A 56,293-nucleotide genomic window follows, 5' to 3' on the forward strand; every position below is an offset into this window, starting at 1 on the left:
ATTAAATAGTTGGTGCTAATGGCGGTGAGGATCCACCTGTTCCCATTCCGAACACAGAAGTTAAGCTCACCAGTGTCGAAAATACTTGGCGGGTGACTGCCTGGGAAAATAGAGCGGTGCCAACACAAAAGAAAAATCACTCAAAAGAGTGGTTTTTCTTCATATAGTCAGTGCTAATGGCGATGAGGATCCACCTGTTCCCATTCCGAACACAGAAGTTAAGCTCATCAGTGTCGAAAATACTTGGCGGGTGACTGCCCGGGAAAATAGAGCGGTGCTGACATTCCTCCTTAGCTCAGTCGGTAGAGCATGCGGCTGTTAACCGCAGGGTCGTCTGTTCGAGCCAGACAGGGGGAGCCAAAGACATCCATACGATTGTGTGGATGTCTTTTTTGTTGATAAAAAGTTAAAAGCAGGAAGCCTTCCTTTTTTTAGGAATAGCCTTCCTGCTTTTTCTTTATTCAAATTCGTAATAGTCTTTTTTATCAAATAAGTGGAAGGAAATTTGTATCAAAGAAAAACCTTCTTTTAAGAAGAGCTCGGAAAGTTCTTTAGCAACCCGATCCTGAACAGCTTGCGGACGTTCATACCACCAAATTTGGATGATAGGATATGGTTCAGTTAAGCCCTCTTTGGTAAAGAATTTGGATTCGCAAAGTTCTACAGTAACCCAATCTTCTGGACATTCCACCAAACAGGAAACGGTTTCAATCATCGGGGAAGCGAGTTTTTCCATGCGGGAGGCAGAAACACCTTTTACAATAATCTGTGGCATAATCAGATTCCTTTCTGTTTTATATTAGATAGCATAAATTGGACAGGTGTGTGTGGTGCAAAATGTAATGTCAGGAAAAATTCCTGCAAGCTTTTCTTTCAGCGTTTCGATCACAATGTCTTCCGTGTCAAAATGTCCTGCATCAAAGATGCTGATACCGGCAGCGGCAGCATTTAAATATTCGTGTTGTTTTACTTCCGAGGTGAGCAACGCATCTGCGCCGACAGCAAGGGCACTTTCCAGACAATCTGCGCCGGAACCAGAGCAAAGAGCAACTTTTTGAATTTTGTTACCTGCATCAGCAAATTTTACGCTGCGGGCATGGAGCGACTCTTTGACCAGAGCAGCGAATTCAGATGCTGAGATAGAATTTGAAAGAGTTCCGATACGGCCCAGATAACTTTGTGCAGCAGGGTCCAGTAATTCTAGTCCGGAAATATTTTGCAGTCCAACTGCCTGTGCTAGAACATCGTTGACTCCGCCCTCTGCAATATCCAAGTTGGTGTGTGCACTGATGACAGCGATTTGGCTGCGAATCAGATGATAAACAACGCTGTCCTCATTGACACGTTTGATTGGATGAAAAATAACCGGATGATGGGTGATAATCAGTTGAGCACCGATTTCTTTTGCGTAATTCACTACATCCATGGTGCAGTCAAGGGCAAGCAGTACTTTGGATACCGGTTGGTGGCGATCACCGACCAGAATGCCAGTATTATCAAAGTCCATGCTGAGGGAAAACGGGGCAAACTGATCAATGGCAGAATAAAGATCAAAAACGGTAGACATAATATTCCTCCATTCAAAAGGTAAAATCGAGTTAGTTGTTGAGTAAATTGTCGGTGATAGTTAAAATTTGTTGATAGACGGTCAAAAGTTTTGCAGCTTCTTCAGCATTTCCGCGATGAGAGAGACCTTCTGCAATGTCCTTTATAAATCCGGCGGTACGCAGCAATTTTTCTTTTGATTCAGCGGTGCGTTGTTCCGGCAGCATGCCGCAATAGCTTTCCAGCAAGGAGAGCTTTCGGCATTCTCCAGTATATTCTGCAGCAAAAACAACATAGGTGTATCGTCCAGAACGAAGAGCCTGTTCATGAAAGATAGGAAAGCCATTTTCGAATAAAAAAGAGCGGAGAATATGTTCCCGTGACTGCGGCTGAAGGATTAAACGAATACCAGGTTTCTTTAAAAAAGCAGCCTGTTTCAGAATGTCGGTGATTACCTCGCCGCCAATGCCAGCAATGGTAACATCAGTGATGGGGTATTGTTCCAGTCCCTGCAGGCCATCGGTTAAAACAGTTTGAATCTGAGCGGAAAATCCTGCCTGCTCGATGTTTTTTTGGGCAGAAGCCAGAGGACCGGGGTTGATATCGCAGGCATATCCGCGAACTGCACCACGCCGCATGAGTTCAATGGCAAGGTAACCATGATCACAGCCAATATCGGCAAAAATAGCGTCAGGACGTACCAGAGCGGCTGTGGCAGCTAATCGTGGGTCCAGTTTGGCAGACCGTTTTTGTGCCAAATTGATGCCCTCCTTTTACACAGAATGGTTTTATAAATTTAAGTATATCACAGGATAAAAAACGCAGCAAGAAAAAAGGGATACAGGATGCATTTGCATCCTGTATCCCTTTTTAATATTACAGATCAATGGTAAGTCCTACCGGGCAATGGTCGCTTCCCATAATGTCAGTATAGATTCTGGTATCACTTACTTTGTCCATCAGACGGTTGGATACTAGGAAATAATCAATGCGCCACCCTGCGTTCTTCTCACGGGCTTTAAAGCGATAGCTCCACCACGAATAGATACCGGTTGCATCCGGATTTTTTGCGCGGAAGGTATCGGTGAAGCCACTTGCAAGCAGCTCGGTCATCTTCTGACGTTCTTCATCGGTAAACCCTGCATTTTTGCGGTTGGTTTTTGGGTTTTTCAGGTCAATTTCCTGATGAGCGACGTTCATGTCTCCACAGATGATGACCGGTTTCTTTTTGTCCAGATTGCAGACGTATGCTCGGAAGTCGTCTTCCCACTGCATACGGTAATCAAGGCGTACCAATTCATTCTGAGAATTTGGAGTATAAACGGTAACCAGATAGAAGTTCTCATATTCCAGTGTGATTACACGGCCTTCATGGTCGTGCTCATCGATGCCAAGACCATAGGATACCGACAAAGGTTCCCGTTTTGCAAAGATGGCAACGCCGGAATATCCTTTTTTCTCGGCACTGTTCCAGTACTGAAGATAGCCCGGTGTTTCAAAGGATGCCTGATCCGGTTGCATTTTGGTTTCTCCAAGGCAGAAAAAATCGGCATTTTCGGATGCAAAGAAGTCAAAAAATCCTTTTCCAGCACAGGCACGCAGACCGTTGACATTCCAGGAAATCAGTTTCATAAAAGTCCTCCTTAAAATGAAATGGGATATTGAGGGATAAGAGAAGAAAATATCGTTTTATCAGAGAATCAATCATTGTCAGAAAGCCGTGAGGCAAACAGACGTTTCAGAAGCAGTGCACTGAGCAGTAAGGTCAAAAATTCTGAAACCGGAACGGTTGCCCAGATACCGCCTACACCAAAGAGGAAGCTGAGCAGGAACAAAACCGGAACCAGGAAAAACAATCCTCTGCCAAGGGAAATGAGTGTTGCTTCGCGGGAAGCCTCCAATGATTGATGGAAGGTTGCACTGATGATATTGAGCCCCATCGGCAGGTAAGCGATAAAGTAGATTCGGATTGCATAAACGGCAACCTCAACCAGATCGGGTGTTGGTTCGGTAAAGATGCTGACTACGGCAATCGGGAAAAATTCCCCGATTAACACAAAGCACAGCGAAGCGCACAGCACAGTAATGACTCCTAGACGGAAAAACTGTTTGACACGATGAATATTTCCAGCACCGGCATTGATGCTGCACAGTGGCTGTAAGGTGGAGCTGGTGCCAGTATAAACGGCCAGGAACAGGTAAGCAACGTTGGAAATAATGCTGTAACAGGTGACGGCAGCAACACCGCCCTTGCTCATCAATTGGATGTTAAACAAAAGGATGATGAGTCCCGAAGAACATTCCGCAATCAAGCTTGGAAGACCATTCTGCCAAATTCGCTTGAGACGGGAGAAGAGCTGCAGATCGGAAAAACGGAATTTCAGACTGCAATCTGGTTTTAAAAAATGGGTGAGCATAATCAGAATGCTGATAAATCCAGAAAAAGCGGTTGCTCCGGCTGCTCCGGCCATTCCCCAGTCAAACAGGAAGATGCAGACATAGTCCAGCACGATGTTGAGAAGACAGCTCACAATACCCGCTGCCATAACCCGCTGTGGGTCGTGGTCGTTGCGGATAAATACACCCAGAAAATTGTTGACCACAAACAGAATAGCTCCGCCGTTTAAGATGCGCAGATATTGGCCGACCAGCTCGATGATGGAATCATCTGCTCCGCCAAGATAGGCGATAGGACGCCAGAAAACAGCGCCCAAAATACCGATAATCAGAGAAAAGATACAGGTAAACAGCACAGCTGCCGTAAAATAGCTGTTTGCTTCCTCTTCCTTTCCCTGTCCGCGGCAGATAGAAAGGGCGGTTGCTCCGCCCATGCCCATCATCTGGGCAAATCCGATCTCTAAGGAGTAACAGGGGAGGGTGATATTGAGCGCAGCAAGTCCTTGGCTGCCGACACCCCAACCGATAAAGATCGTATCAAACAAGACATACACTGCCAGCATCAGCGAGGAAACCAGATTGCTTCGAAAATATTGAAAAAATAATCTGGAGACCGGCTGTGTCAGCAGTGTTTCGGAAGAAGGTTGATTGGTTTCACTCATGATTTTGGCTCCTGATACAGAATTTTTGGATGCTGGTAACACAAAGAGACAGCATCCAGACGCTGGAAAATTCGCTGGCGGAAAGATTCATCCCAGCTTTTGTCATCTTTGTGCTCATCCATCACAAAATCCAGATGATTTTTCATGTGTTCCTTTGCGTCAAATCCAATGGGAGCAAAGGTCAATCTTGGATTATTTTCCATCTTGCTGGGGTGGTATCCCTGAATTTTGTCGCACTGAAGGTAGAACAGATCCTTCGCATAATAGATGTTCAGCCATTCTGGGTCAACTTTATCTCCGTTATAGTTATAATTTTTGCTGTAACATAACGTCTGACGGTTACTGAGGCATTCGCGCATTTCCATCAGGTTTAAGATGTTTCCCTGTTCATCGGTGATATATCCGCCATAGGTTGGGTCAACCATAATCCATTTACCAAGATCCCGAGCGTATGCTTCACAGACAACGTGGTTGTCCCGATCATAAGGGGACATCGGCATGATGGACATGGCTCTTGCGCAGATTCCCAGTCCCAGGAAGCATTCTGTCAGGGCAATGGACAAAGACAGGCAGTTGATGCCGTTTTCTTTTCCCTGGTCAAAGGAAAATTCGAGCAGCTTTTCTGCACAGGGTTCGATGTGATTGTCAAACTCCCCGTTGTGGAAGCAGTGCTGTGTCATCCACTCTACCATGCGGATAATTTTTTGCGAGTCGGGACCCTGGCCAGCAACATCTGTTAAATGATATTTCGAAACCACCTTCTCAAGCTGTGGATCAAAATGATATTGTATTGTTTCGTCCTGATTTCCAGTTTGAAATTCAGACGCTGATTTTAACATACCGGCATAAACACGATCAAAAATACTGCAATCCATGATGAAATCTCCTTTCTTATTTGGTAATATCATAACACTTATTATTCTTTATTACAACATATATTGCATACAAATATATGTGCGCTTTCTGTGCATGATATAAAAATTATACTACAAAGGGATAACTTTGAAAAGGAAAATCCTGCATCACGCAAAAGAATGATTGACTTTCTGATAGGATCGGGTATGATAAATTTGTGGAGATCCAAAAGGATACGGGAGGAAAACAACGTGAAAGAAAAATTGCCGACCAAGACGTCGGAAAAAATCAGATTTATACTGTCTGTTCTGGTCTTTCTGGCATTTGTACCGCTGACCATCTGGGGAATTCCAAAGGTAATGGCGCTCCGTGATCCGGTTGCCAGAGAAAATCTTCAGCAGTATTTTGCATCTAAAGGAATCGGCGGATGGCTTATTTTTCTGGTAGTTCAGATTTTGCAGGTCGTAGTTGCCATGATACCGGGAGAGCCCATCGAAATCTGTGCAGGGTTATTGTATGGGCCGGTATGGGGAACGCTCAGCTGTATGCTGGGTATTTTGATCGGTTCGCTGATCGTTTATGCTCTGGTAAAAAAACTGGGTATGCCGATTGTATCTATTTTTATTGATCCGGATAGGCTGCAAAACTTGTGGTTTGTGCGGGATGAAAGCCGTTTTGAAAAAATTGCTTTTTTGCTCTTTTTTATTCCCGGAACCCCAAAAGATCTTTTGACCTGGGCAGCAGGTTTGCTTAAAATTAATCCGTTGCGATTCTTTCTCTTTTCCACCATCGCCCGACTGCCATCCATTTTGACATCTACCCTTGCAGGGGCTTCCCTGATTACCGGAGATTTTGTTACTATGGTGCTGATTTTTGGGATAACCGGCTGTATCAGTATCATTGGAATTTATCTGCACAAAAAAATCAGTCAGAAAAAATAAAGAAGAAATAGAAAAAAGCCTGTTTTTTTAAAAACAGGCTTTTTTCTAAAGTTAAGGTTTGTATGAGAGTTTGAAGATGGCTTTTCTTAATCATCGCACGTTGTCCGGACGCCGATGAAAAATGCTTTTGGTTGTAGAAAAAAGGAGGTTTTTCTGACGACCATAAGTCACAAGTTATCTTGATTCTGATTATAGTATAAGAATGCAAAAAAGTCCAATTGTACTTTTGTATCATTTTCCAAAAAAGTATTGATTTTTCCTATTCATCGATTTTGAGGGAATCCAGATAAGAGCCAATGGCATCACCGGCAAGCTGTGCGGTATATAAAACTTCTTCCAGAGTATTTCCATGGGAACCAAGCTCCAGCAGCAGTGAACCGGTAGTGAGATCCTGATTATATTTTCGGTAACAGAAAAAGACAGGTCGGGTCAGCGTTGGGTAACGGCTTTCAATGGCGTCCTGCATCCCGGCAGCAAATCGGAAGTTTTTGCTCCAGTTTGGCATATCCATTGTGCCGTCATCACATCCGGCGATAATCATCATCTGTGCAGCCTTTTTACCGTTGATTTCGGTGATGGGTTTTACCAGTGTGGTGTCCCGCTGAACGGCGTCACGGTGAACATCCAGCACCACCTTGATGCTGGGATATTTATCCAGATAATCTTGTACGGTGACAGCACTGCGCTCGTAGGAACCGTTATAGGAAGGATAGTCGTGTTGTGTTTCGTCATGCAGCACTTCAATTCCGTGGGATCGAATCGCCTGAGCCATCACCTCTCCGGCAGCGACAATATTTTGTGTGTTGTCGGTGGTTCGCCAGGTGTGTCGGGTATCGTATGTATCAGTATCATACGGTTCAAAGCTTTCGGTTGCATGGGTGTGCATAATGAGCACCTGGGGGCCTTCAGAGTCGATTTGGACCGGATTTTCCTGCTGTAGATAGGTTTGCGCTTCTTCATCAGAAACGGAGGTTGTATTTTTAATAACGCCGGCACCAAAGGTAAGCTGACCGGTTTTGTCCTGTATGGAGAAGTCCTCCTCCACAATCTCCCCCTGATACTCTTCGGGGATAGAATAATCCTCAGGCATCTCCTGTGAGGAAGAAAGTTCAGGAAGATCGGAAGCTGAATTGTCCTGTGTATCTTGAGATTTTAAAGAATCGGAATCTGTTTTGGAATCAGAGGAAGGTTTAGGAGGATTTTCGGAAGAGTTTTGAGAAGAAAAAGGCAGCTCCTCCTGATTTGGGTCGCTGATATCACCGGCAAAACGCTGTTCCAGATGATCGATAGCGCGGTCGGGAACGGTGGAGAGCGCAGAAAAAACCGCAGCATCTTCCCGAAGATTTTGTATTTGCGGCTTAATCTGTTCCACCAAAACAGCAGTGGAAAGAATCCCGGGGACTGTCGCCACAGCGACCAGTCCCCAGAGCATTCCTTTTTTCAGAATCTGTTTTTTTCGTTTTCGTCCCATTCTTTTAACCTCCAAAACGAAACCCGTTTATTTTCCTGTTTTGATAGATATGCAGAAAGGACGATAAATAGAAGAGAAAAATTTTATGCGCATAGGAAGGAAATTTCCTCCAGACTCAGCTCAGGATAGAGAGCTTTGTTGATGGCAAGGGAGATAAATTTTGCCGAGTGGCCGATCATCCGGTCAACCTCCCTTGGGGTGACCATCGCACAGCGGGCGGAAGGGTCAATTTCTTCTTTAGGTTTCTGGGAGAATTCAGCGGTCAAAGTAGCCCCGTCAATGACAGTGGGGACTCCGATAGAGATGACAGGAATTCCCATCGTTTTTTCGCTGATTTCCTTCCGGCTGTTCTGGACGCCTGAGCCGGGAGAGATACCGCTGTCTGAAATCTGGATGGTTTTTCCAAGGTGGGAATAATCCTGTGCAGCCAGAGCATCCACTGCAATGACAGCGTCGGGACGGATAAAATTGACCAGAGCGGACAGAATTTCCCCGGTTTCAATTCCGGTTTGTCCCATAACTCCCGGCGCAATAGCGGAAGTTTTTCGAAGAGTATCAAGACCAGTCTGCTTTGCAAGTTCTCCTTTAAGATGGCGGGTAGCGAGAATCCGGTTTATGACCGCAGGTCCCAGCGCATCTGGAGTGATTTGATTGTTGCCAAGTCCGGCGACCAGTACACTTCCATGGGAGGGCAGCAGCTCCCGAATACAGTCGGCTGCCGCGTTAATTTCGTCCTGGGGGTCCAAGAGACTGTTCCAGAGCGGAGGAGTCTGGATGGTGATATATCTGCCGCGCGGTTTTTGCAGCTTTTGTGCAACTGCAGGGGTGGTGATTCTAACACAGGTAATCTCAACTGAGCCGTGTTTTTTGGTGTGTACTGAGAGACCTTCCGGTAGAGATTTTGAAGATTTTTCACAAGTGTTTTCCTGCTTGAGAAGACTTTGAGCAAGCTCGATTGCAAGATCAGAGCGGGGAACAGAGAGAGGTTTTATGTTCATAACAAGCTCCTTTCGGGGAAGAATTTTACAATCAGAGCTTTGGTTTGATACGCAAAAGTATTCAAAACAGGTGAGAAAATGAAAAAAATGCTGGGAGAGTGACCGAATAAAGCTGTTTAAAAGGATGGTAAATTGGAACAGTATACAAATAATTAAGAAAAGAGTTGATTTTTAGGTAAAAGGATGGTAAAATTGAGTGTACTGTCAAGATGGAATAGGAGGTGTTTAGAATGGCAAACATCAAATCTGCTAAGAAGAGAATCCTGGTTCAGGCAAAACGTGAAGCTCGCAACAAAGCATACAGAACCAACCTCAAAACTGTTCTGAAAAAAGCTAATGCAGCTATCGCAGAAAACGCAGAGAACAAAGATGCTTTGGTTAAAGCAGCTGTTAAAACAATTGACCAGGCTTGTGCAAAAGGTATCATCCACAAGAACTGCGCTGCTAGAAAGAAATCCACTCTCGCTGCTCTGGCAAAATAGTTTTTGCACCGGGCTGTAAAGCAGGATTCAATTTGAAGCAAAAATAAAATTATCCGGATAATTTTATTGGAAGATCCACAGGCCGTCAGGTCTGTGGATTTTGTTTTTATACAAGGAGTGAGCTTGCAAATGGCACATAGCGAGAAAATGACTCAGACCCAATCTCTTTTTAAAGGAAGAATCATTGAGGTGAAAAAGGACAAGGTCCTTTTGGAAAACGGGAAAGAAACCACCAGAGAAGTGGTCGTACATCATGGTGGTGTTTGTATTGCGGCAATTGATGAACAGGACAATATCCTTCTGGTCAAACAGTTCCGCTATCCTTATGGGCAGGAACTGATCGAGTTGCCAGCAGGCAAGATCGAGCTGGGAGAAGACCCTAAAACCTGTGGCATCCGTGAACTGGAAGAAGAATGCGGCTGCACAGCAGATCACTTTGAAAAGCTGACCGAACTGTATCCAACCCCTGCTTACTGCACCGAAATTATCCATATCTATTACGCACAGGGCTTGCATGAAACCAAGCAGCATCTGGATGAAGGGGAATTTTTGACTGTAATGCGCGTGCCGTTTTCTCAGGCGGTGCAGATGGTGCTTTCCGGTGAGATCAAAGACGCCAAAACACAGATTGGAATTCTCAATCTTCTGGCAAGAAGAAACCAGAAGACAACAACCATGTAAATAAAGTATGAACTTTCGCACAAGTAGGAAAGTTTGTGCTATAATAAAAAACACAGACTGCCTTTCGTTATCGAAAGGCAGTTTTTTATGGATGAGAATTTGAAAAAAGGAAGGGATCAAGCCATGGAAGAACAGGAAAATAAGCTGGGGACAGCACCGATTGGAAAGTTGTTGGTGCAGATGTCGCTGCCGGCAATCACTGCACAGGTTATTAATGCGTTGTATAACATTGTAGACCGAATTTATATCGGTCATCTCCCAGAAGTGGGTTCACTTGCGCTGGCATCACTGGGTGTAGCGTTTCCACTGATTATGATTATCTCTGCATTTGCAGCACTGATTGGTATGGGCGGCGCACCAAGAGCCGCAATCGCAATGGGTGCTGGAAAAAAGGATGAGGCAGAGAAAATTTTGGGAAATTCTTTTTCTGCACTCTTTTTGATGTCAATTGTGCTGACCGTTTTGTTCTTGCTGACCAGCGATACATTGCTTACCTGGTTTGGTGCAACCGAAAAATCCCTGCCGATGGCAAAATCTTATTTTACCATCTATGTTTTAGGAACGATTTCGGTGCAGATGGCGCTGGGACTTAATTCCTTTATCAGTGCACAGGGTTTTTCCACCATGAGCATGATGACGGTACTGATCGGTGCAATCAGCAACATCATTCTCGACCCGATTTTAATTTATGGGTTTGATATGGGGGTAAGGGGAGCTGCGATTGCGACTGTTTTTTCCCAGACCATTTCGGCAGTTTGGGTCATTTTGTTCCTTACCGGCAAGAAAACCATCCTGAAAATCAAGATGGCAAACTTGAAGATCCAGAAGGAAATTCTGCTTCCAGCAATTGCGCTGGGTGTTTCCCCATTTATCATGCAGTCGACCGAAAGCTTAGTACAGCTGACCTTCAACGCGCAGATCAAACACTATGGTGGAGATCAGGTCGATATTCTGATCAGCGCTATGAGCATTCTGCTTTCCTGTATGCAGTTTTTCGTACTGCCAGTAACAGGACTGACTCAGGGTGCACAGCCGATTGTCAGCTATAATTACGGTGCGAAGAAGATTGACCGAGTTAAAAAGACTTTCGGACTGCTGGTAAAATCGGCTTTGATCTATACCACAACTGTTTGGGCGCTGGTTCTTCTGTTCCCAACTGTGTTTATCCGCCTGTTTTCCTCCGATCCGCAGCTGCTCGCGATTGCTCCAGGATATTTGAGAGTATTTATGTCCGGTATGCTGTTGCTGGGTGCACAGTTTAGCTGTCAGCAGACCTTTGTTGCGCTGGGCCAGGCAAAGGTATCCATGTTCCTGGCACTGCTCAGAAAGATTATCCTTCTGATTCCTCTGGCACTGATCCTGCCGTTGGTTATGGGCTTTAATGGTATTTTTATTGCAGAGCCTGCGGCGGATGTCTTGGCATCGTTGAGTACCTCGACAGTATTTTTCCTGATGACCAGAAAACTTTTTTCCGGCGAGAAGACATCGCTTAATGATTAATAAAAAAATCCTATCTGAGTGCTTTGCACTCAGATAGGATTTTTTCTTTAGCTTTTTTCGGAGGATTTGCAGAGAAGTCCGGCAAGCAAAGCAGCGATAATTGCTACTGTAATACCTCCGGCACTGGCAGTCAGTCCTCCGGTAAAGGCACCAAACAGCCCATCGCTGCTGACCGCTTCCCGGACACCTTTTGCAAGAGTTGCACCAAATCCGGTCAAGGGTATTGTAGCACCCGCACCGGCAAAATCGATCAGCGGCTGATACAGTCCGATTCCGCCTAAAATGACCCCGAGAACAACATAGGAAACCAGAATTCGGGCGGGAGTAAGTTTGGTATAGTCGATGAGCACCTGACCGATGGCACAGATGATTCCTCCCACCAGAAAGGCTTTGAGTAAAAGGAACAAATCCATCAGCAAATGACCTCCTTTGGGTTTGGGGTGGACGAAAGATAGACAAGGTGAGCAATACCCGGAATACTCTCTCCCTGCTGTGTACTGGTGGGGCTCATCAGCGCACCGGTTGCAAGAAAGAGCACATTTTTTAACCTCTGGCAGGCAATCTGAGGGAGAATAAAAGAACACAGCACCGATGCTGCACATCCGCAGCCGGAGCCGCCAGCATGGACATCCTGTTTTTTGCGGTCATAGATCATAAGCCCACAGTCATTGTGGAGCTTTGCCATGGGGTAACCTTCTGCCTGCATCAGGCGTTCGAGCAGACGGCTTCCCACAAAACCGAGGTCACCGGTTAAAATCATGTCATAATCTTCCGGTCTGGTTCTGGTGTCAGAAAAGAACTGACACAGAGTTTTGGCAGCTGCAGGTGCCATGGCGGCGCCCATATTGTTAATATCGGTAATTCCGAGATCCTGCACAGTGCCGACTGTGACAGCGCGTATAAAAGGAGCCTGTACGCTTGGAGCAACTACACAAGCACCGGAACCGGTTACCGTCCATTGTGCAGTGGGGGTGCGCTGACCACCATATTCCAGCGGAAACCGGAACTGACGCTCTGCGGAGCAGAAATGAGAGGAGGTAGCGGCAAGGCATCGCTGCCCCAGTCCGGTGTCGACAAACATGCTGGCAAGACATAAGCTCTCGGACATAGTCGAACAGGCACCGTACAGACCGAAGAATGGGATCAGCATATCGCGGGAAGCGTAGGCAGAACTGATGCACTGGTTGAGAAGATCCCCTGCAAACAGAAAGTCGATCTGATCTTTTTGGGTATTGCACTTTTGCAGCGCCAATTCGATTGCTGTTTTCTGCATGTGTGTTTCTGCCTTTTCCCAGGTTTTCTGTCCAAAGGAAGAATCATCTGACAACAGGTCAAAATATCCAGACAGAGGTCCCTGCTTTTCTTTTTTTGCACCGACAGCAGCATAACCGATAATGGAGGGGGAGGAAGAAAGGATCAGTGTTTTGTTTCCTATTCGTTTTGCCATATCAAATCATCTCCCTTTTATCCAAACAGAACCAGAATGATTCCATAAATGACCGAGGCACTCACGCCATAAACGATGACAGGACCGGCGATGGAAAACATCTTGGCCCCAAGTCCCAGAATGTAGCCTTCTGTTTTAAACTCCATCGCAGCACTTACCATCGAGTTTGCAAATCCGGTGATGGGGACAAGGGTTCCGGCGCCCGCATGCTTTGCAATATTGTCATAAACATTAAGCCCGGTCAATACAGCGGAAAGAACAACCAAGGAAAGCGAGGCAAACACAAAACCAAGTTCCCCAGCCCCTCGGCTTTGGTAGAAAAAGACCAGCAGCTGACCGATGGCACAAATACCACCGCCAAAAACGAAGGCTTTCAAAATATTCATAGGCCCTTTGGATTTCGGGCTTTCTTCCTGTGTCCATTGTGCGTATTCCTGTTTTGTCATGGATGGGTTCTCCTTTCAAAGGCAAATCTTACATGTTAAAGAAATTTTTATTGTATCTTTTGCCTGATTCGTGTATAGTTATAGTATGTGCCAGGGAGAATCGTTTCATTTCTGGAAGTTATTGGAAGATTATCTTGTGATTTTCTATAATAAAAAAGGGGGAGATATCGATGGTTGACTTTCTTCGTCGCAGCTGGGCAGTAGTGGATTTGGATTGCATTGATTATAATATCCGTTCCATCAAACAGAAGCTGAAGCCGGGCTGCATGATTATGGGTGTTGTCAAGGCGGATGCCTATGGACATGGGGATAAGTATATTGCGGATGAGCTGGTTCGTCTGGGAGTGAACTGGTTTGCGGTATCCAACCTTACCGAGGCGATGTCCCTGCGCAATCAGGGAATCTATCACCCTATCCTGATTTTGGGAACAACCCCACCAAACAAAGCAAAACAGCTTTGCGAATACAATATTACACAGGCAGTATTTTCGCTGGAGTATGCGAAAAAACTCCAGCAGCAGGCGCAGCGCGCGGGTGTGACGGTCGCCTGCCACATTAAGGTAGATACCGGAATGGGAAGAATCGGATTTGAAGCGGATCAGGACATGGATACCGCGGTGGAAGAAATCGCACAGGTCTGCCAGTATTCCAATCTGCGCTGTGACGGTATTTTTACCCACTTTTCCAGTTCGGATGAATATAACGATGATTCGATTGACTATACCCGTCAGCAGTATGAGTGTTTCATGAAAACCTGTGATGAGCTGCAAAAACGCGGCATCCATTTTATGATTCGGCATTGCTGCAACAGCGGCGGTATTGTCAATTATCCGGAGTTCCATCTGGATATGGTTCGTGCCGGTGTACTGATTTATGGTTTGGTACCGGATAAGGCATGTGAAGGAAAGATTGACCTAAAACCTGCAATGCAGCTTCACTCGGTCATCTCGATGATCAAGGAGGTCAAAGCGGGGGCAAAACTCAGCTACGGCAGAACCTTTACCGCAGACCATGATATGCGCATCGCAACTGTTCCAATCGGATATGCAGACGGTTATCACCGCAGCCTTTCTAATCGTGGCAGGATGCTGGTAAATGGCCATTTTGCTAACATCGTTGGCAGAATCTGTATGGACCAGCTGCTTTTAGATGTGACCGGAATTCCGGAGCTGAGCGATGGAATGCAGATCACCATTGTCGGAGAAGAGGACGGCAAGCGCATTACCATGGAGGAGATTGCTGCCATGACCGATACCGTTCACTATGAAATCATGTGCGTTATCGGAAAACGTGTGCCGAGAGTTTACCGCAGAGGTGGAAAAGATATCGGCGTAGTTGACTATGTCCGCCATATGGTAGAATAAAAGGAAACTAAACTTATAAAAAAACAGAGCATCCCTTCCAAACGGAAGGGATGCTCTGTTCCCACTAGGGGGAAAGATAAAGTGAAGAAGGAGGGGAGAAAATGAAAACGTATTGGATGGCGGCAGTTATTATTCTGCTCATAATCATCTTAGTTTATACACTGTATCGAAAATTTCGCTGCGCCAATCCCTGGAGCCGTGCACCCTATGAGCGCAGACAATATTTTTTGAGTCCGGCAGAAAAAGCTTTTTATGATATTCTTGATGAACTGGTTGGCGAGGACATCACCATCTGTCCGAAACCTTCCGTCAGGGAAGTTTTGCAGGTAAGAGCAGATGTCAGAAGGGACAGGCTCAAATATTTTAATTGGATTTCTCAGAAGCATATTGACTTTGTGCTGTGTGATAAGGATACCATGCAGATTCTCTGTGCAGTCGAGCTGGATGACCGTTCCCATGAGCGCTCAGACCGTCAGCAGCGGGATGCATTTCTGGACAAGGCGTTTAAAAAAGCAAAACTCCCTCTGTTTCATATTCCCTGCAAAAAGAACTATGGCGCAAAAGAGTTAAATGAACTTTGTCGATTCCTGTGCAGTGATATGCTGGAACTAAGCGACGAAGAGGAGGTTGAGGAAATTCCCATCTGTCCTGACTGCGGGGTCCCGATGGTGTTAAGGACAGCTTCCCGCGGGGAACACAAGGGACAACAGTTTTATGGATGCCCCAATTTCCCGGAATGCAGACAGACAAGACCTTATCGGGGATAAAAACAAAAGCGCGGACTGCCCGTTCGGGCAGTCCGCATTGAAGAAGAAAATGGTGTTATCAGAAAAGAATTAGAAATCAACTTCTTCATCGTAGAAGCAGCATTTAAGCAGTTTTTCCATCTGAGCAGGAGTGATTTCACGTGGGTTGGAGCCGGTGCAAGCATCGCCAACAGCCAGTTCAGCAACCTGTGGCAGTTTTTCGAGGAATTCTTTTTCATCGATGATGCCGCCTTCGTAATCACGGATGCAGGTTGGAATATCAAGCTGTTTGTTCATGTTTTTGATATGAGCGATCAGAGCATCTGTGGTTGGCTCAAGTCCCAGGAAAGCAGCAATTTCCGCATAGCGTTTGTCAGCTTCTGGATTCTTGCTGTTGTATTTGATAACTTTTGGCAGATACATTGCGTTTGCGCAGCCGTGAACAATGTGACCGCCGCTGTATGCAGCACCGGTTTTGTGTGCCATGGAATGAACGATACCCAGCAGAGCATTGGAGAATGCCATACCAGCCAGGCACTGTGCGTTGTGCATGCTTGCACGAGCTTTCATGTCGCCATTATAGCTTGCTACCAGATCGCGGCTGATCATCTTGATTGCGTGCAGAGCAAGAGGATCGGTGTAATCGCAGTGCAGAGTAGAAACATAAGCTTCGATTGCATGGGTCATAGCGTCCATACCGGTGTGAGCGGTCAGTTTCTTTGGCATGGTTTCAGCCAGAGCAGGGTCAACGATTGCAACGTCTGGAGTGATATTGAAGTCAGCCAGAGGATATTTAACGCCTTTCTTGTAGTCGGTGATAACCGAGAAAGCGGTTACTTCGGTAGCGGTACCGGAAGTAGATGGGATGGCGCAGAATCTAGCTTTTTTGCGAAGTTTTGGGAAGTTGAATGGGATGCAGAGCTGTTCAAAGGTGGTGTCTGGATATTCATAGAATGCCCACATTGCTTTTGCAGCATCGATTGGAGAACCGCCGCCGATGGATACGATCCAGTCAGGCTCGAATTCACGCATCATTGCAGCACCTTTCATAACGGTGTCAACAGATGGGTCTGGTTCAACGCCTTCAAACAGAGCAACTTCCATGCCTGCTTCTTTCAGATAATCACATACTTTGTCCAGGAAGCCAAAACGTTTCATGCTGCCGCCGCCGACAACAACAATGGCACGTTTTCCCTCTAAGGTTTTCAGTGCTTCCAGTGCGTTTTCGCCGTGATAAAGATCTCTTGGTAATGTAAATCTAGCCATGATAAATGCCCCCTGATATCATTTGACTGATGGTGTGTTATAATAAGTTGGTTAAATTTTTATTAACCTTCTAAGCCCCATTATATACGCCTTTTTTAATTTGTCAATAGTTTAACAATCATATTTTGAGAGTTTTGAAAAAATCGGCAAATAGCTTATTATAAGCCCAAAAACTTGAACTTTTTGACCGAAAGAAATGGAGACAAACGATGGAATATACGCTGATCCGCAGCAAAAGAAAGACAGCGGTGATACAGATTCAAAAGGATGGAAGCATTGTCGTCAGGGCACCGCAGCGCCTTGCAAAAAAAGAAATTGACCGGTTTGTGCAGCAAAAATCGGAGTGGATTTCTTTTCATCAGGATAAGATCAAAAGAGAACGGGAGAGGCTGGGTACCTTTTCCTTTTTAGATGGCAGATTTCCTTTGTTGGGGGCGATGTTTCCGGTGGAATATCTGGATGAAGGAAAGCCATTTTATCATGAGGGGACATTTTTTCTGTGCAAAGGAAACGAAGAGGAACTTTGCGCACAGGCACAGCAGCTTTACCGAAAGATTGCACGGGAAGAGCTTAGTCACAGGGTAGATTTTTATGCGCAGAAAATGGGAGTATCCCCAACAGCGATTCGAATCAATGGAGCAAAGGAAAGATGGGGTTCCTGCTCCGGAAAGAACAGCCTGAATTTCAGCTGGCGGCTGATGATGGCGCCGGAGCACGCAGTCAATTATGTTGTGGTACATGAACTGTGCCACATCCTGCATCATGACCATAGCAGAGAATTCTGGCAGGAAGTTGAGCGCTTTTTTCCTGACTGGAAAGAGTGCCGGAACATTTTAGCACAAACATCACAAAAGCCTTATTTTATGATACAGGAATAAACAATCAGGGGGAAGAACTCTTATCTGTTCTTCCCCCTGATATTTTGATTAACCCATCATGCTGGAAATGCTTTCAACAATATCGCCCACAGCCTGAACAGCCTTGCCGGCTTTTTTCTTCATCTGTTTTGCGGTATTTTTCTTTTTACCGGTCATCATATAAGCAGCGGTACCGACTGCAGCGGTAACAGCTGCACCGGTGAGAATAGTTGGAAGGTTCATTGGCATAAATCTCACTCCTGTTTGAAATTTGGCTTCACTGATATTTGAGTGAAGCATCATTTTTATTATGTCGCTGACAAACCAGGATAAACAATGAAGATTCTGGATTTTAAACATTTGTTTTTAAAGTTAGGAAAGGTTAAAATGATTTTCCAGTAATTTTGAATTAATTGTTATTTTAGCAGGATAAGTGGCATTAAGTTACAGAATTTCAAGAAAAATTGTACATTGTAAACAATCTTTAAATATGGTATAATATAAAACTGTGCGCTGTTTTCAGACGTTATTAGGGAATATCAATGAGGGGGCACAATGATTCATTTAGGGGAGTATTTTTAAACGTTTGAAAAACGCATGAAGAAGATAGACTAAGATAAAGGCGGAGGAATTATGGAAGCACTGATTACACGTACTGACGGATTGATGTTCGTCATTTTGTTAATGGTGGCATTTTCTCTTTGGCTCCAGCGTTACAAGGTATTTAAATCGCTGGGACCTGTTTTAACGGTTGTTGTATTTGGTATTATTCTTTCCAATACACATATCGTTCCAATTTCGCACGATGTATACAGCATGTTGTCGACCTACTGCGTACCGCTGTCGATTTCGATCTGTATGCTGAGTATGAACCTTACCGAATTGAAAAAACTGACAAAAGAGCCTGTTTTGGCACTGATTTCTGCAATCAGCTCTGTTTGTCTGGTCGCAATTGTTCTGGGTATTTTCTTTGCTCCAAGAATTGTAGAGGGCTGGAAATGTGCCGGAATGTTCGTAGGAACCTACACTGGCGGTACTCCAAACCTGACTGCTATTGCAACCGGTCTGGATTGTTCGAGAGAAACACTGGCAGCTGCAAATGCAGCAGACTATGTTGTTTCCACCCCATTGATGGTATTCCTGTTTGCAGCTCCAATGCTGATGAAGGCATCCAAAAAATGGAACAAGTTCTGGCCTTACCAGTTCAGCAAAGACGAGCTGGAGGAAGGCGATAAAGAGCCGCTGATGTCCGATAAAAAATGGTCTATCCGTGATATTGCATGGCTGCTGACCATCGGTTTTGGTATTACATTCGTTACTACTGCTTTTTCTCAGGCAGTATTCCCAGAAAGCTTCTGGAAAGCTGGAAGACTGCTGCTTCTGACAACTGTTTCGATCTGTGTAGCACAGCTCAAACCAGTACAGAAACTGCGCGGCAACCTGGACCTGGGTCTGTTCATCTCTCTGACCTTCCTGTCCACCATCGGCTTTGCAGTTGATTTACAGCAGTTCATCGGTTCTGCATTCATGATGACCATGTACGTCCTGTGCATGCTGGTAGGTTGTATCCTGCTGCACCTGGTTATCTGCAGACTGCTCAAGATCAAATATGAGTATGTTGTTCTTTCCATGGTAGGATGTATTGTTGATGGTCCAACCTCTTCTCTGACCGCTGCTGGTGCAAACTGGAAATCTCTGATTAACGTTGGTCTGATTATGGGTGTTCTGGCAGGCGCTGCCGGAAACTATGTCGGCATTTTTGTTGCCTATACTGTCCGCACAATCTGCGGTCTGTAAGTTATTGTGAATTTATTTTGCCCCCCGCCGGTATTGTACCGGAAAATATTGTAATAAAAAAGAATCTGTCCTTTGGACAGATTCTTTTTTATTTTCGAAAAGTTCGCATTTTCCTAGGGGCAGTTGTGATATACTAAAAAACAGAAAAAGGAGTGAGCCGATTGAATTTGTTCAGCAAAAGACCACACAAAAATGTTCTGCGGTTTTGGGCGATGATCCTGACCGGAGCAATCCTGATGACCTCCCTGAGCGGATGTATGGGAGAAAAACTTGTGCCAACCGAACTTTCGTTTTCACAGGTGGAATATGAGCGTCCGGACGGACAGGGCGTTCTGGATTTGATTGATAAGGCAAAAGAACAGGCAGAAAACGATATCCTTCCGTTTGGAATGATCTGGACTCTGCGTAAAATCGGGGACGCAACCCAGGAATTTTACAGCATGATGACCATTGCACAGATTCGAAATTATCTGGATGTCAATGATACCTTTTACAGTGAGGAAATGGAATATCTGGACACCTTTGATGCCCGAATTCAGAACAGCTATAATCAGATGTTTTCTTCCATTGAAAATTCCCGCTTTTCATCGATACAGAATATGATCTTTGGCGAAAGCGGAGCAGAAGATCTTCAGATGTCCTCACAGGCAAGCTCGGAGGAGATCCTTTCCCTGCAGGAACAGGAAAAAAAGCTGGTAGCAGAATACTACTACGAATATGCGCAGGCAACAGTCAGCACGCCGGAGGGAGAGGTGTTGTTCTCATCCCTTGATTCGGAGGGACAGTCGGCTTATTACAATCAGTTTATCCAAAAATACAATCAACAGTTTGGAGAACTTTATCTGGAGCTGGTTTCCTTGCGGGAACAGATGGCACAGGCACTGGGATATGACAGCTACACGCAGGTGGCAGATCTGGATATGCTTCGAAACAGCTACACCCGTGAGGATATCAAAACCTTCCGGGAAGATATCAAGCAGACCATTGCGCCGGTTTACCGCAGCTATCTGGAAGACTTTTACCGGCGTGCAGAAAACCGGGATCAACCGGGATATGTGTATCTGCTGGGAGAGCAGTCTCCCGTTCCGCAGGGAAGCTGGCAGGAAACACTGGACCAGTTTGAGCAGTTGTACCAGCAGATGTCCGAGCAGACAGGGGAGTGTTATTCCTATCTGCTCTCCCATGAGTTTATTGATGCCGAACCTTCCCAGACCAAGGCAAACGTTACCTTCAGCACCCTGATTTATTCGCTCAACACTCCATTTTTATTTGCCAATATGAACGGCAGTGCAGAGGATGTGTTCAGTATCTCCCATGAGTTTGGACATTGCTTTGCTATGTGGCAGCAGCTGAAACTGGGTTCCCAGCAGGAAGGCCGCAGCATGGATGTCAGTGAGATCCATTCACAGGCAATGCAGATGCTGACCTTGCCTTATTATGAAATCTTTTATGGGGAAGATGCCGGTACAGCCCGCAAATATGATGTTTATACCATGGTGGCAGGAATTCTTACCGCAGCGATGAACGATGAGTTTCAGGAAAAGATCTATGAGAACCCGCAGATGACCGTGCAGGAGCTCAACGAGCTTTATAAGGAACTTGCAATGGAATACGGTCTGGTGGTGGAATCCCCTTACTTTGATATGGAAAGTTTTTCGATGGGATGGTTTACTACCAATCAATATTTTGATACACCGTTTTATGCGATCGACTACGCTCTCTCCGGCTGTGTTGCAATGGAATTTTTGCAAATGGGGTTGGAGGATTACACCAAAGCGCTGGAAACCTATCTCAGTCTGGTACAGCAAAATTCGGATTATGACTTTATGACCGTTCTGGAGGAAACCGGATTGTCCTCTCCATTTGAAACGGAGCAGATGGAAGCCCTGGCACAGACGATGGAAGACTTTTTACAGGGGGACGGAAGTTTTTCCGCGGACAATACCGAACAGGAATCTTTACAGGATGCGGCTTAAATAAAAGGGAAGAGGGAAAGAGCATGAAAGAAAAACTGGAAGAGCAGCTGGCTGCGTTAATCAAAAATAAAGTTTGTATCGCATTTTCGGCAGGGGTGGACAGCACGGTTTTGTTGTATGCCTGCTGTGAAGCAGCAAAAAAAGAGGGAATCCCGCTCGATCATATTGCAGCGGTTACCTTCTCGACGGTGCTGCACCCGCAGGCAGACCTGCAGGAAGCCAAGGAAATCACAAAACAACTGCATATCCGTCATGAGGTGCTGGTGGTCGATGAACTGAAAAACCCGAAAGTGATTGCAAATGGAATTGACCGTTGCTACCACTGCAAGAAAGAACTCTTTTCCAAAGCACTTGAGTTTGCAAAGCAAAACGGATATGCTGCGGTTTTGGATGGAACCAATGCCGACGATCACAAAAGTTACCGCCCTGGGATCCGGGCAATCCGGGAATTGGGTGTGATCAGTCCGCTCTCCGATCAGGGACTGACCAAGCAAGAGATTCGTGCTCTTGCCGCTCAAATGGGGCTTTCCTGTGCTACAAAGCCGGCAACACCCTGTCTTGCGACCAGAATCCCTTATGATACACCGCTGGGGCCCCAAACTTTGCAGAAGATTGAAGAAGGGGAAGAAATCCTGCATCGGGCAGGGTTTGCAAGCTGCCGTCTGCGTGTCCATGGGGATCTTGCTCGCATCGAGGTGGAACCAGAAAAGCTGGAACAATTGATTGAGCAACGGGAAATCATTTCCCGGGAAATTCTGGCACTTGGATTTTCGTTTGTCACTCTCGATTTGCAGGGACTGCGCAGCGGATGCTATGATCAGGTAGAAAAACTAATCTAAGACAGCAAAAAGGGAGAAAGTCATGGGTGTTAAAATTGTTTATGGGAGCCATTACGGCACGACTGAGCGTTATGCGCAGGAGCTTTCCCGCAGAGTTGGGATATCGGCAGTAGATTACCGTAAGATGGGTGAAATTTCCTCACAGGATACGGTTATTTATCTGGGCGGATTGTATGCAGGTGGTCTGGTCGGTTTAAAGAAAAGCCTGCCAAAGTTAAAGACAGCAGCAAATCTGATTGTTGTGACGGTGGGACTTGCTGACCCGGAAGAAGAGGAAAATGTACAGCATATCAGAGCATCGGTTACAAAGCAGCTTGGGGAAGAGTTAACGGCAAAGACGACCTTTATCCATCTGCGGGGCGGAATAGATTATGGAAAACTGAATATGCTCCACCGCACCATGATGAGGATGCTGTACAGCCAGATTAAGAAAAAGCCGGTCGATCAGCTAAGTGAGGAAGATCAGGAGCTGATTGCCACCTATGGAAAAAAGGTTGATTTTACCGATTTAAGCAGTGTGGAGAAGATCCAAGCACTGTTAAAATAAAAAGACAGAGGAAGTGTTTTACATGAGAACATGGGAAGATTGTGCACAGTTTCATGGACATAAATGCCCAGGATTGGCAATCGGTTATCGTGCGGCAGTGCTGGCAATGGAAAAGCTGGGATTGTCGGAGGGCTCTCAGGATGAGGAGCTGGTCTGCATCAGTGAAAATGATGCCTGCGGTGTAGACGCTATTCAGGTAATAACCGGATGCACTGCAGGAAAAGGAAATCTGATTTTCCACATGACCGGAAAAGAGGCATATTCCTTCTATTGCAGAAAGAGCGGAAAATCGATTCGACTGGTCTTTCAGAGGGACGATATAGAAAAAACAAAGATGAGTAAGGAGGAGCGGATGCAGCAGATTCTGACTGCTCCAGTGGAAGAGTTGTTTGTCTGCAAACCGACAACGCTCAAACTGCCGGAAGAAGCAAAAATCTTCGGCAATGTTGTCTGTGCAAAATGCGGGGAAACGATCCCAGAGCCGCTTGCAAGACTGGAAAACGGACAGATTCTCTGTTTGGACTGCTGCACCTCCTACCGTAATTTCTAAACACAAAAAGACCCGCTAGCAGCGGGTCTTTTTGTGTTATTCAATGCTGTTGAGAACGTCCTCGATTTCTTTCTGGGATAATCCAGTAAAATGGATGGAAGTGGTTTTATTATCACAACCAGATACATAAGTGGTTTCTCCCTGAAGTGAATAGATATAGTATTCTGTACCATTTGCAGAGCGGAAGGTACCTGTAGTGTCTGCATCAAAAGAAGAGATGGCAGTAAAATCATATTCTGCATCGAAAGCACTTTGAGTAATCGAGATGCGGCGGTTATCTTTTCCGCTGAAAACTGTTCTTAAATGTTTCAGAGTATTGACATTGTTTTTCAGATGGTCTGCCTGATACTGTACTTCAGAGAAATCTTCTGGGAGATATTCTGGAGTAATTGGAGTAAAACCGGTTTTTTTCTGTGCCTCCTGTGCATCTGCAAAGTTTTTCGTTTCTATGTCAGTTTCTGTTATCGTAGAAGAGAGAATCTCGGTGTTTTCAGCCTTTTTTGTCTGGGCTATATTGGAAGAGTCAGAAATCATATCATTGAGGGTTTCTGTTGAGAGAGAGGTATTGGAAATAATATGGGTGACTTTGCCGTCATCGATAAAAAATTTGTTAGTAAAAATCCCACTGGCATACGCTCCAGCAGTACAAAGAATACAAGCTGCTGCAATACCTGCTGAAATAGAAAGTCTTTTTTTCATAATGTTTTTTCCTCCATAAATGTTTTGATATCTTGCATTATTGATGCTTTTTGTAATAAAGGTAGAAGCTTCCTCCTCCGAAAATCTTCCAAGACCATCGATTTTTTCTTTGATTTTGGATGTATCAAGGATTAATTTGATCTCATCAACGTTTCCGGATTTTGCCGCACGTTCCATTTTGATTTCTAAAAAATCCTTATTCATAATTGTAAGCCTCCTTTTCTAAATGAGGATAAGAAATATAGGTTTCTTTTGGGGGAGGGTTTTCCTCAAGGGAAAGTGTTTTGACCATTTTCTGGACTTTTCTGCGCAGGCGGACAGCCCGCATCCGCAGACCGGTCTGGGAAATCTTCCATTCCTGGCTCAAGGCGACAAAGCTTTTTTTCTCGATATAGTGGGAACGATAAAGCTTTTGTTCTTCCGGGGTGAGCCTGGATAAAACAACATCCACCCATTTTTGTTCATCAATAGATTGATCCTGCTGCAGGAGAAGTTCCTCTATCAAATCGGGACTCTGCTTTAAGCTGGACTGATTTGCCAGTTCCTCCTGATCAAGATACACGACCTGATTTTGTTCCCGGGAACATTTTCGGCGGGAGGATTTCAGACACAGCCGCGCAGTCTGAAATAAAAATCCGGCAGGATTTGGGTGCAAAATCAGTTTCTGCCGCTTTTGCCAGGCGACGATAAAGGTTTCCTGCAAAATATCCTGTGCCTGTTCCCGGTCTTTGGTCAGGACAAGCAGAAAGTTTCCAAGGTCGGCATAATTTTCTTCGCATAGCTTCTGAAAAAACGCATCGATATCCTCAAGATTTGTTTGTTTCATGTTGTGACCTCCTTTTTGGGAGATTCCGGGAAGGGACCCTTCTACCTTAATATGGCAGGAAAGGCAGGAGGGTAACATAAAAAAGATAAAAAGAAAGCCCCGAATTTTCGGGGCGTAAGAATTATTCAAAGGAATCAAAAGAATCTTCATCCGATGGATCTTCCAGTATCTCACCAAAGCGCATTCGGCGCTGTACCTTGATTTCTTCCACCTGACGGTGAATCATCTCTTTAACTTCCCGCGGATTTTTTATGTTCTTCAGTTCCAGAACAGGCGAGGTTTTATCGGAGCTTTGCAGCAGGATGCTGCCTACTCCAAAAATGCGCTGTCCCAGAGTGATCTTCATGCTAATGTCCCGCACACGGTAGAGCAGGATCTCCTCGAATTTTACGCTCAAGAGCCCCTTTTCACAGAAGATGCGGTCATCGGACATGGAATATTTTGTAAAGGTAATCGGCATTCCCAAAATTCGGGAACGGTCAGACCATTTCATGGTAATTTTATCTTTTGTGCTCATAAAGCAGATCTCCTTTCGGTCATACTATTAAGTTTATTCTAGCATGTGAAAGGCAAAAAGCAAGGTTGTTTCGCTTGCTGCAAAAAAATTTTCATCTCGTTTTCTTTTTGTTCAGGACCACAACAAAAAGAAAAGGACTAGCGTTTGCTCTTTTCCCGAATCTGCTCGCACAGGCGGCCTTCGCTCTCTGCAATCAGCTCCTCCATCTCCTTGTGTTTGAGGTCGATGTAGGTTTTCAGCTCCTCGGACTGCTCCTGCAAAAGCTCCTTCATTGGTTTTTCGCTCTGTTTCTCTGCCTGATGCATCATCGTAACTTCCTTTCTGCGTTTTATATTTTACAAATATCACAATTTGTAAGCTTATTATATCAGCCTCAAAGGGGGATGACAATGCAAAAAAGTTGGAAAAAGCCCCGCCTGTTTTTGGGACAGGCGGGGCAGAACAAACTAACGGGATTGATACCACAGAACAGCGCGATGCTCCAGATCTTTAACAAAAGCGTCCTTGCCGTCACAGTAGCTTTCAATGTCCTGAGGAAAGCGCAGGGCAAGCTGCTGTTTTAGTTTTCCATAGGCTTTGGCATCTTGTGGATGGCAGCGGAGAAAATCGCGGACAGCAAGGTGACGGATGATATCGTATTGGTTGGATTGTTCGAAAATATGGATTTGATGGGTTCGGTTGTCCCCACCTTTGCGAAAATATCGGCGTCCGGGAATTCCGAATTCCCCCATTACCTCATAGCCGAGTGCTTCAAACTGAGCGCTAAGGGGGTCGACTGCTTCAATATGAGCAACCACTGGCATGATGTCAATGATCGGTTTTGCAAAAAGTCCTGGGACCGAGGTGGAGCCGATATGATGAATGGCAATCAGCTCCTTTCCAAGAATTTGACGAATTGCCTGTGCTTCTTGTTCATATAGAGCAGGCCAATTTGGGTTATAAGCGGTGACAATAACATTCATCAAAATAACCTCCTCACAATTTTTATGACTATTTTGCAGTAAGCTCTGCGCCGGCATAAAGCGGAGCGGTAAGAAGATAACCTTCCGGAGGGACTGCAATAGCGATAGCCTGTACCTTGTATTCATGGCCGGTTTGCAGGTCGGCAAAAACATCCGTCAATCCACCAATTGAGTAGGTTTTGCCGGAACCATTGGTATGATCTTCCAGTTCACAAGTACTGTTGCAGGCAAGATAACTGCCGGTTTCTTTGTCTTGAAGGGTAATGATAATGACGGCGGAAGGGCATTGCTGGTAAGAAAAAAAGGTGGTCATATATTCAATCGAGGGATCATCTAAGGATGGAGCAGCCAAAAGATTAAAATTTAATACAGAAACGTCTTTCTGTGAAAAATTGTTTGGACTCTCATTTTCGTTGTAGAAATGTTGCGTGGAAGAAGAGAGCACCGATTGTTTTAGCTGTTCTTCTGTTTTTTTCATTTCTTCCTCAGTGGTATCAGCGGAATAAACTGGTGTACCAGCCTGAATATCAGGTTCCTCCCAGATGTCATCACTCAGCAGGTCAGCCTTTAACTGTTCCTGAATTTCGGATGGAATCACATAAAATCCTTCCTTGTCAAAATGCTCAAACAGTTCGCCCCAGGTTGTGTTCTCGTCTGCCGGATAGCCTTTTGCCGTAACCTCGGTATTAGATGAGCTGCATCCGGTAAGAGAAAGAGCCAACGTCACAGTAAGCAAAATGGATAACAAACGAACAAAACATTTTTTCATTGTCTTTTCCTCCCATAGTCAGATGGAATCGAAAATCGAATCCTTAAGACCAAGATACGCTTTTTTACTACCATTGTCAATAGAAGGAAAAAGTTTGTGGATGTGGGAAACGATTCAGTCCAGATTCGCGCACGCGGTGACCAAAGACGCCGTCTTTGAAATCTGCAAACTTTTGTGTACGAAAAGTCAGTTGAAAACTTGTTTTCAAGTACAAAAAAACTTCTGTTTTACTCCAGTGCGATACAGTGTCCAGCTTCAAGCTGGGTTATAAAAGGGAAAAATCCTTGACGTTCTGGCGATCGATGAGAGCGGCAAGCTCCTTTTCCAGCATGACACCGTAACGGGTGTCGGATGAATAACTGAAGGTGGTTTTGATACACCGCTCGACAAAGTAGGTCGCCCTGCCCATTGCCATCGGCAGACTGTCGCCGGTCAGAAATCCGCCGGTCAGTACACTGGCAAACAGGTCTCCTGTACCTGGATAGGAGACCGGGACATAGTCGCAGTCGATGCACCAGAAGGAGTTGTTCTTGCGGTCATAGCCGATGTTGGCAAGTTTTCCGGATGCCATCGGAACGCCAGTGATTACCACATCGTTTGGCCCCAGTTCGCTTAAACGAGCAAGCAGGCTCCTTGCATCCGAGCGGGACAATCCTTCAGTATGGTAGGGGATTTTCAGCAGCATGCACGCTTCGGTGAGGTTTGGGGTGATAACATCTGCTACCCGTACCAGCTCGGTCAGGCGAGCCCTCATCTGCGGCGTGATGGTGCGGTAAGGACGTCCGTGGTCGCCCATAACAGGGTCCACTACAGCAAGTGCATCCGGGTAAGCGGAAAATATTTTTAAGCAGTGGTCGATCTGTTCCTCCGAACTTAAAAAACCACTGTACACACATTCAAATTCCAGCCCCAGCTTTTGGTAATGTGTAAGGCACGGAAGGGTGAAATCGGACAGGTCACGGCGCTGGACCTCACCTAGTCCGCCGGTATGGGTGGAAAACACAGCGGTTGGGATTGGGCAGACCTGCACGCCCATAACTGATAAGGTTGGCAGGATCACAGATAAAGAGCATCGCCCAAATCCGGAAAGGTCGTGGATGGCGGCAACTCGTTTGGGACGATCTGGCATAAAAAACACCTCCAGAAAAGAATAATTCTATTATAGCATACTGTTTTGGGAAAGGGGGAGAATTGGAAGTAATGCTAAATTTTTAACATGCAATTTTACAAACTCACCAAAAACAAATTCACCGGGCGCGGCGGCTTTATGCAATACAAGGGAAATTCAAAAAACGCTGGAAACTGCGCAATTTTCGAGATATAATGAGAAAAGAAATTTTGATATCAGATGTCTTTTCAGAAGAAATGAAGCGAACAAAACCGGATTTTGACAGGTCGTCATATCCGGTGTTTTTTAGAAGGAGAGTTTTCAGTGATTCGAAACGATTTAAGAAACATCGCAATCATCGCGCACGTAGACCATGGTAAGACCACCCTGGTTGACCAGATGCTCAAACAGAGCGGTACCTTCCGTGACAACCAGTCTGTTCAGGACCGTGTCATGGATAACGGTGACCTTGAACGTGAAAGAGGTATCACCATCCTTGCAAAGAATACTGCAATCAACTATAAAGGCACAAAGATCAACATCATTGACACCCCAGGACATGCAGACTTCGGCGGCGAGGTTGAGCGTATCCTCAAGATGGTAGACGGTGTTATCCTGCTGGTTGACTCTTTCGAAGGTCCAATGCCTCAGACCCGTTTTGTACTGTCCAAAGCACTTTCTCTGGGTCACAAGGTTATCATCGTAGTAAACAAGACTGACCGTCCGGATGCAAGAAACGAAGAAGTAACCGAGGAAGTTTATGACCTTCTGTTTGATCTGGATGCAAACGAAGAACAGCTCGAAAGCAAAATTCTGTACTGCTCCGGTAAAGAAGGAACCGCTTCCCGTGAGCCAGGTGTTAAAGGCGAAAATCTGGATGTCCTGTTTGACACCATCCTGGAAGAAATTCCAGCACCAGAAGGTGATCCGGAAGGCCCTGCACAGATGCTGATTTCCTCCATCGACTACAACGACTTTGTCGGCAGAATCGGTATCGGCAGAATTACAAGAGGTACTCTGAAAGTAAACGATCCAGTTATCGTATGCGATTACCACAATCCAGACGTTTCCTATCGTTCCAAGATTGTAACCCTCTATCAGATCGAGGGTCTGCAGAGAGTTCAGGCTCAGAGCGCAACAGTCGGCGATATCGTTTGTATCTCCGGTATTGAAAACCTGAGCATCGGTGAAACCATCTGTTCTCCAGACACACCAGAACCACTGGAATTTGTAAAGATTTCCGCTCCAACTGTTGAGATGACCTTCTCGGTTAACAACAGCCCATTTGCAGGTAAAGAAGGTAAGTTCCTGACCTCCCGTCATCTGCGTGACCGTCTGTTTAAAGAGACCCTCAAGGACGTTTCCCTGCATGTTTATGAGACCGAATCCACAGAATCTTTCCGCGTAGCAGGTCGTGGCGAAATGCATCTGTCCATCCTGATTGAGACTATGCGCCGTGAAGGTTATGAGTTCCAGGTCAGCACCCCACAGGTACTGTTCCAGCAGCAGGACGGCAAAACACTGGAACCAATGGAACAGCTGGTAGTGGATGTTCCGGATTTTGCAACCGGTTCTGTTATGGAAAAGATGGGTATCCGCAAAGGTACACTGGTTTCCATGAACCCATTTAACGGAAGAACCAAGCTGGAATTCATCGTTCCTGCAAGAGGTCTGTTCGGCTACCGCAACGAATTTTTGACCGATACCAAGGGCGAAGGTATCATGAGCTCGGTATTCTATGGCTACGAACCATTTAAAGGTGATATTCCAAAACGCGCAACCGGTTCTCTGATCGCATTTGAAACCGGTACAGCTGTTACCTACGGTCTGTACAACGCACAGGAAAGAGGTACCCTCTTTATTGGTGCTGGTGTTGAGGTTTACGAAGGTATGATCGTTGGACAGTCTCCAAAAGATGAGGATATCGTTGTTAACGTCTGCAAGAAGAAACATATGACCAACACCCGTGCATCGGGAAGCGACGATGCACTGCGCCTGATTCCGCCTAAGGTTATGAGCTTGGAACAGGCAATCGAGTTCATCACCGATGATGAGCTGATCGAAGTAACACCAAAGAGCATCCGTATGAGAAAACGTATTCTGGATAAATCTGAGCGTATGAAAGCTTGGAGCAAGAACAGAGGTTAATTTATCGTCCGAGGTGCGATGAAAAACCCTCCTCGATTTCGAGGAGGGTTTTTGTGTATGCGGGAGGGAATCTGTATGGAAAAAATCACAGTCTGGACCAAACAGCACAAAGCAGTGCTGGAAACCTTGGAACGGGAAGGTCGATATGTGGCAAAGCGCCAGTTTGTAGAGTATGAAAACGAAGATTGCGCGCCGTTGGTTCTGGAAGTTTATGATTGGCTGGTAAAAAACGCTCCAAATGCTTCCCAAAAGCCGCAGGATGCGGATTATCCGGTATGGGTATCCTTTTCCCGGGAGGGAACTTATCTGCCGCAGGAACACAGTGTAATGCTGGAGCTGAGTCTTGATCCCAAGCTGATTACCCCGATTCATGTAGCAAAGTGGGGCATGATCTTAAACTATTCCTACATTCCAAAAGATATTGAGGACGCTAAACGACACCAGAAGCTTTTGCAGGATTATCACACCAGCGATACCCAGGCATATATGTCCCGGTTTTATCCGGAAATCAAGCGGGAGATTATCACAAGCTGGGATAGATTGTTTGATGACAACATCGAAGTAAACAGCAACCAGAAATATGGAACGATATGGGAGATCAGAAAAGAATGGATAACCAACGTGATCAGATAATTCTCTATTCTCCGCAGAGCGATGCGGTGATTGACGCAATCCAAAAGGATGGTGTCTGCTATTCCAAGCCAGAATATATTCGGGCAAAATATGGGGAAAGCGCACCGATCTTCCTTACTGCATACCAGTGGTTTGTACAGCAGGCAGAGAAACTTGTGAAAAAGCCGGAAGGGGCACAGTTTCCCTACTGGGCAGTAGCCCAGCGCAGTGCGGTGGATGTGACCGGTGGTGGAACGGTGCTAACCTTACGTGTACCGATTGAGCAGGCAGTATATTTTGACCTGTATGACTGGAACAAAATTTTGCAGCTTCGATTTTTGACCGATGATCCCAAAGAAGAACGAAAATTTGTACAGGAGCTCTCGCTTCGTGGCCTTGATTGCTATAAGGTCATGATGTCCGATTTTTATCCAGAGGAGAAACAGAAGATTTTGAAAAGCTGGGAGAGACTGTTTTTGCACCATGACCGCATCAAGCAGGGAGATGATTCCGGAGTTGGAATTGTTCAGGCTGGACTGTGGTGCATCCGAAAAGAGTGGATTGCTTTGGAATAAAGTAAAAACACCTGTCAATTACTGACAGGTGTTTTTCTTCTGAGGTGTGTTTTTTGAGGAGGGTAGAGCAAATACCCAACGAACGATGCGGCTTCGTTCCTCTTGTTGAGTACATTCTTATTATACACGCAGCAAAAAAATGTTTGTTAAGCCGCTGTAAATTACCTTTGAAAAAACATGGCTTAAAATGTTAAAAGCAAAATTCGACTTCAAATCGCCCGAAAATAGCAAAAATATCGACAAAAGAAAAATTCCTGCTTTCTGCTTTTAAAAACACGATACTATAATCGGTTTAAAATATTGGAATTCTTGGAAGAGGATTGCGATATGAGTGTTCATTAATTTTGCTGTACCGAGTAAGATATCCCCAAATATAAAATAAAAACAGGTTCCAAAACGGAACCTGTTTTTGTTTTATCCTATTTGAGTACCTGTTTAAAGACGCGGTAGAAGTTTTTGTAAGCGACCTTGTCACAGTCTTCCTGGCTGTATCCACGTTTTTTCATCTCAAGAATCAGGTTGTACGCTTCTGCCTCATTGGAAACGCCGTCTGCGCTTGGAGAGTCCAGATTGGAGCTGAACGAACCGAGTGCTTCACCGCCCAGATAGTCGTCGAAGTCATAGCCCAGACCGATATGGTCGATACCAATAAGGTTTGCGATATAGTCCAGATGGTCACACAGCTTCTGAACATTCTGTTCTTCGCGCTTTTCGCTGACAAACTCACGCAGGCTGTTCATGCCAACCAAACCGCCGGTTTTTGCAATTTCCTTTAACATATCATCGGTCAGGTTGCGTTTTGCCGGACAAACGGTACGGGAGTTGGAATGAGAAGCGATGACAGGAGTGGTTGCAATGCTCATCAAATCCCAAAAAGATTTGTCGTTGAGGTGGGAGACATCCAGAACCATGCCCAGTTTTTCCATTCGTTTGACAGCCAGTTTTCCAGCTTCGGTCAGGCCTCTGGAAGGGTCCTGTGGACAGCCGGTAGCCAGCGCATTTAGCTCATTCCAGGTCAGCATTGCATGACGTGCGCCGACTTCATTGTAGAAGTAATCGATCATGTCGATGTCTTCCCCAATCTGGCTCAAGCCTTCGATACCGGTGACAACATTGATTTTGCCGGCTTTGGTTCCTTTTTCAAAGTCCTCAAACTTGGTGACAAAGTTTAACAGGTCGGCAGAATCGATCATCTCTTCCTTGATGCTCTGAACAATTTGTTTGGAGCGAGCAGCAGGGTCTTTGTCGTATGGAGGGTCGATCCAGATAACGAAAATACCGCCGGTTACCTTGCCAGCCTGGAATTTTTTCAGATGATATTTACGGAAAATATCGGTTTCATGATTGTCAACTCGTTTACAGGTGACGTCGGTCCAGACGTCGCCGTGTCCATCAAAAAGCATGGGAAATCCTCCTTAAAAAATAAAGTCCAGATATAACAATACATCGAAATTGTGACAAAAACAAGAACAGGAGGAAAGAGCATGCTCCTTCCTCCCAAAAAACTATCGTAACAGATTGCCGACCAGAACACCATAATAGTTGCCCAGGACATAGCCGAGAGTACCGATCAGAAGAACAGGACCGATCAGTTTGTTCCAGCCTTTGGAGATTGCCATTGCAGCAGCGGTAGTAGGACCACCGATGTTTGCGTTGGAAGCAAGGATGATTTCTTCCAGACTGAAGTGGAAGATCTTACCAAAGATCAGGGTGATCAGCATGTTGCATGCAACGATAATCAGGGCGTATACCAGCAGCAGAGGAGCCTGTGTCAGGATGCTCATGATGGAAGCAGGTGCGCCGATAACTGCAAAGAAGATGTAGATTAAGAAGGTACCAATCTCGTTTGCGCCAGGAGCATCGTTGAATGTCTTCGGCAAAGCGGTTGCACAGATCATGGTGACTGTGGTCATAATCAGATATTTGTTGCCAAGCAGCTGATTAAGAATGAAGGTAGCGCCTTCAGCTGGGAACAATGATGCAAAGAAGTTTGCGATTGCGGTGGAGATTGCAACGATGATGGTGGAAGCTGCAAAACAGAAAGCAATGTTCTGAAGGGAAATTGGTTTTGCTTTCCAGTAGCTTTCTGCGCTCTGGCCCATACCGGCTTCTACTTCATCAACCAGAGGGTGGCTGTAGTGTTTGCGGAAGAAGTTGATGGAAGGCATTGCAATCAAAACAAAGAAGTACAGAGCCATTAGCAGGTTATCGGCAACGACTGCCTGCGAGCTCAATTCACCAGAAGCACCGAAGGTGTCTGCCATAGCTGCAAAGTTTACCGAGCCGCCAACATAGGTACCGGAGAACATAGCTGCAACCTTATTAAGATCCGGAACAAAATTTTGGAGTGCGAAAAATCCGGCAAAAGCACCCAATACGGTACCGACAGAGCTGATCAGATAGATGATCAACAGCTTGCCGCTCTCTTTTCCGATTTTCTTGATGTTGCACTGGAACAGAAGAAGAGGGATTGCCAGAGGAACAACATAGTCCCATACACTGTCATAAACCGGGGAAGCAGTTGGAATGATTCCAATGTTGGAAAGAATCATCATACCAAGCAGGGCAAGAACACATCCGGTTACTTTGGATGCCCATTTGTAGCGTTGCTCCAGCCAGATGGCAAGGGCAGCATCGCCGACCAAAATAGCCCATAATACCCAGGTATTATCAGCGCTGATTAAAGATCCCATAAAAACACTCTCCCTTAAAACTTTTTAGGGTAATCAGTACCCAACCGTATTCTATCATATTTTTATTCTTTTGTCCGGCATCTCATGCTTTTTTGGAAGGGTAGGATATCAGTTCACAGAAGTGAAATTGATAAGAAAATGACAAAAAACAGAGATAAAAGGAACACCGTTTATCCAAAGAAACAAAACAAATCACTTTTTGGTCACAAAAGTATCACAAAGATCTGTTAAAGAGAAAATAATTTGTAAAAATGACTAAAAGTCATTTGAGAAAGCAGGTCAAAGAAAATGTGTAATTTTTGTGAAAAAGACAAACGAAAATGAAGACTAATGTCAAAAAATGCTCACCCATTCGGGTGAGCATTTGAAAGAAAATCTGTGGTTATGCGCTGACAATATCTCCTGATTCCACAGACCATGTCTGACCCTGATATTCTATGGTATTGACAGGATAGGTGGTAAAGTTGGTATAAGCAGTTCGGAAACGAATGGTGTAATCTGCTTTATTGCTGCCATCCCATTCATCCTGAATGCGGATCAGCACGCTGTCTTTGTCCTGCCAGTTTGGAATATTTTTTCTGTCATCCAGCAAGGTGTCAAGATCACCCGGCGTTACCGTGATGGAATATCCCTGTTTATCCAGTTTAGACTGGATAACGTCACAAACATAGGGATGGAAGTTGCGGGTGAGCGGAGAGCTCTGAAAGTCCAGAAAGATGGACTTACAATCTTGGAAGTTAGGCTGGGAGTTTTGAATTAATTGAAGAACCATCTGAGAATATGCATTTGCATAATGGTTGACCTCAGAAAGATTCAGAGCTTTTTCAAAAGCAGCTTTGGTTTCCTTTCCATCATTTAACTGATACTGTGCGCCGTAGCTTACTGTGTCATTTTGGATTAACAGCAGGCTGTCAGTCATCTGAATGGTGTAATCAGAGGTATCGTGGATAAAGAAGGTAAGCGCATTCTTTAAGGATTTGTTTTTGTCCACCTTCTGAAAACTGTCTTTTTTAACGGTAATGTCCGGAATCAGCTTTTGAACCAGACCGGTACGGGCAACATCTGCATTGGACGGCTTATCAGAAGTTTTGCTGTCCAGAGAAACGACCATCTGGGTGGAATCAATCAGCTTATACAGCCAGCTTGGATGTTGCGGAAGATTCTTTAAAGTTGATTCCAGCAGTGGCAAGAAACTTCCACCTTCTTTTTGGGTAAAATTATAGTGCTTATACATGGTGTTTGGTGAAGGATCATCCTCCAGGAAAACATAGGCACCATTCACGGCAGGTTCTACACGCAGTCGGGTGAATTCATCCGCGAAGGAAAAATAAATATTAGGGTCTTGCCGTCCTTTGAGAACTTCCTTCCAAGTGGTGGACATGTTCTGATAGGATTCGTACAGAGCATTTGCATCCGAATTTTTCAGATCACCAGTGTAGGTATAGGTATGAGCAGCTTTGTCGATGCGCCGGATTTCCGGATGATCTGAAAGGAAGGTGAAAGCGCTTTGCTCGTCCTTGGAAGCAATCTGATCCAGTAGACTGCGCAGCTGAGAAATGTCATGGGACTGATAAGGGACATCATCAAAATTGTGCATGACTTTGTCTGTCACGGAAATCAGATATTCCGGAGAGCTGGAAAGGTTGAGCAGATCCCATGTAAAAATAGAATCCCCCTGGTGCAGCTCAAGAGAGTAGCGGATCTCATAATCCGAAACCTCATATCCGGTGACACCAGTATGTTTAGTCATGCGGACAGCATTGGTTGCGAGCAAAGCATTGCAAATCTGCTGAATGGTGTCCTGATCATCAATGTGGTAGACTCTTCTGTTGACCGGGACAGCTTCATCCTGATAAGCGCCGCGCTCGAAGGAAAACAGGCGAACGAAGGAAATATCCTTCGCCTTGGGACAGGATATGGAAAGAGAGGTATTGGAAGGCAAAACCGGAGAATCTGCCTGCTCCAGCATCTTTTTGCCTTCATCTGTCATGGAAGCGGGGGTAAGCCCGACAATGCGCGAAACACCCATGACCGGCTCATCCGGGTCCGGCGGAATATAGGTGTAGGCATGGCCAGACAAAGAAGCACCAAAAAGAAGTGTCAGACACAGCAGAAGACAACAGAGCCTTTGATACACTTTTCTTACGTTCTTTTTCATAATATCCCTCCTTAAAGATAATCAAACGGTATTTAAGCCATGGCAACAACTTCGGAAGGAGTGATCTGCCAGCTGCCATTTTGGAAGACAGCCTGATTTTCCGGATAGTAGACAGCAGCAAGATTGCCCACCGTTGCGCCAATGATATAGGACACGCTGGTATTACTGTTCCACTTGTCGTCGATTTCAACCAATACCCCGTTTTGATATCCACCGACATCTTCGTCCCAGACACCCCGTTCAATCAGCTGATCAAAATCTCCCGCATAAACGGTGAAGGAATAGCCTTTTTTTGCAAGATTCTGCTGAATCTGTTTGCATACATTGTCGCGAAGAGAGCTGTTTTCCGGGAAGTTTTGTAGATCAATGGTCATCTCAGTACGATCTTCAAAATAAAAGCCATCGTCTTTTATCAGCTGTAAAATCATTTGAGTGTAGGCATCCGCGTACTGTTTTTCATCCAAAGGATTCAGTGCTTTTTCAAAAGCCGCTTTTGTCTGTTTGCCATTTTCCAACTGGTACAGTGCACCGTAGCTTACCGAATCGTTGTGAATCAGCAGCTGGGTATCGGTCATGCTGATTGTATAGTCTGAGGTAGAGAGGATACTGAAGGTCAGGGCGTCAGAAAGCGTGTAATCCTTTTTTACCCGCTGGAAGCTGCCGGATTTTACCACAATATCATGGAGTAACGGTTTAATAAAGCGAGTACGGGAGGTGTCGGAAACAGTGGCTGGATTTTTAATGCCGGTTGGTTTATAGTAGACAACCTGCATTGGTGCAGAATCAACCAGTTTATACAACCAGCTTGGATGCTGTGGGAGAGTAGAGAGTGCTTTTTCTGTACTGTTTAAAAAGGAATTTCTACCAGACTGTATGCTTTCTTGTATCGAGTTGATAGAGTTCCCTTCCAGAGTGAGCACGATACCATTTTGAGCTTGATTCATTACAATTCTGCCTTTGCCGCTGGAAAAAGCAAGATATTGATTTGGTTGAGTTAGTTCACCAGCATCTTTTAATGAAATGGGGGTATATGACCAAGTCTGATATTCTTTATAAAGATTGTCACGTTGTTCTTTGGATAGGTCATCGGTGGTGGTATAAACATGGGCGGTTTTATCTACTCGATAGATGCAGGGCTCTTCATCCAGTACAAAGAAAAGATCATGATTGGATTGATTTGATAATTTTTCTAAAATAGAAATAACACTGGAAATTTTTGAGCTTGTAAATGGTAAGTCTGTGTAATTGCCAATCTTTTTATCCTGCACACGTAGCAAATAATTCTCTACTCCCACTAGGCTGTTCCAGATTTGTGTGCTTTTATTGGAGTGAAGTTCCAAGGAAAATTCTGTTTTGTAATCAGAAATATCGTAGCCTGTGATATCAGGGCGAGAAGTGGTGCACTCTGCGTTTGTTTTACTCAGAGTCTGACAAATTTGCTCGATGGTCTGTGAATCCTCGATCAGGAAAACCTGGCCGGAAGCATTTCCTTTGTAGTTGGTGCCGTTGGGATAATGATACAGAAGGATATAGTCTACATTTTCAGCCGAAGGACAGTCCATTGGATAGATAGCAGCAATAGCTGGAATCAATGTTTCCCCATCCTTGGTGTAGAAATCTTTAATGGCGTTTTCTCCCTTTAGGTTGACATGATCAGGAATAGCACTCTGCTGTGAAACAGCAGAAGTATTAGCAGCAGAAAGAGAAAATCCTTTTGTAAAGCAAGTAGTCAGAAGTACAGCACAGAATAAAATACTTAAAAATTTTTTCATAAAAGTTCTGCCTCCTGTCATTATAAGCCCCAATTATTCTACGGATGGTTCATGATCAAGTTCAATCTGTTCGATCTGCTGCCAGATTTCCTTGCCGTTTAAATCATCCAGTTTGTACAGTGCGCCGTAGCTGACAGAATCGTTCTGGATTAAGAGCAGAGTGTCGGTGATGCTGATCAGATAGGTGCTGTTAACGTGCTCCCGATCCTCTGAAAGGTCACGAACTTTTAAAGTAAAGGCATTTTTCACAGTGTAATTTTTGCTTACCTTTTGGAAGCTGTCCTTTTTCACCGTAATGTTTCCAAGAAGTTTTTGCATATCGGATTCACAGGAAGCGGACATTGACTGGAAGGTTTTGCTTCCTTCCTTTGCGTAGGAAACAGCAATGTTTGGTTCTTCCAGAATACCGCAGAACCAGCTTGGATGTGTTGGAAGATTTTTGCTCAACGAATCGAAGGTGGTAAAGAAGCTCTTGTCCGATATAGATACTTTTTGGGTATACTCATTTGGGGAAGAAGTATAGAGAGAAAGCTCCGCACCATTTTCTGTCTGCTGAAGTTTGAAGCGATTGTTGCTGTCGTTGAGACGGAAGTAAACATTTGGATTGATAACGTTGCCGGAAAGGCTGCTGCTGTATGGTTTCAGTTTCTGGTAAGAAGCATTTACCTTGGAACGATCGGATGACTTGAGGTCTTCACTCGATATAAAGGTGTGTGCTTTGGTATCAACCTTGCGAATCACAGGTTGTTTTGGAAGTGTGGAAGCAAGCGAGGTGGACGAATTTGCACGCAGTTTGTTGAGTACGTTAGTCAGTGGAGCAACATTCTTTGTGACAAACGGCATGTCGTCATAGTCACCGGTTAGTTTGTCTTCCAGCTTCATCAGATAGGTGTCTACTCCATACAGAGTATTCCAGACTTCGACACCGTCTTTGGTGTGGACTTCCATTGAGAACTCGGTTTTGTAGTCCTTAATGTCGTATCCGGTCGCACCATAAGCGCTGGTTGTACACTCTGCTTTGGTGGCAAGCAGTGCTTGACGAATGGTTTCGATCTGGGATTTATCGGTAATCAGATAGAATTTTTCAGCAGGCGGGGTACAACCATGTGGATAGTAGAAAAGACGAATATAGCTGACATCCTTGGATGCAGGAAAGTCCAGTTCTCGTATAACCTCGATTGCAGGCAATTCTACATCAACACCATCCTCGGTGGTGTAGGACTGTGCGTTGATTGCTTTCTGTCCTGCCTCGTTGATTTTGTCCGGTGTATCGGAAGCAGGATAAAGAATCTCATTTGTCGAGGTAACCTCTGTGGAGGTCTTGGCAGCAAAAGCAGAAAGCCCTCCGCCAAATCCACCTGTTAAAAGTGCAGCACAAAGGCAGATACTCAAAAATTTCTTCATAAAAAGTCCTCCTTTAAACTTGATTTTATAAAAAATGCTCTTTCTATAAAAGTAATATCCTACTTCTGTTTTACTGCATTGGAAGAGAAAAATCAAGATGCGTCAAGTGTAGAAAAAAGATGGTAACATTTGTGTAGAAATTGTAAATTCGTAAACTAAGTTATATAATATGCTTGACAAATTAAATAATAAGTTTTACAATAACATCAGAATACAGAAAGAAGGTGTGGGAAGAATGAGCAAGAGCGTATACAGCCTGGTGCTCAGCGACGACGTGGTTGCCGCCGTGGATCGAGCGGCCTATGCTTTGGGCAGCAGCCGTTCCAACTTGATCAACCAGATTTTGGCAGAATATGTTTCCTTTATTACGCCGGAAAAGCGCAGAAAGGATATTTTTGATTCATTGGTTTCGGTAATCGATGGCTTTGAACCGTTTCAGGTACAGTCACGAGGTTCCGACAGCATGCTGTGCATCCGCAGTCCGCTTCGTGTCAAATATAATCCCACCATTAAATATACGGTGGAGCTTGCCAGAAACAACGGTTCGCAGATCGGACAGCTTCGTATTATGACCCGTACCCAATCGGAAGCGCTGATTGAAATGCTCGACGCATTTTTCTATCAGTTTTGCAAGATGGAACAAAAATATATCCACCATCTGTTTCCAAATGTTGTTCCGCAGTATCAGGTTGGACAGGGAAAGCTGATCCGAAACTTCTCTTTGTTAAAGGAAGGATGCAAAAACAACGAGATAGGAACCGCGATTGCATCTTATATTCAGATGATAGACCGGGCACTGAAAGCATGCCTGGGGGCAGATCCTTCCCAGTGGGATGGTATTATCGAGCAGATTTATCTGGAATATTTAAAGGAAACACCTATTATCTGCTAAAACCAATTTCAGTAAAACTTCAAACACAGATAGAACCCTGAACCAGAAAGGTGTGAAGAGAAATGAATGCACAAAAATTTACCCACAAGTCGTTAGAGGCCGTTCAGACAGCCAACAACATTGCTCTGGAAAACAATAATATGCAGATCGAGCAGGAACACCTGCTGTATGCACTGCTGACAATGGACGAAAGCCTGATTGCTCAGCTGCTTAAGAAGATGGAAAAAGATCCACAGGCAGTTGCACAGGCAGTCAAACAGCAGATTGATAAAATGCCGGGCGTAACCGGTTCGGGCAGAGAAGCTGGAAAGATTTATGTTGCACAGGATGTTGACAGCGTACTTGCCAAAGCAGAAGGAATCGCAGATTCCATGAAGGACGAATATGTCTCGGTGGAACATCTGATGATCGCCCTGCTTGAAAATCCAAATAAAAACTTGAGAGATATTTTTAAACTATTCTCGATTCAGAAAAACGAATTCTTAAAGGTCCTCCAGCAGGTAAGAGGAAATACCCGTGTTACCAGCGATTCGCCGGAAAGCACCTATGATGTACTCAAAAAATACGGTCACGATTTGGTAGAGGATGCAAGAAATAAAAAACTTGATCCCGTAATCGGCAGAGATTCTGAGATTCGAAATGTTATCATGATTCTGTCCAGAAAGACCAAGAACAACCCGGTCCTGATCGGTGAACCTGGTGTAGGTAAAACCGCAATTGCAGAAGGTTTGGCACTTCGTATCGTGCGCGGGGACGTTCCGGCAAACTTAAAGGATAAGACCATCTTTTCATTGGATATGGGTGCACTGATTGCTGGTGCAAAATTCAGAGGCGAATTTGAGGAACGACTCAAAGCTGTTTTGGGCGAAATCAAAAAGAGTGAAGGCAAGATCATCCTCTTTATTGATGAGCTGCATACCATTGTTGGCGCAGGTAAGACCGAAGGCTCAATGGATGCCGGCAACCTGTTAAAACCAATGCTTGCCCGCGGTGAACTGCACTGTATCGGTGCTACTACCTTAAACGAATACCGCCAGTATATCGAAAAGGATGCAGCACTGGAACGAAGATTCCAGCCGGTACTGGTTGCAGAGCCAACCGTTGAGGACACCATCTCCATTCTGCGTGGTCTGAAAGAACGTTATGAGGTATATCATGGCGTTAAGATTCAGGATGCAGCTTTGATTGCTGCTGCAACCTTGTCTGACCGTTATATCTCCGACCGTTTCCTGCCGGATAAGGCAATCGACCTGGTCGATGAAGCATGTGCGATGATCCGTACCGAGATGGATTCCATGCCAACAGAGCTGGATGAGTTAAACAGAAAGATCATCCAGCAAGAGATCGCTCAGGCAGCGCTCAAGAAAGAAGAAGACAAACTCTCCAAAGAGCGTCTGGAAGCAGTGACCAAAGAGCTTGCTCAATTGAGAGAAAAATTCAATTCCATGAAGGCACAGTGGGACAACGAAAAGACCGCTATCACCAAGGTTCAGAAGCTGCGTGAACAGATCGAACAGGTAGGCGGAGAGATCGAGCGTGCTGAACGGGAATATGACCTTAACAAGGCAGCCGAGCTCAAATACGGCAAACTGCCGCAGCTGAAAGCAGAGCTTGAAAAAGAAGAAAAACTGGCAGAAGAAGCACAGCAATCCAGCCTTTTGAGGGATAAAGTTACCGAAGAAGAGATTGCAAAGGTAGTCGGCAAGTGGACCGGCATCCCGGTTGCTAAGATTATGGAAGGTGAGCGGGAGAAACTCTTGCACATGGAGGATATCCTGCATCAGAACGTTGTGGGACAGGATGAGGCAGTCCGCCTTGTCAGCGAAGCAATCCTTCGTTCCAGAGCTGGTATCTCCGACCCGAACCGCCCGATCGGTTCCTTCCTCTTCCTGGGTCCTACCGGTGTTGGTAAGACTCAGCTTGCAAAGACCCTTGCAAAGACCTTGTTTGATGATGAAAACAACATGGTCCGTATCGATATGAGTGAGTATATGGAGAAGTACTCCGTCTCCCGTCTGATCGGAGCGCCTCCAGGATATGTTGGTTATGAGGAAGGCGGTCAGCTGACCGAAGCAGTTCGCCGCAGACCATACTCGGTTGTTCTGTTCGATGAGGTTGAAAAAGCACATCCAGATGTATTCAACGTTCTACTTCAGGTGCTGGATGACGGCAGAATCACCGATTCTCAGGGCCGTACCGTGGACTTTAAGAACACCATTATCATCCTGACCTCCAACCTTGGTTCTTCCTATATTCTGGACGGCATCACCCCTGATGGCGAAATCAGCGAGGAAGCAAAGAATCAGGTCAACATGCTCTTAAAGAATAGCTTCCGTCCGGAATTCTTAAACCGTCTGGACGAGATCGTTTTCTATAAACCATTGACTAGAGAGAATATCGGCAATATCATTGACCTGCTGATGAATGATCTGAAAAAACGTCTTGAGGCAAAACAGATTGAGCTTAGCATGACTGATGCTGCAAAACAGTACATCATCGACAATGCTTATGACCCAATCTACGGTGCAAGACCACTCAAGAGATTTTTGCAGAGCCATGTCGAAACCATGCTTGGCAGAAAGATCATCTCTGGAGAGATTGGCGTTTCGGACGAGAATGAAGAAATGTGCAAGGTTGTCATCGATGCTGAAAATGGGGAACTGGTAATCCGCTAAAACAAGATAAAAGGATAAAATCCCGGATACAAACTGTATCCGGGATTTTGTTTTGTTCTTTTATCGGGAAGATTCTTGTGATACAATAAAAAGAAACGAACACTATCATATTACGGAGAAAATAGAATGGCAAAGAAACAACGACTGGATAAGGCAATCGCAATGCAGGGATCTCTTTCCCGCAGCGAGGTTAAAACACTCATCCGCAAGGGTGCGGTAACGGTGAACGGACAGGTAGTAAAAAATGCAGATTTCGGTGTCGATTTTGACAGCGATACCGTAGCGGTACAGGGTAAGGAACTTTCCTTAAGTATGCACATCTACCTGATGCTCAATAAACCAAAAGGGGTCGTCAGTGCAAGCGAGGACAAAAAACTGCCGACAGTGGTCGATCTTGTTCCGAAGGAACTGTGGAGAAAAGGACTTTTTCCAGCAGGAAGACTGGACAAGGATACTACCGGCTTTGTGCTGATTACCGATGACGGGGAATTTGCCCACGATATTCTTTCCCCGAAAAAGCATATTTCCAAAACCTATCATGCGCTGGTAAACGGAACCATCACCGATGAGATGGTGGAAGGCTTTGCAAAAGGGGTTACCATCGGGGAAGATTTTACTTTACCGGCATCGCTTAAAAAAATCTCTTCGGAAGAACAGGGCGACTGGGGTGAGGTCATCCTCAAGGAAGGAATGTACCATCAGATTAAGCGGATGTTTGGTGCTTACGGCTTAAAGGTACTGGAACTCAAACGAGTTCAGATGGGAAAACTTCCGCTTGACCCAAATCTCGAAGAAGGAAAATGCCGAGAGCTGACAGCGGAAGAACTGAGACTTGTCAGCACAAGGGACGAATCTACGGAGGAATAACAGGATGGGATGTCTAATCTGTGAGCGGATTGAACAGATTCAAAAAGGATGCAATCCCTATTTCGTCTGCGAGCTGGAAACTGGATATGTAGTGCTGGGAGATCATCAGCGATTTGCAGGTTATACCCTGTTTTTATGTAAGCAGCATGAAACTGAGCTGCACCTTCTTCCTTGGGATTATCGGATGAAGTTTTTGCAGGAGATGTCTCTGGTAGCAGAGGCAGTCTATCAGGTTTATCAGCCAGAAAAGATGAACTATGAGCTTTTAGGAAATGGAGACATCCATCTGCACTGGCATCTGTTCCCCCGCGTAACTGGGGATACCCCGCAAAAAGGACCGGTCTGGTGGCTGCCAAGGGAAGAGATGTGGAATGATGCCTACCGGCCGACACCGCATCAACTGGAAGAACAGACCAAACGGCTCAAAATGCAAATCCAGAAGGTGTACCAAAGCCGTTTGGGATTTGGTATGAAACTTTAAGACACAGGAAAGAACAATGAAGCAAAATATTTCTTATCAGAAATTGCCCCGCTCGTTTTATCTTGATGATACGGTCAATGTCGCAAAAAAGCTCATTGGCAAGCTGCTGGTGCGGAAAATCGGTGGGGAAACTTTGTCTGCCATCATCTGCGAAACCGAAGCTTACACCGGATTTTCTGACAAAGCCTGCCACTCCTATAAGGGAAAATCTGAACGGACAAAGGTGATGTTTGAGGAAGGCGGCAAGGCGTATGTCTACCTCATCTATGGAATGTACAGCTGCTTTAATATCACCACAAGGGAAGAAGGGGTTCCCGAAGCAGTATTGATTCGGGCTGCTTGTCCGGTAGAGGGAATCGAGCGGATGAAGGAACTTCGGCAAAGCAAAAAGCAGATTAAAAGCTTAAACGAAAAAAATCTGCTTTCCGGTCCCGGACGGCTTTGTGACGCAATGGGAATTACCCGGGAACAGAACGGCATCCTCCTTACCGAAGATGAACTTTTTATCTGTGAGGGGATTTCTGTTCCGGAAAAGCAGATTGCTGCAACAAAAAGAATCAACATTGATTATGCAGAGGAGGCACGGGACTTTTTGTATCGGTTTGTCGATACCAAAAGCGCCTGCCTGTCCGTTAAGTGGAGGGGACAAGAATGACAGTGGATACATTTTTCTGCCTGGAAAAATATGATTCCTGTTGTTTTACCGGACATCGGGTGCTGCCAAAGTCCGAAGAAGACAGAAATATTCTGCGGGATAAACTGCGCAGCACCATTGCACAGCTGGCAAAGGAAGGAATATATCGGTTTTATACCGGCGGAGCCAGAGGATTTGACAGTATGGCAGCAATGACAGTGCTGGAGATGAAGGCATATTTTCCGCAGATTCAGCTGTATCTGGCATTGCCTTATCCGCAGCAGTATGAGCAATGGCCGCAAAGGGAGATCGCGCTCTTTGAACAGATTGCAGAACATGCAGATAAGGTGGAGATTATCAGTCCTGTTTATACCGAAGACTGTATGAAACGGCGCAATTACTATATGGTGGATCACAGCTGTGTGTGTGTCTACTATATGGTACATTCGGTACGAAGCGGAACCGCCCAGACGGTAGCCTATGCCAGAAAGAAAAATGCCCGTTTAATAGACCTGACCGGCGACTTAAACGCAGAGTATCTTCCCGAAGAGGAAGAAGAGAAGCTTTCCTGTATTGAGAAAATTTACCTTGAAGAAAACATGGTGGTCCGGGAATTTTTTAAGAAAAAATAAAACCAGATGCTGTCTCAGACAGCATCTGGTTTTTTACTGTTCGGAGGAAGTATCTGCTGACGGGAAAGCAAACCCCTGCATAAAGCCGTTTTCTGCAAAGACAGAACAGACATCCCCGCCAATGACCTGGTTTTTATAGATCAAAAGATTTGCGCGGATATACTCCTTTTGTCCGGGGTAATTGAGTACCGAGTAGGTAAATCGGCTGACCTGTTTTCCTTTAAACTTACTCAGATCAAAGCCCTGGGAGGTCTGAATCTCGTTGTAATTTTGGTAGACATCCCCGAAGGTTTGCGGGATCACGACCTGCACCACTTCGATTGGCTCACTGGATACCTTCCATCCAAAGCTTTGCAGAAACTGGATGCGGGAGGAATTGTCCGGTGTGTTGGTGTCGTGTGTCTGGGAAATAGAAGGCAGGGGATCAGAAGAAGGGGCTTTTTCTTTTTGGATGATTCCAATGAGCAGAATGGTTGCTGCGAAGAGCAGTGCAATCAGAAAAATCCGCTTTAACAGGACTTTTGGCTTAATCGAACAGATGAACATGGACGGCGTTCTCCCTTCAAAAAGTATTCTCTGGTTTTTGCAAAAACTCGTGGGGATAAGATAACCAGTGCCACAAGATTTGGCAGGAGCAGACAGGCATTGAGCAGATCAGCCAGCGAAAATACCAGTGGAAGCTGGGTAAAGCAACCGACAGCACAGCCGGTCAAAAAGAGCAGGCGATAGATTTGCAGTGCAGTCGTGCTGTGCGGGAACAGGTATTCGATACATCTTTGTCCATATAGGCAAAAGCTGATGACCGAGGCAAAGGCAAACAGGGTGATGGCAATGCTGAGCATTCTTCCTCCGCCTGTTCCAAGGCAGAGCAGGAAGGCATCCTGTGCCGCGGAAGGGGAAAGAGGAACCCCACTTGCCAGAATGACCAGAGCGGTAATGGAACAAACCAGAATGGTGTCGCAGAATACCTCAAAGATACCCCAGAATCCCTGTTCCACTGGACTTTTGGCACCGCTGCACGCGTGAGCGATCGAGGCACTTCCAAGACCTGCTTCATGGGTAAAAATACCGCGGGAGATTCCCACCCGCATCGAAACGAAAAATCCCACGCCGGTTCCGGTGAGTGCGGAAGTTTCTGTGGAAAAGGCCTGTGTTATAATCTGATGAAAAGCGTCCGGAATGTTTTGGCGGTAAAAGAATAGAATCACACCGCATCCCAGAAGGTAGAACAGCGACATCAGAGGAACCAGGGCAGAAGATGTTTTGACCGCGCGGTCACAGCCGCCGGATAAAACCCAGCCGCACAGCAGGGTAAGAATTACCGCACAGAAGGTTGGGGAAAGGGAAAAGCTTTCCCAGAGTGACTGGGCAATGGCATTGGTTTGGGTCATGCTGCCGCTGGAAAAGCTTGCAAGTGCGCAGAAAATACAGAAGAGGACAGCAAGGATTTTGCCCAATGTTCCTGAAATCCCTTTGGAGATATAATACATCGGTCCGCCCCGCAAGGCACGGGAATCAGGATCTCGCTGACGAAACTCCACCGCAAGAAAGACCTCCATGTATTTAGTCATCATTCCAAAGAAAGCACCTACCCACATCCAGAAGATGCTACCGGCGCCACCCAGCTGCAAAGCTGCTCCCACACCGACAATGTTTCCCACTCCCATGGTTCCGCCCAGCGCAGTGCTGACAGCAGCGAAGGGGGAAACTCCTTTGCCATTTTCCCGGTCAGAATGAAAAGAAAAAACGCTGCCGATGGTTTTTCGCAAGACGGTGGTCAGCCGGGTGATTGGAAGAAATCCAGTGCATACGGTAAAATAGAATCCACATAACAAGGTCAGGGCGATGGTTCCTCTGCCCCATAAAACCTCGGTAGCGGAATCCAGAATCGATTGGAGCATAAAAGACCTCCCAAAATCAGTTTGGTAAAAGGTATGATCCAAACAAAAAAGATATGCAAAACAGGTGCTGGACTTTTTGGAAGGATTTTGTATAATAAAAAAGAACAGGGAAACTTAACTGTATCAAATATTGTGGGTCTAAGGGGGAATCTGATTTGTATCAGTGTGCAAAATGTTTTCAGAGGGGCTGCACCAAGCAGGATCTGACCAAGACTCTGCCGGAATGTCCGAGCAAGGAACAGGAAATTCAGGAACAGGCAAAAGAACTGTATCAGGATGCCGAAAATCACCGCATCGCTTATTGTGCAGCTCTGACCGAAGCCGGCGGATACTGTCAGGATACAAGACTGATTGAGATTATCAAGTTTTTGCATCGGGGCGGATACCACAAGATCGGTCTGGCGTTCTGTACCGGATTGTTTAAAGAAGCACAGGAAGTCGTGAATATCCTGGAATATAACGGCTTTGAAGTGGTTTCCATCATCTGCAAAAACGGCGCAATTACCAAAGATTTTCTGGGCATCACCGATGCGCAGGCGGTTCGCGGTAACTGTAAGACCGAGAGTATGTGCAATCCAATCGGACAGGCACTGCTGTTAAATCAGGCAAAAACAGAATTTAACCTGATTTTGGGACTTTGTGTCGGACATGATACCTTGTTTATCAAGTATTCTGAAGCGCCGATCACCGCACTTGCAGTGAAGGACCGTGTGACCGGACACAATCCTCTGGCACCAGTTTATCTGGCACAGGGCTACTACCATAAGAAATTCTATCCAGATAATCCGGACGACTTAAATCCAAAAGATACCGAGTACAATAAATAAAAAAGGAAAGACCTGCACTTTTGTGCAGGTCTTTCCTTTTTTATTTGATATTGTGTTTTTGTGCATAGCTCGTAACGACGCTGACCCAGTGAGGGTCCTCAAATCCTTTTTGAATATCAGAAAGATCAATATATGCTCCTGAAGAAATGTTTTGTACCGTTGCTTCTGCGATCATAGCTTCTTTGGTGTAGGGATCGGACAAATATTTTTCAAACTCAATATTCATTTTGTTGTCGATTCCTTCCATAGCGCCGAGATAAAACAGATTGTCTTTCCCCAGCAGCTCTCCTATTTTGACAAAGCATTCGATGCCTTCCCGCATCTGTGCAACAGAAATTTTTCGGCTATACTGTGTGATGCGCTGTCCGCCATTTAAAATATGATCTGTTGTAGTTTCCAGAATATTTGCAAGGTCAACCAAAATACTGATATCAGGAAGAGCTTCTCCCGTTTCCCTTAGTTAAAGATATTGTTGGGTATCTCAAGATGTGTCATTCGATTTTGCCGATAAAGCGGTAGAAGATTTCCACTTCCTGTTCCCGGCTTCCGTCCTCACTTTTGACCGCTTCATGGACAAGGATTTTTTCAATCAGCGTATTCAGAAGTTCAGCCGTCAATTCTGTGGGATTGACATACTGTTTCATCAGACCTATCCACTTTTCAGCGTCAACCGCTGTCTGGGCGGCGGTCTCCATCGCTTCGTGAAGCCGTTCAATTTTTACGTCCAATTCTCGCTGTTCGCCCTGATACTTTTCGGACAGCATATTGAAATTGTATTCTGTAATGCGTCCGGCAGACCAGTCCTCATACATTTTTGCAAACAGGGTGTCTACTTCTGCTTTGCGCTTTTCCGCCTTTTTCAGTTCGGCTGTCTGCCGCTTCCTTGCAGTATTGCGTTCCTTGTCGCTGGCGTTAAGTAGCCGTTTCAGAAGTTTGTCCCCATCCTGCTGTGCCAGCACAGACCAGTATTGCAGACGGGAAAGGACATAGGCGTAAAGCACATCATAGCGGATATAGTGCATGGAACACTGGTGCAATCCTTGCCCGTACTTGCTACAATGGTAGTGGGCATAGGGATTTTTGTTCTGGCTGTTCATACCATAGGCCAGCGACCAGCCGCAGTCCGCACATTTTACCAGCCCGGAAAATATCTGTGTTGTGCCGTTCTTCTGCCGTCTGCGCCTGTTGCAAATCTGCTCCTGTACTTGACGGAACACATCTTCGGAAATAATCGCTTCGTGGGTGTTCTCCACACGATACCATTCCTCTTTTGGCTTGCGTACTTTCTTCTTGTTTTTGAATGAAATGTTGGTCTGCTTATTGTGGACGCTGTGTCCGATATAGGTTTCCTCTTTCAGAATACTTTTCACCTGCGCTATCGTCCACGCATAGGCTTTTTCCTCCGGCGCTCCGGCATAGATATTTGCGAAAGTGCCGTATCTCTGGAAATTCAGCCAGCCGGGAGTAGGTACTTTTTCTTCGACCAAAATCCGTGTAATGCTGGCGGCTCCCCGGCCATGAACGGCAAGGTCAAAAATCTTTTCGATAATCCACCTTGTTTCCGGGTCAATCAGAAGATGGCCTTTCTTATCTGGGTCTTTGACATAGCCAAGCGGAGCATAGGCTCCATAGTGTGCGCCATTTGCGAACCGTGTCCGCATGGCCGCCTTTACCTTTTTGCTGGTCTGGCGGGCGTGCATTTCATTCAGAATGTTGAGGAATGGGGCAAGCTCATTCTCTCCGTTGATGGTGTCCACATTGTCATTGACAGCGATATAGCGGACGCCTTTGCTGGGAAAGTAGATTTCCGTGTACTGGCCGGTCAGAATGTAGTTTCTGCCTAAGCGGGATAAATCCTTCGTAACAACGCAGTTGATTTTCCCGTCCTCAATGTCATCAATCATTCTCTGAAAATCCGGCCTGTCAAAGTTCGTTCCAGACCATCCATCGTCGATATATTCATCTATGACATTCAGGCCATGCTCGGCGGCATATTGCCGGAGCATCATGCGTTGTGTCTGAATACTCCCGCTTTCTCCTTGCAGTTCATCGTCCCGGCTCAATCTCATATAAAGCGCCGTGTTGTAAATCGTAGTATTGTAAGGTTGTTTCACCGTAAAAATCCTCCTTCTAAAGAAACAACCCACGCTTACAATACTTTTGCTCTATGGCAATTATATCATAAGCGTGGGCGTGTTATCAATGATGGGCTATCAGGTTGAAGCGGCTTTTTCTGCGGTATGCCGCACCACATCTACAATCAGATCACCGAGGGGCTTCCCGCCTGCGGCGAAGTGTTCGGAGATTTTTATACGGTTGTTCCCACATACAAAATACTGCGTGCCGTTCTCTGCTTGTATAACCTGCCCTGTTCGGGGTGTAAAAATATCGCTTTCACTTTTTGCCATCCAGTGTCCTCCATATTCAGTTTTCAAGGTACAATGCCGCACAGAGGCGGCGAAAATTTCTGCTTATATCTATCACCTTTCCTTTACCGTGTGCCGCTGCTGACGTTTCAGTTCCGCCAGTATATCCGGCGGGATACGGTCAACCAGCCGCTGTAAATTGTCCAGTTCGCTTTTCAGCTTTGCCCGTTCCATCGTATCTTTCATCTTTCCTTTTTCGCTGGCCTTTGCCCTTGCTTCCAACTTCTCATTCTCCGCCAGCAGGTCATTGATTGTGACCTTGTACTTTTTCAACTGCCCGGAGAAATTCTCCATCTGCGGGAACCACTTTTTCAGCATGGAGAGGGCTTCCTCTTTTTTCTTTCCGGCGTTCAGCGGGTTAATGCCGTCCAGTGTGGCTTCAATGGCTCTTGCCTGCCGGGAGAGGGAAACCGCCTGTTTGAAAAGCCGGGTGGGGATATGCTTCCGGCCTGTCCTGCTGGCGCTCTCCCCACGCTCCAAGTCAGGATATTTCTCCACCATATAGGCGTGAAAATCGTCCTGCCACTTCGTCAGGTTTGCCCGGTTGCCGATAATCTCCTTTGCACACAGGCGGTTGTCCTTTGTCAGCGGAACAAAGGTCAAATGCAGGTGGGGCGTTTTCTCGTCCATGTGTACCACCGCCGACACGATATTTTCCCGTCCTACCCGGCCAATGAGGAAGTCCGCCGCCCTCTGGAAAAACGCCTGTATCTCCTTTGGGGATTTCCCCTTGAAAAACTCCGGGCTGGCAGTTACCAGCGTATCGACAAACCGTGTGCTGTCCTTGCGGGTTCGGCACCCGGCCTGTTCAATGCGGTTTTGAATGAAATGATAGTACCTGCCCTCTGGCTTGACGATATGAAAGTTGTACTTGCTCCGGCTTGTGTCAATGTCGGGGTTGCTGGCGTATTGTTCTTTCTGTCTTTCGTGATGGGCTTCCAGCGGCCTTGCCGGGTTGCCCTTGTGCTTCTCAAACCGCAAAATTGCGTGTTGTGCCATTCTGCTCCTTTCCCCATTCCTTTCCTATCCGGGGTTTTCCACAGGGAAAATCCCGCAGAAATTAGCTCGGATAGGATTGGAATGGATAGAATATAAATAAATCTTTTTAATCTTTGTATTTCTATATACCGTCCGGTTTTCGTACTTCCGGGGAGTGATTTCCTCACTTCATAAGTACGGTTTTCAGCCCTCCGGCGTACCAGAACCGGATTTCTTGAAGTCGGTGTTTGGAACCGCTTCATAGGATTTTGGGAAAATGCGGTTGGGTTTTCCACAGCCCTGCTTCTGGATCTCCACCAGCCCGGCGTATTGCAGTTCCCGCAGGGTGTTTACCGCTTTCTGCCGCCCACAGTGGAGCAGGTCAACCACCTCGCAGATGGGATAGTACAGATAAATCCGTCCGCAATCATCCGCCCACCCATTCTTGCGGGATAACTCTGTCCGGCGCAGGATAAAGGCGTACAGAACCTTTGCCTCGTTGGACAAGGGCTTGAATGTGGGGGCTTCAAAGAGGAAATTCGGGAGCCGGGTGAAGCTGAACGCCTTTTCCGGCTGATGGATATAGATGGTATTTGTCATAGTGCGTTTTGTGGACGGTTAGAAGCCCGTTTTCCGGGGCGGGCGATACTTTATACCACCAGCCCCGGTTTGGGGCTTGCGAAGCCTGATAAATCAAGGCTTTTTTCGCTCCTAACTGTCCACAGCAGACCTCCTTTTCCGTTCACTTTCTGTTTTCTGCCGCCTGTGAACTCTGGCGGCACAGCCGGGGCAGTATTTTGCCCGGTTGGATTTGGGGACGAACACACCGCCGCAGACCTCACAGCGTTTCAAGTCCTTATCCCGGAAAATCTCCGCTTCCAGCGTCCCGTCCAGCGGCAAGACCGCCCAGCGGAACCACTTACAGCAGACCGAGAAAGAAATCGTCTGCGGACAGGTGCAGGTGTCCCCATCGTCAAGGACAATGCAGTTGCCGTCCTCACAGCAACAGCACTCCCGGCGTATCAGGCTGGCCGCCTGTTTTCTCTGCGCCGGGGTCATGCGGTAAAGGGAACCGTCCGGCCTGCGTTCCAGCGGCGGCAAGTCTTTATAGGGGTTATCTCTCATGCGTTCCCTCCATTTTGCTTTCCGTTGCCGTTCTCCCCGAAAAGGTTTCCTGCCCCATTCCTGCGGCGTGTTCCGGCGTTGGCACGCTCCTCGCAACTTCGGGACATTTTGTCCCGAAGTCCGACTCCTTGCGGTGCTTCCCCAGCCGGGGTATTCCTTTTCGGACGGTCATTCTGTTTTCAAGGTGCCGTCCATCGATGAACTACCCTAAGTCTACACGAAAAAAATGCAATTCCCGGAATATTGCGAGAATTGCATTTTGATGAAGTTTACACTTTGGAAATTGCATTTTTGCAATCATTCTGTATAATGGAAGTATGCGGAGGAGGTGCGTATCTATGGCTTTACCCGGAACGCCCGGACAGCGGATTTCCGATTTATGCAACGGGAACCACATCACACAAAAGGAACTTGCGGAGAAGATAGGCGTTTCCGCTTCCCAGTTGAGCCGCATTGTCAGCGGCGAAACAAGAACGGTCAGCAGTGATATTCTCATAGGTGTGGCAAAGGAATTTAAGGTATCGACAGACTACATACTGGGCTTGTCTACCGTGAGCGTTCGTAAAAGCTACGATATTTCTGAATTAGGCTTGTCCGAGGGAGCCGTGAGGGGGCTTGTGACGGGTGCTGTTGATGTGCAAATCCTCAACCGCCTGTTGGAACACAGGAATTTTCCTAAGCTGATAGATTTGATACGGATTTATTTTCAGGATACGGCGGCAAAGGGCATAACAGCAAGAAACCAGCTTATCGAGATGGCAACGGCTTCCCTGTCCGACCTGATGAAAGAACACCCGGAACACCGGGCAGAAGCGAAGCAGGATTTACAGCTTTTGAACGCCCAAAAGATAGGGGAACATGAAGCGGAGATTGAAAAAATCAAAAATGTGTTCCTGGCTATCCTGCGGGACATTAAGAAAGACATTGACAACGGGGAACAGCCGGGAGAAGCTGTGACCGCCGCTATGTTCCAAGCCATGCGGGACGCACTGGCGGAACAGAAACAAAAACCACTTTCCATTGACGATGTAACGGCGATGATAGCTGGACAGATCGGACAGCTTACACCGATGGATAAAGAAACTGTTGAAATGTTCCAGCAGTTTGCGAAGAAGATGATTGAGCAGGCAGGAACAAAGTGATAAATTTGAATTGTGAGGGAAAATACAGATGAATCAAGGAAGAATTATTGTGATTACAGGCTCACCGGGGACAGGAAAAACAACAACTGCGTCAATTGTCGCAAAGGAATCAGATATGGATAAATCAGTGCATATGCACACCGATGACTTTTTTCATTACTTAAGCAAAGGCGCAATACCACCACATTTGCCAGAATCCAACGAGCAAAATCTGGTTGTCATTGAAGCCTTTTTAGAAGCTGCAAAGCGATATGCTCGTGGCGGATATGATGTAATTGTAGATGGGATTGTCGGGCCATGGTTTTTGGAGCCATGGAAAGCTCTTGCCCAAGAAGATTACGAGGTACACTATATTGTATTAAGAGCGAGTAAAAAAGAAACTATGAAGCGAGCTGTGGAACGCTCAAAATTAGATAGAAAAACAAATATTGAATTAGTGGAAACAATGTGGGAGCAATTTTCCGGTTTGGGAGTATATGAATCAAATGTCATAGACACAACTACATTCACAATTAAAGATACGGTTTCCGCAATAAAAGAAAGAGTTGCATGTGGGACGTCTTTACTATCTTAGACATTCCCATTTGTCAGGAAGATAGCAAAGCCAGCCGAGCCAGTCAACGGTCAAGATGAACGGCGCATTTCATGCGCCGCCGTTGACAGTCCCGCCCGTCTTTGCTAAAGGGTAATCAAGGCGGGAAAGCCCCAAAATGGTTTCACACCTATTTCAATAATTGGAGGAGATAAAAATGAGATCAGAAAAGGAAGTTTATGATATTGTTTTGAATTTTGCAAAAACAGACAAACGCATTCGCATGGTTACTTTGGAAGGATCTAGAACAAATACTAATATTCCGCCTGATGATTTTCAGGATTTTGATATTACTTTTTTTGTTACGGATATGGACAGCTTCACAAGTGATGATAAATGGCTAGATATATTTGGTGAAAGGTTGATTCTGCAAAAGCCGGAAGATATGGAATTATTTCCAGCTGTAGAAAAGGGATTTTCATATTTAATGCTGTTTACTGATGATGTTAAGATAGATTTAACTTTGCTGCCGCTGGAACTGATAGACGAGTATTTTACATGGGATAAACTGGTAAAGTTACTGTTGGATAAAGACAACCGTATCGTAAAGCCGCCAATACCAACGGATATAGACTACCACTTGCGGAAGCCTACTCAAAGAATGTTTGACGATTGCTGTAATGAATTTTGGAATACTACAACATATGTAGTAAAGGGCTTATGCCGCAAAGAAATTCTTTTTGCTATTGACCATATGAATGATATAGTACGAAAAGAATTGCTTCGCATGATTTCCTGGCTGATTGGTATCAAACAGGGATTTCATTTCAGTTTGGGAAAAAACTATAAATTTATGAAGCAATATGTCCCAGAGGAATTGTGGGAACGACTTATGTCCACTTATAATATGGATTCCTATCCCCATATGTGGGAATCCTTTGAACAATGTATGGCATTGTTCCGGGAGGTTTCGTCAGAAGTGGCATGCCAGTTGGATTACCAGTATCCACTATATGATGAAAAAATCAGTAATTATGTGATTCGGCAAAAGAAAAAATATGGCATTGAAGATGATAACAAATAAAATTTTTTCAATCGAAAAAATTTATTTTGATTATTCAATTTTGAAAAACTGAATACCTCAAAATCAGAAAGAGAGCGGCCAAGCACTTTGAGGGATTGGCCGCCTTGTCCACCCATTCAGTGGGACGGCGGGCGGCGGTCAAGGCCGGGTGTAAACCCGTTCATTTCAGCCTTGACGGTTACCCGCTGTCCTGCTACTTTTCTGGGAGTGTGGCCACAACTTCGGGACACTTTGTCCACAAGTCGGAGCGTAGGACGAGGGACGGGGGCTTTCATATACGCCCAGTCTGCTGTTGAAACCAGACCTGTGCTTACGGCTCTACGCCACGCAAGCACAGCCCTGTTTTCCTGCCGCTTCAAATGCCCTTGCCCTCCCCGGCGGCAACGGCATTTTCACGGCAACGCCGACAGAGCGTATAACACACTACACTTTGCTTCGCAAAGTCGTGTGCCAAATGGGGGCGTTGCCCCCTTTGGAAACCCCCACA

58 protein-coding genes, 1 tRNA gene and 2 rRNA genes are annotated in these 56,293 nt (G+C 45.6%); 28 read left to right on the top strand and 33 right to left on the bottom strand.

The window, feature by feature from the left end:
• Window positions 1-8: 8 nt before the first annotated feature.
• From rrf (BQ5375_RS00150) to BQ5375_RS00160, 3 genes are all read left to right on the top strand, one after another.
• Window positions 9-125 (top strand): 5S ribosomal RNA (gene rrf, locus BQ5375_RS00150).
• Window positions 126-166: 41 nt separating this feature from the next.
• Window positions 167-283, top strand: a 5S ribosomal RNA gene (rrf, locus tag BQ5375_RS00155).
• A 1-nt stretch (window position 284) separates the two neighbouring features.
• Window positions 285-360 (top strand) — tRNA-Asn (locus BQ5375_RS00160).
• A 97-nt stretch (window positions 361-457) separates the two neighbouring features.
• Here BQ5375_RS00160 and BQ5375_RS00165 read toward each other — a convergent pair.
• The 6 genes from BQ5375_RS00165 to BQ5375_RS00190 all read right to left on the bottom strand — a co-directional run bounded on the left by BQ5375_RS00165 (window position 458) and on the right by BQ5375_RS00190 (window position 5,479).
• On the bottom strand, window positions 458-775 hold the full coding sequence (locus BQ5375_RS00165; protein WP_022131565.1) for a DUF1904 family protein: 318 nt from the start codon (window positions 773-775) through the stop codon (window positions 458-460).
• A gap of 24 nt (window positions 776-799) precedes the next feature.
• A complete protein-coding gene (locus BQ5375_RS00170; protein WP_022131564.1) occupies window positions 800-1,567 on the bottom strand; it encodes a Nif3-like dinuclear metal center hexameric protein in 768 nt (255 codons plus the stop codon).
• 31 nt (window positions 1,568-1,598) lie between these two features.
• Window positions 1,599-2,303: a class I SAM-dependent methyltransferase gene (locus tag BQ5375_RS00175; protein WP_022131563.1), complete on the bottom strand. Its 705-nt coding sequence runs from the start codon at window positions 2,301-2,303 to the stop codon at window positions 1,599-1,601.
• Between the two features lie 118 nt (window positions 2,304-2,421).
• Window positions 2,422-3,177 carry an exodeoxyribonuclease III gene (locus tag BQ5375_RS00180; RefSeq protein ID WP_022131562.1) on the bottom strand — a complete coding sequence of 252 codons (756 nt, stop codon included), beginning with the start codon at window positions 3,175-3,177 and terminating at the stop codon, window positions 2,422-2,424.
• Window positions 3,178-3,245: 68 nt separating this feature from the next.
• Window positions 3,246-4,604: an MATE family efflux transporter gene (locus BQ5375_RS00185; protein ID WP_022131561.1), complete on the bottom strand. Its 1,359-nt coding sequence runs from the start codon at window positions 4,602-4,604 to the stop codon at window positions 3,246-3,248.
• Complete coding sequence (locus BQ5375_RS00190) at window positions 4,601-5,479, bottom strand: transglutaminase-like domain-containing protein (protein ID WP_022131560.1); 879 nt, start codon at window positions 5,477-5,479, stop codon at window positions 4,601-4,603. Before BQ5375_RS00190 ends, BQ5375_RS00185 begins: the two co-directional genes overlap by 4 nt.
• 231 nt (window positions 5,480-5,710) lie before the next feature.
• On the opposite strand from BQ5375_RS00190, the gene BQ5375_RS00195 reads away from it, so the two are divergent.
• Window positions 5,711-6,400 carry a TVP38/TMEM64 family protein gene (locus tag BQ5375_RS00195; RefSeq protein WP_022131559.1) on the top strand — a complete coding sequence of 230 codons (690 nt, stop codon included), beginning with the start codon at window positions 5,711-5,713 and terminating at the stop codon, window positions 6,398-6,400.
• Window positions 6,401-6,659: 259 nt separating this feature from the next.
• On the opposite strand, the gene spoIIP is transcribed toward BQ5375_RS00195, so the two are convergent.
• Window positions 6,660-7,871: a stage II sporulation protein P gene (spoIIP, locus tag BQ5375_RS00200; protein WP_022131558.1), complete on the bottom strand. Its 1,212-nt coding sequence runs from the start codon at window positions 7,869-7,871 to the stop codon at window positions 6,660-6,662.
• 83 nt (window positions 7,872-7,954) lie between these two features.
• Window positions 7,955-8,869: a GPR endopeptidase gene (gene gpr / locus BQ5375_RS00205; protein ID WP_022131557.1), complete on the bottom strand. Its 915-nt coding sequence runs from the start codon at window positions 8,867-8,869 to the stop codon at window positions 7,955-7,957.
• Between the two features lie 230 nt (window positions 8,870-9,099).
• Between gpr and rpsT the strand changes: the two genes are divergently transcribed.
• The 3 genes from rpsT (at window position 9,100) to BQ5375_RS00220 (ending at window position 11,532) form a co-directional block, all read left to right on the top strand.
• On the top strand, window positions 9,100-9,351 hold the full coding sequence (rpsT, locus tag BQ5375_RS00210) for a 30S ribosomal protein S20 (RefSeq protein ID WP_022131556.1): 252 nt from the start codon (window positions 9,100-9,102) through the stop codon (window positions 9,349-9,351).
• 129 nt (window positions 9,352-9,480) lie between these two features.
• Complete coding sequence (locus BQ5375_RS00215) at window positions 9,481-10,032, top strand: NUDIX domain-containing protein (protein WP_022131555.1); 552 nt, start codon at window positions 9,481-9,483, stop codon at window positions 10,030-10,032.
• A gap of 123 nt (window positions 10,033-10,155) precedes the next feature.
• Complete coding sequence (locus tag BQ5375_RS00220) at window positions 10,156-11,532, top strand: MATE family efflux transporter (protein WP_022131554.1); 1,377 nt, start codon at window positions 10,156-10,158, stop codon at window positions 11,530-11,532.
• Window positions 11,533-11,579: 47 nt separating this feature from the next.
• Here BQ5375_RS00220 and spoVAE read toward each other — a convergent pair whose 3' ends face one another.
• From spoVAE to BQ5375_RS00235, 3 genes are read right to left on the bottom strand one after another with little or no spacing between them, the layout of a single operon-like run.
• Entirely contained in the window at window positions 11,580-11,945 is a 366-nt protein-coding gene (gene spoVAE / locus BQ5375_RS00225) for a stage V sporulation protein AE (protein WP_022131553.1), read from the bottom strand.
• Complete coding sequence (gene spoVAD, locus BQ5375_RS00230; protein WP_022131552.1) at window positions 11,945-12,979, bottom strand: stage V sporulation protein AD; 1,035 nt, start codon at window positions 12,977-12,979, stop codon at window positions 11,945-11,947. Before spoVAD ends, spoVAE begins: the two co-directional genes overlap by 1 nt.
• A 17-nt stretch (window positions 12,980-12,996) precedes the next feature.
• Window positions 12,997-13,425, bottom strand: coding sequence for a SpoVA/SpoVAEb family sporulation membrane protein (locus BQ5375_RS00235; RefSeq protein WP_022131551.1), 429 nt, complete (start codon window positions 13,423-13,425; stop codon window positions 12,997-12,999).
• Window positions 13,426-13,595: 170 nt separating this feature from the next.
• On the opposite strand from BQ5375_RS00235, the gene alr reads away from it, so the two are divergent.
• Together alr and BQ5375_RS00245 are read left to right on the top strand one after the other, a co-directional pair.
• A complete protein-coding gene (gene alr, locus BQ5375_RS00240; protein ID WP_022131550.1) occupies window positions 13,596-14,789 on the top strand; it encodes an alanine racemase in 1,194 nt (397 codons plus the stop codon).
• Window positions 14,790-14,890: 101 nt separating this feature from the next.
• Entirely contained in the window at window positions 14,891-15,556 is a 666-nt protein-coding gene (locus BQ5375_RS00245; protein ID WP_022131549.1) for a DUF2726 domain-containing protein, read from the top strand.
• A gap of 69 nt (window positions 15,557-15,625) precedes the next feature.
• Here BQ5375_RS00245 and BQ5375_RS00250 read toward each other — a convergent pair whose 3' ends face one another.
• A complete protein-coding gene (locus BQ5375_RS00250) occupies window positions 15,626-16,801 on the bottom strand; it encodes an iron-containing alcohol dehydrogenase (protein ID WP_022131685.1) in 1,176 nt (391 codons plus the stop codon).
• Between the two features lie 209 nt (window positions 16,802-17,010).
• Here BQ5375_RS00250 and BQ5375_RS00255 point away from each other — a divergent pair, with 209 nt between their 5' ends.
• The gene (locus BQ5375_RS00255; RefSeq protein ID WP_076917216.1) at window positions 17,011-17,679 is read left to right on the top strand and encodes a M48 family metallopeptidase; all 669 of its coding nucleotides are present in this window, start codon (window positions 17,011-17,013) and stop codon (window positions 17,677-17,679) included.
• 48 nt (window positions 17,680-17,727) lie between these two features.
• Here the strand turns inward: BQ5375_RS00255 and BQ5375_RS00260 are convergent, their stop codons facing one another.
• The gene (locus tag BQ5375_RS00260) at window positions 17,728-17,907 is read right to left on the bottom strand and encodes a hypothetical protein (protein WP_022131597.1); all 180 of its coding nucleotides are present in this window, start codon (window positions 17,905-17,907) and stop codon (window positions 17,728-17,730) included.
• A gap of 384 nt (window positions 17,908-18,291) precedes the next feature.
• Between BQ5375_RS00260 and BQ5375_RS00265 the strand changes: the two genes are divergently transcribed.
• The 5 genes from BQ5375_RS00265 to BQ5375_RS00285 all read left to right on the top strand — a co-directional run bounded on the left by BQ5375_RS00265 (window position 18,292) and on the right by BQ5375_RS00285 (window position 23,367).
• Window positions 18,292-19,455: a DUF819 family protein gene (locus BQ5375_RS00265; RefSeq protein WP_022131598.1), complete on the top strand. Its 1,164-nt coding sequence runs from the start codon at window positions 18,292-18,294 to the stop codon at window positions 19,453-19,455.
• Between the two features lie 161 nt (window positions 19,456-19,616).
• On the top strand, window positions 19,617-21,431 hold the full coding sequence (locus BQ5375_RS00270; protein WP_022131599.1) for a gluzincin family metallopeptidase: 1,815 nt from the start codon (window positions 19,617-19,619) through the stop codon (window positions 21,429-21,431).
• A 23-nt stretch (window positions 21,432-21,454) separates the two neighbouring features.
• Window positions 21,455-22,270 (top strand): ATP-dependent sacrificial sulfur transferase LarE, encoded by an 816-nt coding sequence (gene larE / locus BQ5375_RS00275; RefSeq protein ID WP_022131600.1) that lies wholly within the window; start codon window positions 21,455-21,457, stop codon window positions 22,268-22,270.
• A 22-nt stretch (window positions 22,271-22,292) separates the two neighbouring features.
• A complete protein-coding gene (locus BQ5375_RS00280) occupies window positions 22,293-22,817 on the top strand; it encodes a flavodoxin domain-containing protein (protein ID WP_022131601.1) in 525 nt (174 codons plus the stop codon).
• A gap of 22 nt (window positions 22,818-22,839) precedes the next feature.
• Complete coding sequence (locus BQ5375_RS00285) at window positions 22,840-23,367, top strand: FmdE family protein (RefSeq protein ID WP_022131602.1); 528 nt, start codon at window positions 22,840-22,842, stop codon at window positions 23,365-23,367.
• A gap of 36 nt (window positions 23,368-23,403) precedes the next feature.
• Here BQ5375_RS00285 and BQ5375_RS00290 read toward each other — a convergent pair whose 3' ends face one another.
• The 7 genes from BQ5375_RS00290 to BQ5375_RS00315 all read right to left on the bottom strand — a co-directional run bounded on the left by BQ5375_RS00290 (window position 23,404) and on the right by BQ5375_RS00315 (window position 28,269).
• Window positions 23,404-24,270: a hypothetical protein gene (locus BQ5375_RS00290; protein WP_022131603.1), complete on the bottom strand. Its 867-nt coding sequence runs from the start codon at window positions 24,268-24,270 to the stop codon at window positions 23,404-23,406.
• Window positions 24,263-24,892: an RNA polymerase sigma factor gene (locus tag BQ5375_RS00295; protein WP_022131604.1), complete on the bottom strand. Its 630-nt coding sequence runs from the start codon at window positions 24,890-24,892 to the stop codon at window positions 24,263-24,265. Before BQ5375_RS00295 ends, BQ5375_RS00290 begins: the two co-directional genes overlap by 8 nt.
• A gap of 121 nt (window positions 24,893-25,013) precedes the next feature.
• The gene (locus tag BQ5375_RS00300) at window positions 25,014-25,409 is read right to left on the bottom strand and encodes a PH domain-containing protein (RefSeq protein ID WP_022131605.1); all 396 of its coding nucleotides are present in this window, start codon (window positions 25,407-25,409) and stop codon (window positions 25,014-25,016) included.
• Window positions 25,410-25,546: 137 nt separating this feature from the next.
• Window positions 25,547-25,717, bottom strand: coding sequence for a hypothetical protein (locus tag BQ5375_RS14280; RefSeq protein WP_022131606.1), 171 nt, complete (start codon window positions 25,715-25,717; stop codon window positions 25,547-25,549).
• Window positions 25,718-25,855: 138 nt separating this feature from the next.
• Window positions 25,856-26,371 (bottom strand): GrpB family protein, encoded by a 516-nt coding sequence (locus tag BQ5375_RS00305; protein WP_022133140.1) that lies wholly within the window; start codon window positions 26,369-26,371, stop codon window positions 25,856-25,858.
• A 28-nt stretch (window positions 26,372-26,399) separates the two neighbouring features.
• A complete protein-coding gene (locus tag BQ5375_RS00310; RefSeq protein WP_076917218.1) occupies window positions 26,400-27,140 on the bottom strand; it encodes a hypothetical protein in 741 nt (246 codons plus the stop codon).
• Between the two features lie 265 nt (window positions 27,141-27,405).
• Window positions 27,406-28,269 carry a pyridoxamine kinase gene (locus BQ5375_RS00315; RefSeq protein WP_022131532.1) on the bottom strand — a complete coding sequence of 288 codons (864 nt, stop codon included), beginning with the start codon at window positions 28,267-28,269 and terminating at the stop codon, window positions 27,406-27,408.
• 303 nt (window positions 28,270-28,572) lie between these two features.
• On the opposite strand from BQ5375_RS00315, the gene typA reads away from it, so the two are divergent.
• The 3 genes from typA to BQ5375_RS00330 all read left to right on the top strand — a co-directional run bounded on the left by typA (window position 28,573) and on the right by BQ5375_RS00330 (window position 31,583).
• Window positions 28,573-30,396, top strand: a complete 1,824-nt coding sequence (gene typA, locus BQ5375_RS00320) for a translational GTPase TypA (protein WP_022131531.1) — start codon at window positions 28,573-28,575, stop codon at window positions 30,394-30,396.
• 75 nt (window positions 30,397-30,471) lie between these two features.
• Complete coding sequence (locus tag BQ5375_RS00325) at window positions 30,472-31,029, top strand: DUF3841 domain-containing protein (protein WP_076917313.1); 558 nt, start codon at window positions 30,472-30,474, stop codon at window positions 31,027-31,029.
• Window positions 31,005-31,583, top strand: coding sequence for a DUF3841 domain-containing protein (locus tag BQ5375_RS00330; RefSeq protein WP_076917220.1), 579 nt, complete (start codon window positions 31,005-31,007; stop codon window positions 31,581-31,583). The genes BQ5375_RS00325 and BQ5375_RS00330 overlap by 25 nt, the downstream gene beginning before the upstream one ends.
• A gap of 419 nt (window positions 31,584-32,002) precedes the next feature.
• On the opposite strand, the gene BQ5375_RS00335 is transcribed toward BQ5375_RS00330, so the two are convergent.
• The 5 genes from BQ5375_RS00335 to BQ5375_RS00355 all read right to left on the bottom strand — a co-directional run bounded on the left by BQ5375_RS00335 (window position 32,003) and on the right by BQ5375_RS00355 (window position 39,610).
• Entirely contained in the window at window positions 32,003-32,986 is a 984-nt protein-coding gene (locus BQ5375_RS00335; protein WP_022131528.1) for a dipeptidase, read from the bottom strand.
• 102 nt (window positions 32,987-33,088) lie between these two features.
• Window positions 33,089-34,276, bottom strand: a complete 1,188-nt coding sequence (locus tag BQ5375_RS00340; protein ID WP_022131527.1) for a DUF819 family protein — start codon at window positions 34,274-34,276, stop codon at window positions 33,089-33,091.
• Window positions 34,277-34,658: 382 nt separating this feature from the next.
• Window positions 34,659-36,434, bottom strand: coding sequence for a hypothetical protein (locus BQ5375_RS00345; protein WP_022131526.1), 1,776 nt, complete (start codon window positions 36,432-36,434; stop codon window positions 34,659-34,661).
• Between the two features lie 32 nt (window positions 36,435-36,466).
• On the bottom strand, window positions 36,467-38,206 hold the full coding sequence (locus tag BQ5375_RS00350; protein ID WP_022131525.1) for a hypothetical protein: 1,740 nt from the start codon (window positions 38,204-38,206) through the stop codon (window positions 36,467-36,469).
• A gap of 33 nt (window positions 38,207-38,239) precedes the next feature.
• Window positions 38,240-39,610, bottom strand: a complete 1,371-nt coding sequence (locus tag BQ5375_RS00355; RefSeq protein WP_076917222.1) for a hypothetical protein — start codon at window positions 39,608-39,610, stop codon at window positions 38,240-38,242.
• A 235-nt stretch (window positions 39,611-39,845) separates the two neighbouring features.
• Here BQ5375_RS00355 and BQ5375_RS00360 point away from each other — a divergent pair, with 235 nt between their 5' ends.
• The 6 genes from BQ5375_RS00360 to BQ5375_RS00385 all read left to right on the top strand — a co-directional run bounded on the left by BQ5375_RS00360 (window position 39,846) and on the right by BQ5375_RS00385 (window position 45,791).
• On the top strand, window positions 39,846-40,502 hold the full coding sequence (locus tag BQ5375_RS00360) for a ribbon-helix-helix domain-containing protein (RefSeq protein WP_076917223.1): 657 nt from the start codon (window positions 39,846-39,848) through the stop codon (window positions 40,500-40,502).
• Between the two features lie 62 nt (window positions 40,503-40,564).
• Entirely contained in the window at window positions 40,565-43,177 is a 2,613-nt protein-coding gene (gene clpB / locus BQ5375_RS00365; RefSeq protein ID WP_076917225.1) for an ATP-dependent chaperone ClpB, read from the top strand.
• A 126-nt stretch (window positions 43,178-43,303) separates the two neighbouring features.
• The gene (locus BQ5375_RS00370) at window positions 43,304-44,044 is read left to right on the top strand and encodes a pseudouridine synthase (RefSeq protein WP_022131539.1); all 741 of its coding nucleotides are present in this window, start codon (window positions 43,304-43,306) and stop codon (window positions 44,042-44,044) included.
• Window positions 44,045-44,048: 4 nt separating this feature from the next.
• Window positions 44,049-44,525 carry an HIT family protein gene (locus BQ5375_RS00375; RefSeq protein WP_022131540.1) on the top strand — a complete coding sequence of 159 codons (477 nt, stop codon included), beginning with the start codon at window positions 44,049-44,051 and terminating at the stop codon, window positions 44,523-44,525.
• Between the two features lie 16 nt (window positions 44,526-44,541).
• Complete coding sequence (locus BQ5375_RS00380; protein WP_022131541.1) at window positions 44,542-45,180, top strand: DNA-3-methyladenine glycosylase; 639 nt, start codon at window positions 44,542-44,544, stop codon at window positions 45,178-45,180.
• Window positions 45,177-45,791, top strand: a complete 615-nt coding sequence (locus BQ5375_RS00385) for an SLOG family protein (RefSeq protein WP_022131542.1) — start codon at window positions 45,177-45,179, stop codon at window positions 45,789-45,791. The genes BQ5375_RS00380 and BQ5375_RS00385 overlap by 4 nt, the downstream gene beginning before the upstream one ends.
• 33 nt (window positions 45,792-45,824) lie before the next feature.
• Here the strand turns inward: BQ5375_RS00385 and BQ5375_RS00390 are convergent, their stop codons facing one another.
• Both BQ5375_RS00390 and BQ5375_RS00395 read right to left on the bottom strand, forming a co-directional pair.
• Entirely contained in the window at window positions 45,825-46,337 is a 513-nt protein-coding gene (locus BQ5375_RS00390; protein WP_022131543.1) for a DUF4830 domain-containing protein, read from the bottom strand.
• Complete coding sequence (locus BQ5375_RS00395; RefSeq protein ID WP_022131544.1) at window positions 46,301-47,692, bottom strand: alanine/glycine:cation symporter family protein; 1,392 nt, start codon at window positions 47,690-47,692, stop codon at window positions 46,301-46,303. Before BQ5375_RS00395 ends, BQ5375_RS00390 begins: the two co-directional genes overlap by 37 nt.
• 155 nt (window positions 47,693-47,847) lie before the next feature.
• Between BQ5375_RS00395 and BQ5375_RS00400 the strand changes: the two genes are divergently transcribed.
• Window positions 47,848-48,519 (top strand): DUF1847 domain-containing protein, encoded by a 672-nt coding sequence (locus BQ5375_RS00400; RefSeq protein ID WP_022131545.1) that lies wholly within the window; start codon window positions 47,848-47,850, stop codon window positions 48,517-48,519.
• A gap of 40 nt (window positions 48,520-48,559) precedes the next feature.
• Here the strand turns inward: BQ5375_RS00400 and BQ5375_RS00405 are convergent, their stop codons facing one another.
• The 6 genes from BQ5375_RS00405 to BQ5375_RS00435 all read right to left on the bottom strand — a co-directional run bounded on the left by BQ5375_RS00405 (window position 48,560) and on the right by BQ5375_RS00435 (window position 53,048).
• Entirely contained in the window at window positions 48,560-48,940 is a 381-nt protein-coding gene (locus BQ5375_RS00405; protein WP_076917226.1) for a hypothetical protein, read from the bottom strand.
• Window positions 48,941-49,010: 70 nt separating this feature from the next.
• A complete protein-coding gene (locus BQ5375_RS00410) occupies window positions 49,011-50,633 on the bottom strand; it encodes a recombinase family protein (RefSeq protein WP_002334812.1) in 1,623 nt (540 codons plus the stop codon).
• A 99-nt stretch (window positions 50,634-50,732) separates the two neighbouring features.
• Window positions 50,733-50,927 carry a hypothetical protein gene (locus BQ5375_RS00415; RefSeq protein ID WP_002334813.1) on the bottom strand — a complete coding sequence of 65 codons (195 nt, stop codon included), beginning with the start codon at window positions 50,925-50,927 and terminating at the stop codon, window positions 50,733-50,735.
• A gap of 72 nt (window positions 50,928-50,999) precedes the next feature.
• Entirely contained in the window at window positions 51,000-51,944 is a 945-nt protein-coding gene (gene mobV, locus BQ5375_RS00420) for a MobV family relaxase (protein WP_002334814.1), read from the bottom strand.
• A gap of 183 nt (window positions 51,945-52,127) precedes the next feature.
• Window positions 52,128-52,523 (bottom strand): replication initiator protein A, encoded by a 396-nt coding sequence (locus BQ5375_RS00430; RefSeq protein ID WP_002588752.1) that lies wholly within the window; start codon window positions 52,521-52,523, stop codon window positions 52,128-52,130.
• Window positions 52,524-52,634: 111 nt separating this feature from the next.
• On the bottom strand, window positions 52,635-53,048 hold the full coding sequence (locus BQ5375_RS00435; RefSeq protein ID WP_002588751.1) for a cysteine-rich VLP domain-containing protein: 414 nt from the start codon (window positions 53,046-53,048) through the stop codon (window positions 52,635-52,637).
• Between the two features lie 338 nt (window positions 53,049-53,386).
• Between BQ5375_RS00435 and BQ5375_RS00445 the strand changes: the two genes are divergently transcribed.
• From BQ5375_RS00445 to ant(6), 3 genes are all read left to right on the top strand, one after another.
• Entirely contained in the window at window positions 53,387-54,190 is an 804-nt protein-coding gene (locus tag BQ5375_RS00445; protein ID WP_002334816.1) for a helix-turn-helix domain-containing protein, read from the top strand.
• Between the two features lie 28 nt (window positions 54,191-54,218).
• Window positions 54,219-54,764, top strand: coding sequence for a P-loop nucleotide/nucleoside kinase family protein (locus tag BQ5375_RS00450; protein ID WP_001071501.1), 546 nt, complete (start codon window positions 54,219-54,221; stop codon window positions 54,762-54,764).
• Window positions 54,765-54,939: 175 nt separating this feature from the next.
• Entirely contained in the window at window positions 54,940-55,806 is an 867-nt protein-coding gene (ant(6), locus tag BQ5375_RS00455) for an aminoglycoside 6-adenylyltransferase (RefSeq protein ID WP_076917228.1), read from the top strand.
• The last annotated feature ends 487 nt before the right edge of the window (window positions 55,807-56,293 follow it).

This window comes from Negativibacillus massiliensis, assembly GCF_900148495.1.
Taxonomy (GTDB): Bacteria; Bacillota; Clostridia; order Oscillospirales; family Ruminococcaceae; genus Negativibacillus; species Negativibacillus massiliensis.

Excerpts from the sequence above, each read along its gene's own strand:
- spoVAE (WP_022131553.1), bottom strand. The coding sequence starts at position 11,945 with ATGGATTTGTTCCTTTTACTCAAAGCCTTTCTGGTGGGAGGAATCATC.
- BQ5375_RS00330 (WP_076917220.1), top strand. The coding sequence starts at position 31,005 with ATGGATAACCAACGTGATCAGATAATTCTCTATTCTCCGCAGAGCGAT.
- BQ5375_RS00375 (WP_022131540.1), top strand. The coding sequence starts at position 44,049 with ATGGGATGTCTAATCTGTGAGCGGATTGAACAGATTCAAAAAGGATGC.
- BQ5375_RS00255 (WP_076917216.1), top strand. The coding sequence starts at position 17,011 with ATGGAATATACGCTGATCCGCAGCAAAAGAAAGACAGCGGTGATACAG.
- BQ5375_RS00390 (WP_022131543.1), bottom strand. The coding sequence starts at position 46,337 with ATGTTCATCTGTTCGATTAAGCCAAAAGTCCTGTTAAAGCGGATTTTT.
- BQ5375_RS00395 (WP_022131544.1), bottom strand. The coding sequence starts at position 47,692 with ATGCTCCAATCGATTCTGGATTCCGCTACCGAGGTTTTATGGGGCAGA.
- BQ5375_RS00310 (WP_076917218.1), bottom strand. The coding sequence starts at position 27,140 with ATGAAAAAATGTTTTGTTCGTTTGTTATCCATTTTGCTTACTGTGACG.
- BQ5375_RS00450 (WP_001071501.1), top strand. The coding sequence starts at position 54,219 with ATGAATCAAGGAAGAATTATTGTGATTACAGGCTCACCGGGGACAGGA.
- BQ5375_RS00250 (WP_022131685.1), bottom strand. The coding sequence starts at position 16,801 with ATGGCTAGATTTACATTACCAAGAGATCTTTATCACGGCGAAAACGCA.
- BQ5375_RS00295 (WP_022131604.1), bottom strand. The coding sequence starts at position 24,892 with ATGAAACAAACAAATCTTGAGGATATCGATGCGTTTTTTCAGAAGCTA.
- rpsT (WP_022131556.1), top strand. The coding sequence starts at position 9,100 with ATGGCAAACATCAAATCTGCTAAGAAGAGAATCCTGGTTCAGGCAAAA.
- BQ5375_RS00435 (WP_002588751.1), bottom strand. The coding sequence starts at position 53,048 with ATGAGAGATAACCCCTATAAAGACTTGCCGCCGCTGGAACGCAGGCCG.
- BQ5375_RS00350 (WP_022131525.1), bottom strand. The coding sequence starts at position 38,206 with ATGAAAAAATTTTTAAGTATTTTATTCTGTGCTGTACTTCTGACTACT.
- spoIIP (WP_022131558.1), bottom strand. The coding sequence starts at position 7,871 with ATGGGACGAAAACGAAAAAAACAGATTCTGAAAAAAGGAATGCTCTGG.
- BQ5375_RS00280 (WP_022131601.1), top strand. The coding sequence starts at position 22,293 with ATGGGTGTTAAAATTGTTTATGGGAGCCATTACGGCACGACTGAGCGT.
- BQ5375_RS00190 (WP_022131560.1), bottom strand. The coding sequence starts at position 5,479 with ATGGATTGCAGTATTTTTGATCGTGTTTATGCCGGTATGTTAAAATCA.
- BQ5375_RS00385 (WP_022131542.1), top strand. The coding sequence starts at position 45,177 with ATGACAGTGGATACATTTTTCTGCCTGGAAAAATATGATTCCTGTTGT.
- BQ5375_RS00260 (WP_022131597.1), bottom strand. The coding sequence starts at position 17,907 with ATGCCAATGAACCTTCCAACTATTCTCACCGGTGCAGCTGTTACCGCT.
- BQ5375_RS00170 (WP_022131564.1), bottom strand. The coding sequence starts at position 1,567 with ATGTCTACCGTTTTTGATCTTTATTCTGCCATTGATCAGTTTGCCCCG.
- BQ5375_RS00265 (WP_022131598.1), top strand. The coding sequence starts at position 18,292 with ATGGAAGCACTGATTACACGTACTGACGGATTGATGTTCGTCATTTTG.
- BQ5375_RS00215 (WP_022131555.1), top strand. The coding sequence starts at position 9,481 with ATGGCACATAGCGAGAAAATGACTCAGACCCAATCTCTTTTTAAAGGA.
- BQ5375_RS00370 (WP_022131539.1), top strand. The coding sequence starts at position 43,304 with ATGGCAAAGAAACAACGACTGGATAAGGCAATCGCAATGCAGGGATCT.
- BQ5375_RS00335 (WP_022131528.1), bottom strand. The coding sequence starts at position 32,986 with ATGCTTTTTGATGGACACGGCGACGTCTGGACCGACGTCACCTGTAAA.
- larE (WP_022131600.1), top strand. The coding sequence starts at position 21,455 with ATGAAAGAAAAACTGGAAGAGCAGCTGGCTGCGTTAATCAAAAATAAA.
- BQ5375_RS00355 (WP_076917222.1), bottom strand. The coding sequence starts at position 39,610 with ATGAAGAAATTTTTGAGTATCTGCCTTTGTGCTGCACTTTTAACAGGT.
- BQ5375_RS00235 (WP_022131551.1), bottom strand. The coding sequence starts at position 13,425 with ATGACAAAACAGGAATACGCACAATGGACACAGGAAGAAAGCCCGAAA.
- BQ5375_RS00245 (WP_022131549.1), top strand. The coding sequence starts at position 14,891 with ATGAAAACGTATTGGATGGCGGCAGTTATTATTCTGCTCATAATCATC.
- BQ5375_RS00360 (WP_076917223.1), top strand. The coding sequence starts at position 39,846 with ATGAGCAAGAGCGTATACAGCCTGGTGCTCAGCGACGACGTGGTTGCC.
- BQ5375_RS00220 (WP_022131554.1), top strand. The coding sequence starts at position 10,156 with ATGGAAGAACAGGAAAATAAGCTGGGGACAGCACCGATTGGAAAGTTG.
- BQ5375_RS00185 (WP_022131561.1), bottom strand. The coding sequence starts at position 4,604 with ATGAGTGAAACCAATCAACCTTCTTCCGAAACACTGCTGACACAGCCG.
- BQ5375_RS14280 (WP_022131606.1), bottom strand. The coding sequence starts at position 25,717 with ATGATGCATCAGGCAGAGAAACAGAGCGAAAAACCAATGAAGGAGCTT.
- alr (WP_022131550.1), top strand. The coding sequence starts at position 13,596 with ATGGTTGACTTTCTTCGTCGCAGCTGGGCAGTAGTGGATTTGGATTGC.
- BQ5375_RS00180 (WP_022131562.1), bottom strand. The coding sequence starts at position 3,177 with ATGAAACTGATTTCCTGGAATGTCAACGGTCTGCGTGCCTGTGCTGGA.
- BQ5375_RS00285 (WP_022131602.1), top strand. The coding sequence starts at position 22,840 with ATGAGAACATGGGAAGATTGTGCACAGTTTCATGGACATAAATGCCCA.
- gpr (WP_022131557.1), bottom strand. The coding sequence starts at position 8,869 with ATGAACATAAAACCTCTCTCTGTTCCCCGCTCTGATCTTGCAATCGAG.
- clpB (WP_076917225.1), top strand. The coding sequence starts at position 40,565 with ATGAATGCACAAAAATTTACCCACAAGTCGTTAGAGGCCGTTCAGACA.
- spoVAD (WP_022131552.1), bottom strand. The coding sequence starts at position 12,979 with ATGGCAAAACGAATAGGAAACAAAACACTGATCCTTTCTTCCTCCCCC.
- BQ5375_RS00300 (WP_022131605.1), bottom strand. The coding sequence starts at position 25,409 with ATGAGCACAAAAGATAAAATTACCATGAAATGGTCTGACCGTTCCCGA.
- BQ5375_RS00345 (WP_022131526.1), bottom strand. The coding sequence starts at position 36,434 with ATGAAAAAGAACGTAAGAAAAGTGTATCAAAGGCTCTGTTGTCTTCTG.
- BQ5375_RS00445 (WP_002334816.1), top strand. The coding sequence starts at position 53,387 with ATGGCTTTACCCGGAACGCCCGGACAGCGGATTTCCGATTTATGCAAC.
- BQ5375_RS00305 (WP_022133140.1), bottom strand. The coding sequence starts at position 26,371 with ATGAATGTTATTGTCACCGCTTATAACCCAAATTGGCCTGCTCTATAT.
- BQ5375_RS00290 (WP_022131603.1), bottom strand. The coding sequence starts at position 24,270 with ATGAATAAGGATTTTTTAGAAATCAAAATGGAACGTGCGGCAAAATCC.
- BQ5375_RS00430 (WP_002588752.1), bottom strand. The coding sequence starts at position 52,523 with ATGACAAATACCATCTATATCCATCAGCCGGAAAAGGCGTTCAGCTTC.
- BQ5375_RS00315 (WP_022131532.1), bottom strand. The coding sequence starts at position 28,269 with ATGCCAGATCGTCCCAAACGAGTTGCCGCCATCCACGACCTTTCCGGA.
- mobV (WP_002334814.1), bottom strand. The coding sequence starts at position 51,944 with ATGGCACAACACGCAATTTTGCGGTTTGAGAAGCACAAGGGCAACCCG.
- BQ5375_RS00380 (WP_022131541.1), top strand. The coding sequence starts at position 44,542 with ATGAAGCAAAATATTTCTTATCAGAAATTGCCCCGCTCGTTTTATCTT.
- BQ5375_RS00325 (WP_076917313.1), top strand. The coding sequence starts at position 30,472 with ATGGAAAAAATCACAGTCTGGACCAAACAGCACAAAGCAGTGCTGGAA.
- BQ5375_RS00415 (WP_002334813.1), bottom strand. The coding sequence starts at position 50,927 with ATGGCAAAAAGTGAAAGCGATATTTTTACACCCCGAACAGGGCAGGTT.
- BQ5375_RS00165 (WP_022131565.1), bottom strand. The coding sequence starts at position 775 with ATGCCACAGATTATTGTAAAAGGTGTTTCTGCCTCCCGCATGGAAAAA.
- BQ5375_RS00340 (WP_022131527.1), bottom strand. The coding sequence starts at position 34,276 with ATGGGATCTTTAATCAGCGCTGATAATACCTGGGTATTATGGGCTATT.